Below are 57,671 nucleotides of genomic sequence, written 5' to 3' on the forward strand. Positions count from 1 at the left end.
AATGGCTAAGGCTAAGTTTGAACGTAATAAGCCACACGTAAACGTGGGTACAATTGGTCACGTTGACCATGGTAAAACAACTTTAACTGCTGCAATTGCAACTATCTGTGCAAAAACTTACGGCGGTGAAGCTAAAGACTACGCAGCAATCGACTCTGCACCAGAAGAAAAAGCACGTGGTATTACAATTAATACTTCACACGTAGAATACGATTCTCCAATCCGTCACTACGCTCACGTAGACTGCCCAGGACACGCCGATTATGTTAAAAACATGATCACTGGTGCTGCTCAGATGGACGGTGCGATCCTTGTATGTGCTGCGACTGATGGTCCAATGCCACAAACTCGTGAACACATCCTTCTTTCTCGCCAAGTAGGTGTACCTTATATTCTTGTATTCCTTAACAAGTGTGACCTTGTTGATGATGAAGAATTGCTTGAATTAGTAGAAATGGAAGTTCGTGAACTTCTTTCTACTTATGACTTCCCAGGTGATGACACTCCAATCATCCGTGGTTCAGCACTTGCTGCACTTAATGGTGATGCTGGTCAGTATGGCGAATCTGCAGTTCTTGCACTTGTTGAAGCGCTTGACTCTTATATCCCAGAACCAGAGCGTGCAATCGACAAAGCATTCTTGATGCCAATCGAAGACGTATTCTCAATCTCTGGTCGTGGTACAGTGGTAACAGGTCGTGTAGAATCTGGTATCGTTAAAGTAGGCGAAGAAGTTGAAATCGTTGGTATTAAAGATACAGTTAAAACAACTGTAACTGGCGTAGAAATGTTCCGTAAACTTCTAGACGAAGGTCGTGCTGGCGAGAACTGTGGTGTACTTTTACGTGGTACTAAGCGTGAAGATGTACAACGTGGTCAAGTACTTGCTAAACCAGGTACAATCAAGCCGCACACTAAATTCGACGCAGAAGTATATGTACTTTCTAAAGAAGAAGGTGGTCGTCATACTCCGTTCCTTAACGGTTACCGTCCACAGTTCTACTTCCGTACAACTGACGTAACTGGTGCAATCCAATTACAAGACGGCGTTGAAATGGTAATGCCAGGCGACAACGTTGAAATGTCAGTAGAATTGATCCACCCAATCGCAATGGACCCAGGTCTACGTTTTGCGATCCGTGAAGGTGGTCGTACAGTTGGTGCTGGTGTAGTTGCTAAAGTAACTGCATAATCGCTAAAATGTTTATTCTTATCGAGAGTTTCGGCTCTCGGTTTGCTTATTAGGTCAGTAGTTCAATTGGTAGAGCGTCGGTCTCCAAAACCGAATGTTGGGGGTTCGAGTCCCTCCTGACCTGCCAGTTTTTAAATAAAAAACTTGATGTCGGCTAAACTGGTCATATAATAAGTCGCGAAACCTACGACGAGTACAAAAATGTCGAACGATAAATCACGTGACGCAACAGGCGGCGCGGCAATTCCTCAAAGCAACAATTCAGCTGAAATGGTGAAGACAAGTTCTCCATTTGATTTTATTTTGTGGATCATTGCATTGGCTTTATTTGGCTGTGCTTTGATGACAAATCAATATCTTCCAGCGTATTGGGCACCAGCAAATAGTATCTGGGTGCGTATTGGGGTAATTATAGCTTGTATCATCGTAGCTTTAGGTTTATTATACGCCACCCATCAAGGCAAAGGCTTTGTTCGTTTGCTTAAAGATTCGCGTATCGAATTGCGTCGAGTCACTTGGCCTACGAAACATGAAACAGTAACCACTTCATGGCAGGTTCTCCTCGTTGTTGTAGTTGCCGCAATTATTTTGTGGTGTTTTGACTATATCATCGGTTGGTTTATGAAGTTTATTATCGGGTAAGAGAGCTATGAAACGTTGGTACATTATTCATGCCTATTCAGGCTATGAAAAACAAGTGATGCGTTCACTTAATGATCGAATCCAGCGTAGCGCTGTTGCTGATAGTTTTGGTGAAGTCCTTGTTCCTACCGAAGAAGTGGTGGAAATGAAGGATGGTAAGAAACGTAAATCAGAGCGTAAATTCTTTCCAGGCTATGTATTAGTTGAAATGGAAATGAATGATGAAACTTGGCACATTGTTAAAGAATGTCCAAAAGTATTGGGTTTCATTGGTGGTACAGCTGAAAAACCAGCACCAATTACGCAAAAAGAAGCTGATGCGATTCTTGCACGTGTGCACAACAAAGGTGAGGCACCTCGTCCTAAGACGATGTTCGAGCCGGGTGAAGAATTACTTGTTACTGACGGTCCATTCACAGACTTTAAAGGTGTGGTGGAAGAAGTTCAGTACGAAAAATCACGTTTAACGTTGACGATTAACGTATTTAATCGACCAACTCAAGTTGAATTGGAATTTCGCCAAGTCGAAAAAACAATTTAATTTGAATTGTTCAAAAGCGCCCGATTTGTTATGGATCGGGCATTGTTGTTGTAACGGTATCGTTACTTGAAAACTTGGGGAGCTCTAAAAGGCGTTTGTACCCAGAGGTAATTTGAAATGGCTAAGAAGATTGACGGCTATATCAAGCTGCAAGTTCCAGCTGGTAAAGCGAATCCATCTCCACCAATCGGTCCTGCACTAGGTCAACGTGGTGTGAACATCATGGCATTCTGTAAAGAATTCAATGCTGCTACACAAAAAGTTGAACCAGGTCTTCCAATTCCTGTAGTGATCACTGTGTACAACGATAAGTCGTTCACATTCATCATGAAAACTCCACCTGCATCTATTCTTCTTAAGAAAGCTGCTGGTATTCAAAAGGGTTCATCTGTACCAAACAAAACTAAAGTTGGTAAGTTGACTCGTGCTCAATTAGAAGAAATTGCGACTACTAAAGAACCAGATTTAACTGGTGCTGATCTAGACGCACGTGTACGTACCATTGCTGGTTCTGCGCGTTCTATGGGCTTGGAAGTGGAGCTATAAGACATGGCAAAGTTAACTAAACGTCAAAAAGCCATTGCTGCTGCTGTAGAAGCAAACAAAGTTTATACTTTGGAAGAAGCGGTACAAGTTCTTAGCAGCCTTCCTGCTGCAAAATTCAAAGAATCTTTGGATGTTGCGGTAAACCTAGGTGTTGATCCTCGTAAATCTGACCAAGTTGTTCGTGGCGCGACTACACTTCCTGCAGGTACTGGTAAAACTGTACGTGTAGCTGTGTTTGCTCAAGGCGCTGCTGCTGAAGCTGCTAAAGCTGAAGGCGCGGACGTTGTTGGTTTTGATGATCTTGCTGAAAGCATTCAAGCAGGTAACTTAGACTTTGATGTTGTGATTGCTGCTCCAGATGCAATGCGCGTTGTAGGTAAGTTAGGTACGATCCTTGGTCCACGTGGCTTAATGCCAAACCCTAAAGTGGGTACAGTAACTCCTGACGTTGCAACTGCAGTTAAAAATGCAAAAGCAGGTCAAGCACGTTACCGTGTTGACAAAGCGGGTATCATCCACGCTGCGATCGGTCAAGTAGGTTTTACTGCTGAAGCTGTTCGTTCAAACGTTGAAGCACTTATTGCTGACCTTAAGAAAGCAAAACCTGCGACTTCTAAAGGTATCTACATCCAAAAGATCACTTTGAGCTCAACTATGGGTCCTGGTCTTGTTGTAGACGTACAGAACGTTACTAAATAATTATTTTATAGATAATTATTTGCAATAAAAGAATTTTAAAGTCCTGAGTGAAGTTTAAAACATGGTTTTTAAACTTTGCGCAAAATGAGGAAAGCTTCATTCGAGGTTTTTCTCATCTTGTGAGTTGGCAAGGTTTACTTGCTGATGGGTTCTCAGGCGGACTTTGAATTGATAGATGTAAGTTTATCAGCGTCAAAGACCTCAGGCGAGGCAGGTCTCAGGATTTGCTTCTTAAAATACCAGTCTGAGTAGACGCGGTGGTGTGATTGATTCCTCCTCCGCGTGTAAGTTGAGAAATTGACTTGCGAATTGGGAGTGCAGTCCATTTGTGGATTGCATAAATCACCGTTAGGAGGTTTTACAATGGCTCTTCTTATCGAAGACAAAAAACAGATCGTTGCTGAAGTAAATGAAGTTGCTTCTGTAGCGTTTGCTGCTGTTGTTGCTGACTACCAAGGTTTAACAGTAGAACAATTGACTACACTTCGCGTAGAAGCTCGTAAGTTAGGTGTTAAAACACGTATCGTGCGTAACACTTTGGCTAAGCGTGCACTTGAAGGTACTCAATTCTCTATTTTAGATGAGAACCTTGTTGGTCCAACTATTCTAGCTTTTTCAACTTCTGAAGACGACATGGGCGCAGCTGCTCGCTTGTTTGAAGATTTTGCTAAAACTAACAAAGCATTTGAACTTAAAGCTGCTGCATTTGATGGCAAAGTTTATCAAGGTGCAGATGTTAGCGTTATCGCAAATCTTCCAAACCAAGAAAAAGCACTTACTATGCTTGCCAATGTTCTTCAAGCTCCTATTTCGAAATTGGGTCGCCTTATTACAGCACTCAAAGAGAAAAACGAGTCAGAAGCAGCTTAAGCTTAAAAATTTTCACACACCATTCAATATCCATTTGGAGTTATTCTCATGGCTTTAACTAACGAAGAAATCTTAAACGCAGTTGCTGAAAAAACTGTTCTTGAACTTGTTGAACTTATTTCTGCTTTCGAAGAAAAATTCAACGTATCTGCAGCTGCTGTAGCTGTAGCAGCTGCTCCAGGTGCTGGCGCTGCTGCTGCTGAAGAGCAATCTGAATTCAACGTTGAGTTGACTTCTTTCGGTGCTAACAAAGTTGCTGTAATTAAAGCAGTTCGTGAAGCTACTGGTCTTGGTCTTAAAGAAGCTAAAGATCTTGTTGAAGGCGCTCCTTCAGTTGTTAAAGAAGCGGTTTCTAAAGAAGAAGGCGAAGAACTTAAGAAGAAACTTGAAGAAGCTGGTGCTACAGTTACACTTAAGTAATCTTAAGGGGAGTCGATTTTTTTATAATCGGCTCCACAAATTGGCTGATGGCTCTTGGGTCATCAGCCTTTTTGCGTTACAATAATCGGCTCGATTTTAGATTGATTGATATAAAAATCATCAATTTTTAAAATAAATAAACATAATCAAACGCTTACCAATATTTTTCAATTTTAAAAATATTGTTAAGCGTTTTGTACCACTGAAATTTGCAGCATTTGTATAAAAGTGGTGGTCATATCGACCTGCGTAATTCCTTCTAAGTTCGTTCTGCAGGCGGGCTTAGTTTACTTTCCGAGGACTCCAGATGGCATACTCATATACCGAAAAGAAACGGATCCGTAAGAATTTTGGTAAATTGCCCCAAGTCATGCATGCTCCGTACTTGCTCGCGATTCAAGTCGACTCGTACAGAACATTCTTGCAAGATGGCAAAACTCCAAAAAATCGCGAAGATATCGGTCTCCAAGCTGCATTTCGTTCAGTTTTTCCTATTGAAAGTTATTCGGGCAATGCTGCTTTAGAATTCGTTGAGTATAGTCTTGGTAAACCAGAGTTTGATGTTCGCGAGTGTATTCTTCGCGGTTCAACCTTTGCGGCACCAATGCGCGTTAAAATTCGTTTGATCATCAAAGATCGTGAAACGAAATCTATCAAAGACGTACGTGAACAAGAAGTGTACATGGGTGAAATGCCACTCATGACTGAGAATGGTACTTTTGTAATCAATGGTACTGAGCGTGTAATCGTATCTCAATTACACCGTTCTCCAGGCGTCTTCTTTGATCACGATAAGGGTAAAACTCATTCAAGTGGTAAAGTGCTTTATTCAGCACGTATCATTCCTTACCGTGGGTCATGGTTGGATTTTGAATTTGATGCTAAAGACTTAGTATTTGTTCGTATTGACCGTCGTCGTAAATTGTTGGCGACTGTTATTCTACGTGCATTGAACTATAGCAATGAACAAATTCTCAATATGTTCTATGAGAAAGTACCTGTATATCTTGATATGGGTAGCTATCAGATTGACCTTGTTCCAGAACGCCTTCGCGGTGAAATGGCGCAGTTCGATATTGCAGACAATGACGGTAAAGTGATTGTTGAACAAGGTAAACGTATCAATGCACGTCATGTGCGTCAAATGGAAGCTGCGGGTTTAACTAAACTTTCTGTTCCTGATGAATACTTGTATGAGCGTATTACAGCTGAAGATATTACTTTACGTGATGGTGAAGTGATTGCTGCCAATACCATTTTAAGCCATGAAGTATTGGTTAAAATCGCTGAAGGTGGTGTTAAACAATTTAACATCTTGTTCACCAATGATATCGATCGTGGTTCGTTTGTTGCAGATACATTACGTGCAGATACGACAACAGGTCGTGAAGAAGCACTTGTAGAAATCTACAAAGTCATGCGTCCAGGTGAGCCACCAACAAAAGAAGCGGCTGAAAACTTATTCAATAACTTATTCTTCTCTACAGAGCGTTATGACTTGTCTCCTGTAGGTCGTATGAAGTTTAACCGTCGTTTGGGTCGTCCTTATGAAGTCGGTACAGATCAGAAGTCTCGTGAAGTAGAAGGTATTCTTTCTAACGATGACATCATTGATGTATTGAAAACATTGGTAGAAATCCGTAACGGTAAAGGTGAAGTCGACGATATCGATCACTTAGGTAACCGTCGTGTACGTTCTGTTGGTGAAATGACAGAAAACCAATTCCGTGTTGGTCTAGTTCGTGTTGAACGTGCTGTAAAAGAGCGTTTAAACCAAGCTGAAACAGATAACTTGTCTCCACAAGATTTGATCAATGCGAAACCAGTTGCAGCTGCAATCAAAGAATTCTTTGGTTCAAGCCAATTGTCTCAGTTTATGGATCAAAACAATCCATTGTCTGAAATTACGCACAAACGTCGTGTTTCAGCGCTTGGTCCTGGTGGTTTGACACGTGAACGCGCAGGCTTTGAGGTACGTGACGTACATCAAACTCACTATGGTCGTGTATGTCCAATTGAGACACCTGAAGGTCCAAACATTGGTTTGATCAACTCACTTTCTGTATATGCAAAAGCCAACAACTTCGGTTTCTTGGAAACTCCATACCGTAAAGTGGTTGATGGTCGTGTAACGGATGATGTTGAGTATTTATCTGCGATTGAAGAAGTAGGCACTGTAATTGCACAAGCCGATTCTGGTGTAGATAAAGACGGTCACTTGACTGAAGAATTCGTTTCTGTACGTCATCAAGGTGAATTCGTTCGTATGCCTCCTGAAAAAGTGACGCATATGGATGTATCTGCTCAGCAGGTTGTTTCTGTTGCTGCATCACTTATTCCATTCCTTGAACACGATGATGCGAACCGTGCATTAATGGGTTCAAACATGCAACGTCAGGCTGTTCCTACATTGCTTGCTGACAAGCCACTTGTTGGTACAGGTATGGAAGCAAACGTAGCGCATGACTCTGGTGTGTGTGTGATCGCAAAACGTGGCGGACGTATTGAGTTCGTTGATGCTTCTCGTGTTGTTATTCGTGTGAACGAAGATGAAATGATCGCGGGTGAAGCAGGTGTAGACATCTACAACTTGATCAAATACACACGTTCAAACCAAAACACTTGTATCAACCAAAAAGTTCTTGTGAGCTTGGGCGATAAAGTAGGTCGTGGTGACGTTCTTGCTGATGGTCCATCGACTGACGGTGGTGAATTAGCGCTTGGTCAAAACATGCGTGTCGCGTTCATGACGTGGAACGGTTATAACTACGAAGACTCGATCTTATTATCTGAGCGTGTACTTCAAGAAGATCGTTTGACTTCGATTCACATCCAAGAGTTGTCATGTGTAGCGCGTGATACCAAGTTAGGTGCAGAAGAAATTACTGCAGATATTCCTAACGTGGGTGAAGCAGCTTTATCTAAACTTGATGAATCAGGTATTGTTTATATCGGTGCTGAAGTTTCAGCAGGTGACATCCTTGTTGGTAAGGTAACGCCTAAAGGTGAAACACAATTAACACCTGAAGAAAAATTACTTCGTGCAATTTTCGGTGAAAAAGCTGCGGATGTAAAAGACTCTTCTTTACGTGTTTCTTCAAGCGTAAAAGGTACAGTGATTGACGTTCAAGTGTTTACACGTGACGGTATCGAGAAAGATGAGCGTGCTCAAGCAATTGAAAAAGCGCAACTTGATGCTTACCGTAAAGACTTGAAAGAAGAATTCAAAATCTTCGAAGAAGCTGCTCGTGAACGTATTGTGCGTTTATTGAAAGGTCAAGAGTCAAATGGTGGTGGTACAACGAAACGTGGTGACAAGCTAACTGAAGACGTATTGTCTAACTTAGAGCTTGTTGATCTGTTAGAAGTTCAACCAGCAGACGAAGGTATTGCTGAGCGTTTAACGCAGATTCAAGTGTTCTTGAAAGAGAAGAGCCACGAGATCGATGAGAAGTTTGCTGAGAAAAAACGTAAACTTTCAACGGGCGATGAACTGACAACTGGTGTGTTGAAAGTTGTTAAAGTTTATCTTGCTGTTAAACGTCGTATCCAGCCTGGTGATAAGATGGCGGGTCGTCACGGTAACAAGGGTGTTGTATCAAACATCTTACCAGTTGAAGATATGCCACATGACATCCATGGTGTTCCAGTTGATGTGGTACTTAACCCACTCGGTGTACCATCACGTATGAACGTGGGTCAGATTCTTGAAACTCACTTGGGTATGGCAGCGAAAGGTCTTGGCGATAAGATCGACAAGATGATGAAAGAGCAACGTACTGTTCTTGAACTTCGTGAATTCTTAGACAAGATTTATAACAAAGTTGGTGGCGAGCAAGAAGATCTTGATAGCTTGACCGATGAAGAAATCTTGGTGTTATCAGGTAACTTGCGTAAAGGTGTTCCTTTAGCTACACCAGTATTTGATGGTGCAGAAGAAGGACAAATCAAAGAGTTACTTGAACTTGGTGGTATCTCACGTACAGGTCAAACAGTATTGTATGATGGACGTACAGGTGAGCGTTTTGACCGCCCAGTAACAGTAGGTTATATGTACATGCTCAAGTTGAACCACTTGGTTGACGACAAAATGCATGCACGTTCTACTGGTTCTTACTCACTCGTGACTCAACAACCGCTTGGTGGTAAAGCACAATTCGGTGGTCAGCGTTTCGGTGAGATGGAAGTTTGGGCACTTGAGGCTTATGGTGCTGCTTATACACTTCAAGAAATGTTAACTGTGAAATCGGATGACGTTGAAGGTCGTACTCGCATCTATAAGAACATTGTAGATGGTAACCATTATATGGATCCGGGTATGCCTGAATCGTTCAACGTATTGACCAAAGAGATCCGTTCTTTAGGTATCAACATTGAACTGAAAAATGGTGACTAAATCCCCCTTGATCCCCCTTTGTTAAAGGGGGGATTTCCCTTCTTTTTAAAGAGGGGTAGGGGAGATTCCAAATCTCAGTGAAAAAACAATATTTGTGACCCAGCCGTAGAGAAAATGCCTCTTCGGCACACGGAGAAAAAAATTGAAAGACTTGCTCGATATCATGCGCAAAAAGACGGACTCAGACGGTCATGCTCCAGTAGAGTTTGATCGCATCCGTATTGGTCTTGCGTCACCAGAAATGATTAAGTCATGGTCTCACGGTGAAGTTAAAAAGCCAGAAACCATTAACTATCGTACGTTTAAGCCAGAACGTGATGGTTTATTCTGTGCCAAAATCTTTGGTCCAGTAAAAGATTACGAATGCTTGTGCGGTAAATACAAGCGTATGAAATACAAAGGCGTCATTTGTGAAAAATGTGGCGTTGAAGTAACAACTGCGAAAGTTCGTCGTGAGCGTATGGGTCACATCGAATTGGCTTCTCCTGTTGCTCATATTTGGTTCTTGAAATCATTACCAAGCCGTATCGGTTTACTTCTTGATATGACTTTGCGTGATATCGAACGTGTATTGTATTTCGAATCTTATGTGGTGACTGATCCAGGCATGACGCCAATGGAGAAGTACCAACTTCTTAATGATGAAGAATACTTTACTGCGTTAGAAGAACACGGTGATGAATTCAGCGCTAAAATGGGCGCTGAAGCAGTTCAAGACTTGTTGAAAGATATCGATCTTGAAGCTGAAATTTCTCGTTTACGTGAAGAAATTCCAAACACAACTTCAGAAACTAAGCTTAAAAAAGCGTCTAAACGTTTGAAGTTGATGGAAGCGTTCAAAGAGTCAAACAACAAGCCAGAATGGATGGTGATGAATGTACTTCCAGTACTTCCACCTGATCTTCGTCCGTTAGTACCGCTTGAAGGTGGTCGTTTTGCGACTTCTGACTTGAACGATCTTTACCGTCGTGTGATTAACCGTAACAACCGTTTAAAACGTCTTCTTGACCTTGCTGCGCCAGACATTATCGTACGTAACGAAAAACGTATGTTACAAGAGTCTGTCGATGCATTGTTAGACAACGGTCGTCGTGGTCGTGCGATTACAGGTTCGAACAAACGTCCGCTTAAATCTTTGGCTGATATGATCAAAGGTAAACAAGGTCGTTTCCGTCAAAACTTACTTGGTAAGCGTGTTGACTATTCAGGTCGTTCGGTGATTACCGTAGGTCCATCATTACGTTTGCACCAATGTGGTCTTCCAAAGAAAATGGCACTTGAATTATTCAAGCCATTCATTTTTGCGAAATTACAAGCTTCAGGTCAAGCAACAACCATTAAAGCTGCGAAGAAAATGGTTGAGCGTGAAACACCAGAAGTATGGGACGTTCTTGCATCTGTAATTCGTCAGCATCCTGTTATGTTGAACCGTGCGCCAACACTTCACCGTTTAGGTCTTCAAGCGTTTGAACCTATCTTGATTGAAGGTAAAGCGATTCGTTTACACCCACTCGTATGTGCTGCGTTTAACGCCGACTTCGATGGTGACCAAATGGCGGTTCACGTACCATTAACACTTGAAGCTCAGTTAGAAGCTCGTGCGTTAATGATGTCGACAAATAACATCTTGTCACCTGCAAATGGTGAGCCAATCATCGTACCTTCTCAGGACGTTGTATTGGGTCTTTACTACATCACACGTGATGCAGTAAACGCCAAAGGTGAAGGCATGGTGTTTGCGGACACACATGAAGTAAACCGTGCACTTGCGACAGGTCAAGTCGATTTGCATGCTCGTGTAAAAGCGCGTGTACACCAAACAGTGATTGATGACAACGGTAACCGTGAACATCAAACTATTGTTGTAGATACAACACCGGGTCGTTGCTTACTTTGGGAAGTTGTTCCTGAAGGTATGGATTTCCAACAAATCAACGTAGAGATGACCAAGAAAAACATCTCTAAATTGATTAACTCTTGCTACCGTAAATTAGGTTTGAAAGATACTGTTATCTTTGCTGACCAATTGATGTACTTGGGCTTCCGTCAAGCAACACGTTCAGGTGTTTCTGTGGGTATGGAAGACATGTTGATTCCACCACAAAAACAAGCAATTATTGAAAAAGCTGAAGTTGAAGTTCGTGAAATTGAACAACAATTCGAGCAAGGTTTCGTAACTGCTGGTGAGCGTTATAACAAAGTTGTCGACATTTGGGCGCGTACCAACGACCAAGTTGCAAAAGCGATGATGGATAACTTGTCATTCACAACTGTTAAAAACAAACAGGGTGAAGATGAGAAGCAAAAATCATTCAACAGTATCTACATGATGTCTGACTCTGGTGCCCGTGGTTCGGCAGCTCAGATTCGTCAGCTTGCAGGTATGCGTGGTTTGATGGCTAAACCAGATGGTTCGATCATTGAAACACCGATTAAAGCAAACTTCCGTGAAGGTTTGACAGTACTTCAGTACTTCATTTCAACACACGGTGCGCGTAAAGGTTTGGCAGATACAGCACTTAAAACTGCGAACTCAGGTTACTTAACACGTCGTCTTGTTGACGTAGCACAAGATTTGGTCATTACTGAGCCAGATTGTGGTACTTATGACGGTCTTGTAATGACTCCATTCATTCAAGGTGGCGATGTCATCGAGAACTTAGGTGCTCGAGTATTGGGTCGTGTACTTGCTGAAGATGTCAAGAAACCAGGTACAGATGATGTCCTTCTTCCACGTAACACATTGATCGACGAGAAACTTGCAACGTTCCTTGAAGATAACGGTGTTGACGAAGTTAAAGTACGTTCAGTTGTAAACTGTGCTTCAACATTCGGTGTATGTGCGAAATGTTATGGTCGTGACTTGGCTCGCGGTCACTTGGTGAATCCAGGTGAATCTGTTGGGGTTATGGCTGCACAATCAATTGGTGAACCTGGTACACAGTTAACCATGCGTACATTCCACGTGGGTGGTGCTGCAAGCCGAACTTCTGCTGCAAACAGTGTTCAAGTACGTAACAAAGGTACAGTTCGTTTCCATAACGTTAAAACTGTTCAACATGCCAAAGGTCATTTGGTATCTGTTTCACGTTCAGGTGAAATCGGTATTGCGGATGACTTAGGTCGTGAGCGTGAACGTTATAAACTTCCATACGGTGCGTCTATCTTAATCAAAGATGGTCAACCTGTAGAAGGCGGCGGTATTGTTGCAACTTGGGATCCGCATACACATCCATTGGTAACAGAAGTTGCTGGTAAAGCACGTTTCAGCCAAATTGCTGATGGTGTAACTGCAACATCGAAAACTGATGATGCAACAGGTATGACGACTGTTGAAATCTTACCTGTAACAGCTCGTCCTGCTTCTGGTAAAGATTTACGTCCTGCAATCGTGTTGGATACAACCGATGGCGGCGAACAGTTCTACTTCTTGCCACAAAATACAATCGTGACTGTTCGTGATGGCGAAACGATTGGTGTGGGTGATGTCATTGGTCGTGTACCACAAGAAACTTCACGTACTCGTGATATTACCGGTGGTCTGCCACGTGTAGCTGACTTGTTTGAAGCACGTAAGCCGAAAGAGCATGCGATCCTTGCTGAAATTTCAGGTGTTGTAAGCTTTGGTAAAGAAACCAAAGGTAAGAACCGCTTAGTGATTACACCAGATGATGGCTCTGAAATTTATGAAGAGTTGATTCCTAAATGGCGTACCATTAACGTGTTTGAAGGTGAGCATGTGAACCGTGGTGAAACCATTTCTGATGGTCCACAGAACCCACATGACATCTTACGTTTGAAAGGTGAAGTTGCATTAACCAACTACATCGTGAACGAAGTTCAAGACGTTTACCGCTTACAAGGTGTAAAAATCAACGATAAGCATATCGAAGTGATCGTGCGCCAAATGTTGCGTAAAGTTGACATTACTGATGGCGGCGATACAAGCTTCATCAAAGGCGAACAAGTGGATTACATCCGCGTTGTGGGCGAAAACCAAGCGGTATTGGCTCAGAACAAGTTCCCTGCGAAGTATGAACGTCAATTGATGGGTATTACCAAAGCATCGCTTTCTACTGACTCGTTCATCTCTGCTGCATCGTTCCAGGAAACCACACGTGTGTTAACTGAAGCGGCTGTAACAGGTAAAGAAGATGATTTACGTGGCTTGAAAGAAAACGTTGTTGTAGGTCGCTTGATTCCAGCAGGTACTGGTCTTGCATACCACTTAGAACGTCGTCGTCAAGAAGCAGAAGCTGCTGAGCATGAGCTTGTAAATGACTTCTCCGAAGTTGATCAAGCATTCTCTCAGGCTTTAAACGAAGATTCTTTCTAAGTTAAACAGCTTTTGAAATGAAGAAGACGCCTTAGGGCGTCTTTTTTTGTATACTTCTTTTTAAATGAAATAGTTATTTTAAGAAGGGAAAGATGAATTTAGAAGAAGCAAATAATTTTTTTAAACAAGCATTGGAAGCAAAGCAAAATAATCGGATCGACAAGGCAATAGAATTGCTTTCTCAAATAAAAAAATCTTCTGATGATTTAAAAAAAGTTTACGCTAGAGCACAATTTAATTTGGGTTTTTTACTTAAAAAACAAAATAGGCTTGTAGAAGCAGAAGAAGCATATAAAAATGTTTTAAGAGAAGATCAAGCAGAGTTATATGCAAGTGCTCAGTTGAATTTGGGTATTTTAATAAAAAAGCAAGAAAGATTTTCAGAAGCAGAGCAAGCATATAAAAATGTTTTAAGAGAAGATCGAGCTGATGCATATGCAAATGCTCAATTAAATTTAGGTTTATTATTTAATAGTCAAAAACGTATAGAAGAAGCAGAGCGAGCATATAAAAATGTTTTAAGAGAAGATCAAGTTGAAGCATATTCAGCTGCCCAATTAAATTTAGGTATATTGTTGTATAATTTAAAAAGTTTTAAAGAAGCCGAAGAGGCTTACAAAAATGTAAAACATATTGATTCAGCAGAGAATTATGCCTACTCTCAATTAAGGTTAGGTTTTTTATATTATGAACAAAATAAGATTGAATTATCTAAGAAATATTTTAGTAAAGCAAAAAGAATAGATTCTGGCTTAGCGTATGCATATGCACAATACGGTTTATGGATAATTACAAAAAATGTAATTTATTTAAAGCATATTAATTTAATTGATAATAAAAAACGATACTATACAGCCCAATTTAAATTAGGAGAGATAGAATATTCTTCTGATAAACCACGATTAGATAATATTTTGGATTATTGGAATAATATTTCTGAAAATTCTGAATGGTATTCTAAAATATACTATAAAAAATATTTAATAAACAAAATTATAAACATTCAAAAAGATTTGTCTACAAAGCTGGTTGAGATATTTAAAAAAGTTGACTCTTTATTAAACTATTTAATTATAAAAAATGAAAATGAAGATTTAATTGCTCATTATACTTCGCCTTCTGTTGCAAAGTTATTAATAGCTAATAATATTTGCGGTCATTATAATAGTTCAAGAATGAGATTAAATACGATTGATTTGATGAATGATCCTACTGAAGGGGAAATATTAAATAGTTTTCTAAGTATTTCTTCTGATTTGATAACAACAAATGATCAAGCTTTTATGGGTTGTTTTACATTACATCACGATTCATTAAATCAGTTCCGACTATATGGTAAAGAAGACCAAAAGGAAGGAAGTGGTTTGAGTCTAATTTTAACAGAACAGTTTTTTGAGCAAGAAAATAGCTTTTCAAATATCCGACTCCAAAACACTAATAACTCCATTTCTGAAATCATTGCGTTTGGTGAAGTTGAAAAGAATAATAGAAATATTGAAACTAGTTCTGTAGATGAAAGTTCGAATAGTAAAGTTATAGAAAAGCTACCATTATATCGCTGTATTTATATTGATCCAGATTCTAAATTAATCGAAATTTCACATCGAGAAGAATGGACCTTTTGTAGAGAAGCGAAAAGCTCAAAGAGCGATAAATGGGAAAAATATTTAAAAGATATTAAAAAATTACGTGATCAAGTACGAGAAGAGTTTCAAAATTTGGAAAATTTGATAAAACCTTTGTATCAAAAAATTTCTGAGAATATAAAGAAATACACTAATGAAGCTGAACTTTTAGCAGAAATTTTATTACCACTTAGATTTTTAGTTAAACATATGGCTTTTAAAGAAGAACAAGAGTGTCGAGTTGTGTATGTAACCCAATGGGATGATCATTTTGTTCAGTATGATGAGAATCTTAAACGCTTTTATATAGATTATGGTCAAGATGTTGTTACCCATTTGAAGAAAATTTATTTAGGACCCCATGCTCTTCGTGAAAAAAATATGTTCGAGTATTTATGTTCACATGCAAAACAAAATAATAGAACAGAGCATGAAGTGAAGATAAAAACTTCGCATAATCCGCTAAGATAAGTCGTTAAAAATATCGAAATGAAGAAGACGCCTCAGGGCGTCTTTTTTTATATAATCAAAAAATGGAAATTAAAATCAATCTAGAATGAAAATAAATACTGTAGTGAAGACCTTAACTTTGATGACGATTTGTCCATTATTGTTCATGATGTTGCTGCCTGTACATGCATTAGAACATGGCTGGCAAATTGATATGATGCAATGGATCAATCAATTTTTAAAAATTCAAAGTACCACCACAGGAGAGCTGGAACAATTTAGCCTGTTTGTTAAGACCTACCTGAGCTTGCTGTGTCCACTGTGGGCGTTACTGATTATTTATGCGATAGATAAAGACGATAAAGTTGAGCAACCTAAACTCAATCAGTTTAAACCTTTAGATGCGGTGATCATTTTTGCTTGTTTCTCATTTTGCATTGGCTTTGCAACGATACTGAGCCTATGGCATTTAAATCCTTCATTGGTGTCTATCCGTGTTAAAAACAGTTATTTATTTAGAATTTTGTATGAGTACAAATTGGGAATTATTTTGGCTGAACTGTTTTACTTTGGCATTTTACTTTTAGCACTAACCGCTATTTTAGGCGTTATCTTTGCCATCATCATCAATATCAAACAACGATTAATGTACAAGTCGGAATGATAAATTTTAATAAATCGCAGAACTAAGGAAACAAAAAAAACCGCTGGAATTCAGCGGTTTTAAGTTCAGTGAAACCCAAATTTTTATTTATGAAGATCGTGGTTTCACCCAGAGTTGATAAGCAACAGCCAATAAGGCAAGCCAAATCGCCCCAACATAAAGTGCAGGACGTGAGGCTGGAAAATAACCAATCATGGCAATGACAAAGACCATAAATGCTGTGGCTAAAATCGGTGCAACAGGCCATCCAACTACAGGGAAATCGAGCTTTTTAATTTCTTCAGCACTGAGTTTTTTCCGCATACCAAACTGAGCTAATAGAATCATTAACCACACATAAACAGTTGCAAATGTTGCAATCGAGGCAATGATTTCAAACACATTTTCAGGAATCAGGTAATTTAAGAGTACCCCAACCAAAAGCACGCTTGCCATGACGATTACAGTCATAAACGGTACGCCATTTTTTGATGTTTTGGCAAAACTTGCTGGCGCTTTGCCTTTGATTGCCATGCCATACATCATTCGCCCGGCACCAAAAACATCACTGTTAATTGCAGAAACAGCAGCAGTAATCACCACAATGTTTAGAACGGCAGCTGCTGATTTGATCCCTAGGCTTTCAAATATTTGCACAAATGGACTGCCATGAGAACCGATTTGATTCCAAGGAAAAATCGACATCAGTACAAAAATAGTCAATACATAGAATAGGATGATGCGAAAAGGAACAGCATTGATGGCTTGAGGTATTGCCACTTTAGGATCTTTGGTTTCTCCAGCAGTCACACCAATGATTTCTATACCACCAAATGCAAATACAACCACAGAAAAGCAGGCAATAAAACCAGCAATACCATTGGGAAAGAAACCACCATGTGTCCAAAGGTTCGATATACCTGAACTAAATTCAGTATGTGGAATATGCAAACCGTAGAGCATGATGCCAAAACCACCCAAAATCATGGCAATAATGGCAGTGACCTTAACGATGGATAACCAAAATTCCAACTCACCATAGACTTTGACATGGATCAGGTTAATCGCACCCAAAAAGAAAATTAAAGACAGAATCCAAACCCAACGTGCAACATCGGGAAACCAAAAACCCATGTAAATTCCAAAGGCAGTGACATCGGCGATCGCAACAATGACCATCTCAAAGACATAGGTCCAACCTGTGGTAAAACCTGCAAATGGACTGATATATTCAGAAGCGTAATGACTAAAAGAATCTGAAACAGGATTATGGACAGCCATTTCACCTAGTGCACGCATCACAATATAAATTGCAATGCCTGCAATCATATAAGCCAGTAGTACAGATGGACCTGCTTGCTGTATAGCCGAGGCTGAACCGTAGAATAAACCTGTGCCAATAGCAGAACCTAAAGCAAGGAAACGGATGTGGCGGGTATTGAGTCCCCGTTTTAAAGTGGAAGTTTGTGACATGATAAGCTCCAGTCTTAGCTATAGTTTATAGGAGCTTGATAACGAGTTCATGCTTTTATCCGTAAAATAAGCAATTTACCTTCCATGAATGCACCATGTGTAGCGATTGGATCAAAGCTTAAGTCATTGCCGAGTGTTAAACAAAGTTACAAATGGATGCAATAAAGCAATCATTTCCTCACGAATTTATCTTTACTTTCCATGAGATAATTTCAAGTGGAAAAGCTGTTTGATTGACTTTTTGTAATAACAGAAGGAATAAGAGCATGAAAAAGCAAATAATGACCATAATGTGTGTGGCTTTACCTATCGTGATGCTGACAGGTTGTGAAAACATGTCTGCAAATGATAAGCGTATCGGTTCCGCAGCGCTTGGTGGTGCTGTTGGTGGTGGCTTAGGTAATCATGCAGGTAATGGTATTGGTGCGGCTGTCGGTGCTGGTGGTGGCGCGGCTGTAGGAAGCAAGGCAAGTAATGGTTCAAATCGCAACGCAACTTATAGTGGTGTTGGTGCAGGTATTGGTTCAGTGATTGGTAAAGGTATTCTAGGTGGTGACGCTGGTGCTGCGATTGGCGGTGCAATCGGTGGTGGCGCAGGTGCAGCCATTGAGCAAAACAAATAAGTCACTCAATGAACGATAAAAACGCTATGGTGTATTGATTCAGCATAGCGTTTTTTTATTTCTATCGTTTATATTTAACTTATTTAGTAGACCATTAAACAGGTTTAAACGATATTGAAGATCATGCACTAAAGTCATTAACGTTTTAACGGATGTGGATTCTTACGACGGATATAAACGGTTTTTTGTACTTCAGCAATTCGTAACCCTGAATCATCAAAAATATTTAATGTGTAGTTACGATACACAGGCTTATAGTTCTGTGCCAAATCTTTAACATGTTCGATTTCAGCAGCATCCAATCGAATATCGGCATAAACCGTACTGCGTCCGGGTGATAGAAAATTAATGCTCGCAGCTTTGTCCCACACCATGTATTTAGGACCAAGGTGATGCATCAAAAGAAGCATATAAAATGGGTCGACCATCGAATATAAACTGCCACCAAAGTGAACCCCAACAATGTTTTGATTGTTGCGTGTCAGTGGCATTTTGACCCGAATATGATAGTTTTTCAGATCAATTTTTTCGATTTCAATTCCTGCACCTTTGTATGGAGAAAAATGATTCAACATAAATCTAGATACAAATGGAATTGTCTGTAGTTTCTTGATTAGCGCATTCATGGTCAATTCTAGTTATCTATTTTTCAACCATAATAAAGAACTCAAGGCAAAGTGGCATTGATCGAAATGCCCTCTAGAGCGAAATCATAGCCAATGGTGAAAACAATAAAAGGTGACTCAATGCAAGCGCAAACTTATTGGATATCGACACAGGATAAGCAAAAACTTTATGCAAAAACATGGGGGAATGCTGAAAACCCCGCGTTGGTCTTGGTGCATGGTTATCCTGATAATCAGGAAGTTTGGGAACCGATTATAGCGCAATTGATTTCACAATTTTATATTGTGACCTATGATGTTCGTGGTGCAGGGCAATCCTCTATTCCAAAACGTATTCGTGATTATGCTTTACCGCGGTTATCGCTAGATTTGGAATGTGTGGTCAATGAATTACTGCCCGAACGTCAGTTTCATTTAGCTGCCCATGACTGGGGGTCAATTCAATCTTGGGAGTCGGTTACTGAAACAAAGTTTAAAAATCGTATTTTGTCTTATACCACCATGTCGGGACCATGTTTAGATCATGCCGCATTTTGGATGCGTGAGCAGTTTTTACATGAAAAACCTAAATTTTTTAAACAATTATTGAAATCTTGGTACATTGTTGCTTTTCAACTTCCGATTCTTGCACCTACCGTCTGGCATTTTTTCAGTCCACAGCGTTGGGGTGCAATTTTAGCGCAATTGGAGAAGACGAAAGATCTACCTTTAAACTCAAATATTGCGAAAGATGGTGAACATGGTATTGGGTTATATCGCGCTAATTTTTTACCACGTTTAGCACGTCCACGTCAGCGTTTTGCGATCTGCCCTGTGCAAGCAGTGGTTCTTTTAAAAGATAAATTTGTCAGTCCTGCGTTGATTGATGAAGTGCCAAAGTGGGCAACTGAATTTGAACGTGTTGAGGTTAATGCAAATCACTGGGCGGTACTGAGTCGACCTCAAGAAATTGCACAATATATTCAAGAATTTGCACTGAAAAATAATTAAAAGCTGATACCCTGAATCGAGGTGATCAATACTGGTTACCTCGTTATTTCACCATCAATTGGATGAATTTACAGCTTCGCTGATATGAATCTGATAAAATATCGCCTTTCAAATTTTCGTAAATTTTTCTATGAATGCTGTCGTTATTGCGATTGCCGTGATGTTTATTTTATCACTGGCACGAGTTTCTGTTGTTTTAACATTGGTCATTTCAGCAATTATAGGTGGTTTGGTCGCTGGTTTAAGCTTAGCTGACACTGTTCAAGCATTTAATGCGGGCTTGGGTGATGGTGCTGAAGTGGCATTGGCATACGCTGTATTAGGTGCTTTTGCTTTGGCATTGTCCAAGTCAGGATTACCTGATTTATTGGCATACAAGTTAATTGGTCTGTTGGGGATGGAAGCGACTCAAAAACAAGCAACAAAAGTAAAATTTTTACTGTTGGGAATTTTGTTGATTGCCGCTATTTGTTCGCAAAACTTGATTCCTGTCCATATTGCTTTTATTCCAGTACTGGTTCCACCATTATTAAAAGTAATGAACCATTTAAAACTTGATCGCCGTGCGGCAGCATGTGTCCTGACATTAGGGTTAGTTGGAACTTACATTTTCCTTCCTGTTGGTTTTGGTGCGATTTTCTTAGAGCAAATTTTGATGGGTAACATCAATAAAATCGGAGCAGCATATCAACTTCATGTAGAACGAAGCATGATGCCTATCGGGATGGCAATTCCTGTGCTTGGTATGGTGATCGGCACTTTGGTTGCAGTATTTATCAGTTACCGTAAACCTCGTCTATATGTTGATCGTGATGTTGCACCCATCACTACCATTGATTTAGACAAACCGCTTCGTGCAGTCAATGTGGAAGAACTCAAAGCAGATGGTATTGCTTTAGAACAGCAAGCCAAACAAGCCCCTGTAATTGCAACGAAAACCATTTTAATGGCTTTGTTGGCAATCGTTTTAACGCTAATCTCGCAACTGTATTCTGGTTCAATGATTCTTGGGGGATTGGTTGGTTTTGCTGTATTGTCTGCGGCAGGAATTTTTAAATGGCAAGAAGCGGATGATGTTTTTGTGCAAGGTATGCGCATGATGGCATTGGTCGGTTTTATCATGATTTCTGCTGCTGGATTTGCCTCAGTTATGACGCATACAGGAGATATCAATCATTTGGTCAATGGTGTGGTACATCTGATCGGTGATAATAAAGCTTTGGCGGCATTTTTGATGCTGTTCATTGGTTTATTTGTGACAATTGGAATCGGTTCATCTTTCTCAAGCGTTCCTGTGCTTGCAGTGATTTATGTGCCATTGTGTGTGCAATTTGGTTTTTCGCCACTGGCAACGGTCGCACTCATCGGTACTGCGGCAGCGCTTGGTGATGCGGGTTCTCCTGCCTCAGACTCTACACTCGGACCTACAGCAGGTTTAGGAGTGGATGGGCAGCATGATCATATTTGGGATACTGTTGTACCTACATTTATCCATTTTAATATTCCTTTATTGGTCTTTGGCTGGATTGCAGCTATGGTTTTATAGAGTGTTATAGCGAATATTTGAGGCTGTTTATGATGCAATCTAAACAGCTTTTTTTATGCTTTTTTGATTCAAAAGAACTATTTTTGTCATGTTAAGTGAGATATCTATCTATGAATAACAGCCGAGTCAACGGTTTCAAAATAAGATGTAGCTCTTGATTAAGTCTAATCAATCATTTCTATGGTATTGTTCGATTCGATAATTTTAAAGATCTGAGCTCATATCGAAGTGGCTTAAAATATACTTTTGTCAGACATCTAATATAAGATTTTCAGATGCCATAAGACATCAATTGTTATCATTGGAAAATCATAAATATGAATATAGAAGAATTAGTTAATTATATTGAAGTAGGTATGACTCAGCCTGTTGTCGTAGATCGAACCTTATTAACAGAGTATGGGCGGTACATAAGGGTTATTGGTTTTTTAAAAGACAATAAAATATTAATATCTTACTATTTTTATGATGGAAGTGATGATGACACTGGTGTGGACATTAAACTTCAATATGAGTCACTCGATACAGCTATACAATCAATTGAGCAATTTCTAGGGCTTTCAATAGATCAGTGGGAAAATTATAATCGAACGGGAAATTATCCAGAGCCTTTAGTGGATTTTGTTGAAGATAAATGGGCTGATTTAATTGCAGGTATTCAACAAGGTACGATGATTCCACAGGGTTATAGTGAAATTTATATGAATTTATAGCTTAGTCTGATTTTTTCTTTAATTTTCAAATCACTTTTAAATTAGATTTTTTGCTGAGTTTTCTATCTTTAAATTTTCTAAAAACTGATATCAATATCAATGTGATCTGCAAGGTTAGACACAATATCCTTACTGGTATTGACTACAATTTTACTCGTTTCAACCACTAGATCGACAAGGTCGATAGGATCCGCAGAATTAATTATATCACTTACAGTGCTAGATTCTTTTTGTTCCGATTGTTCTTGTGACTCTAAATTTTCACTTTCTAAACTATTCATATTTTGTAAAACCATAAAGTAGGTAATTGTGAGACTTTTCAGTAGTTTTCAACACTATTAATGCTTTCAATATGCCTTAGTTATGGAACTGAGGCAATGGGCTTAGATTTTAACTCTTTTAATCGGCGCCAGTGGAATGAGATTGCTCTCAATTTTTGACAGATCAGAATATCATTTTGAGGCAGCATTATCGTTAAGATAGAAAATAAAACGCTACTTATGATAATGATAAGTTCTTTCACTTTTAGCTTTGTATGGAGTGAAAATGAGTCAAATTAAGTTGGTGGATAATTGGTCAGATTGGTTGAGAATGGTTTTTTAATCCGATCAAATACATTTTATATTTTAAATATAACATGTATTTTGTATGTATTATTAATTTATAATAATAAAATAATTATTTTATGAAAAATTGCTCAATAATCTTGATTAATTTGGTTGGTTTTTAAAACCAACTATTTTAATATGATTAAAATAAATTTATTTATATAACAATTACTTAAAAATAAAGATTATTTTTGTATTTAAATAGATGTTGCAAAATAATTAATACCTATGTTTAATGTTAATTAATAACAACGCGGGGTATTTATAATGTTAAAGCAACTTGCTCTTATTACATTAATGGGAATTTCTTCTGCTTCATTTGCAGACTGGCAAGTCAAAGTTGGTGGTTCGGTGATTTCACCTACTCAAGACACCAATGTTGCAGGTGTTGGTACTGTGAAAGCTGATCATGAATATGCTTTTACACCATCTGTAGAATATTTCTTTGGTGAAACACCATTTTCAGCTGAGCTTTTGTTAGCTGCACCGATCAGCCATGATGTAAATTTGGATGGTGAAAAAGCAGTTAAACTTAAACATTTACCACCAACTGTTACTTTTAAATATAACTTTAAAAACTCAACACGTTTTACACCATACATTGGTGTAGGTGGTACAGCATTTGTTGCGTGGGATGAAGAATCAACTGGCGCACTAACTGGCACGAAAGTAAAAGTGAAAGATGACTTTGGTTTTGCTGGTCAAATTGGTTTTAATTTCCAACCAGCCGATGCGAAAAACTGGGGTGTTTTCTTTGATGCACGTTATGCGCAACTTAGCCCAGAAGTGAAAGTGACTGCGGGTGGCGCAACTGCTGCAAAATTTGACTTAGATATTGATCCAGTAATCTATACTTTAGGTTATAGCTATAGATTCTAAGTAGATACATTAAAAAGCTCGGTACATACCGAGCTTTTTATTTTTAAACCGATCATTTTTTGTTTGAAACAAGAAACCATAAAAAATAGTCATTTTTGACTATATAACAATGTACAAAATCAATTTAATCTAAAACTCATCACTTTATTTTTTGAATGAATATGAAATTACGAATTCCAATAATATTTTTACTTAGCAGCGGCATTTCAATTACTCATGCAGCTAGTTTTAACTGTGATCATGCCCAAACCAAAACAGAGCATCGTATCTGCGAACAACGCAGTCTAAATGATGCAGATGTTAAAATGGCGACAACCTACAACATTATCCGAAAATTAGTTCCTATGGGAACACGTGGAGTCATTCAAGACCAACAAGTGAAATGGTTACAACTGCGTAATCAATGTCAGGATAATGTGCGTTGTTTGACCGATGCATATCAAATGCGACAACAAAAGCTTGAGACTTATATGAATCGAGTCTATGAACAGGGTCCATTTTAAAAAAAATTTGGTTTTACTATTGAAATATGCTTAAACCACTCCATTTCATACAGCATTCGATAAAAAAGCGTTATGAATTTACGGAGTGATTTTATGAGCGAACAGAACGCACAACAAAATTCAAAAAAGCACAGCTTCCAAGCAGAAGTGGCTCAGCTTTTACATTTAGTGACGCATTCACTGTATTCAAATCCTGAAATTTTCCTGCGTGAATTGATTTCTAATGCCTCAGATGCATGTGATAAATTGCGTTTTGAAGGAATTAATCATCCAGAATTTTATGAAAATGATCCGAACCTACACGTACGTGTCAGTCTAGACAAAGATGCGAAAACCATTACGATTTCAGACAATGGGATTGGTTTAAGCCAACAAGAAGCCATCGATAACTTGGGTACGATTGCCAAGTCTGGAACCAAAGACTTTATGTCTAAGCTGTCTGGTGATCAAAAAGCCGATGCACAGTTGATTGGTCAATTCGGTGTTGGTTTTTATTCAGGCTTTATTGTTGCAGACAAAATCACAGTTGAATCTCGCCGTGCGGGTCTGGATGCATCTGAAGGTGTCCGTTGGATCAGTGGTGGAACGGGTGATTTTGAAGTCGCTCAAATTGATAAGGCTTCACGTGGAACAGATATCATCTTGCATTTACGTGATGATGCTCTGGACTATTTAGAAGCCTATAAAGTAAAACAAATTATCAATAAATATTCTGATCATATCAGTTTGCCAATCGAAATGCAGAAAGAGGTATGGCAGGAAGAAGAAGCGGTTGAAGGCGAAGAGAAAAAGCCTGGTCAATACGTTAAAACGGATGAATGGGAAGCCATTAACTCTGCAAGCGCATTGTGGACACGCAGTAAAGGCGACATCACAGAAGAGCAGTATGTTGAGTTTTATAAGAACCTGACACATGATTTCGAAGCACCACTTGCATGGGCACACAATCGTGTTGAAGGAAGTACGGAGTATACCCAACTACTTTATATTCCAAGCAAAGCACCAAGCAATATTTTCACACGTGAAGCGAAAGCTGGCATTAAATTGTATGTAAAACGCGTGTTTATTATGGATGATGCAGATAATTTGATTCCAAACTATCTCCGTTTTGTGCAAGGTGTTGTAGATAGTGCAGATCTTCCATTAAATGTCAGTCGTGAACTTCTACAAGAAAGTCGTGATGTGAAAACCATTCGTGAAGGTAATACACGCCGTGTTTTAACCACATTAGATGCTTTGGCGAAATCTGAAGATGAAGCAGATCAAGAAAAGTTCAAAACTTTCTATGCTGAATTTGGCTCAGTGATCAAAGAAGGTCTGGGTGAAGACTTTGGTAATCGTGAAAGAATTCTTAAACTTTTACGCTTCTCTACATCGACCAATGATGATGTTTCAACTTCATTGGAAGCGTATAAAGCACGTATGAAAGAAGGGCAAAAGGCGATTTATTATGTAACTGCGGATAGCCTTGCTGCTGCTAAAAACTCACCACAATTAGAATTGTTCCGTAAAAAAGACATTGAAGTGCTATTGATGGCAGATCGTGTTGATGAATGGGCAATGGAATTTGTACATGAGTTTGATGGCACACCGATGCAGAATGTCGCAAAAGGAGCTGTTGATCTCGGTGACTTACAAGATGCTGAAGAGAAAAAGGCACTTGAAGCCGCGGCTGAGCAATTCAAGCCAGTGGTTGAGAAACTATCAGATTCTTTAAAAGCCAAAACTAAAGAAGTGCGTGTAACGACTCGTTTAGTCGATTCACCTGCATGTTTAGTCACTAGCGAAGGTGAGCTTTCTCCACAATTGATTCGTATGTTGAAGCAAGCAGGGCAAGCTGTCCCAGAATCTAAACCAATTTTGGAAATTAACCCAGAACATCCTTTGGTGAAAAAATTGGATGGTTCTGCACAGTTTGATGATCTAGCCAATGTGATTTTCGATCAAGCGGTAATCGCAGAAGGCGGTTTACCAGATGATCCTGCTGAGTATGTAAAACGTATCAATAATTTATTATTGAAATAAATCGTTGTTGTTTTTCAGAAAGCCTATCTTTAAGATAGGCTTTTTGTTGAAAAATATAAAATGATCAAACTTAAAAGAATTCAATTGATCAGCGGTTTAGTCTTGAGCTCTACCCTGATAACTCCAGTATCCGCATATGAACTTCCTGCTGTTGAAAAACGCCGTGCCAATACTACAGATTTATCTGTACACAATGCGATGTTTCTAAGACAAGGCACTGAAACTTCTGTATTGGGAATATTAAAAAAAAGTGGGAAAAACTATGAATTGGCGAGCTCGGATGGTCAGCGTGGTGGTTCATTTCCAATAGCTGTGCATCCAAGTCTTAAAATAGATGATGATTTAGTGGGAAAAGAAGTCCGAGCGATTGGACGCATGACTTATGAAACGATGTCGATGCCGAATTCAATTGGAACTTTATATAGTTTTAAATTAGAACTTTATACTATAGAAGCCATACGCTAGTGCGGATCAACAGACTTGTCTCAAGCGAAGTGGATAAGTAAGAACTTATCCACAGTTGCGTTTAAATATTCATCTAATGCTTAAAATAACGCTTCTAAACGAACCAAGGCACTTGGAAAGTGGCTACGGTCTTCGCGACGGTCATTAAAATAATTTAAATCACCTTGGACATAGAACCATTCACGCCAAACAGGTTGTCGCCAAGAGATAAACGGTCCCCAACTGTTCAGTTTAAGGTCATTATTATTATAATAACCTCCAGTATAAATACCGTAGTTAAAACGATTGTTTTTAAAGAATTGATGTTGACGATAGGTGCGGTTATCCCAAGTTAGATCATCGTCTTGTTCATCGGCATAGGTCAGATAAAATTGGTTGGAAATAAACGGCTGATTTGGTCGTGCGTGAGTCAATTCTAAGTTGGTTCTTAGGTAGTTCTCACTGTCGATCCCATAACGATAAATCTGTTCAGCGTGGAAGGTAAAATCATTTCCCAAAGACCAGTCTCTTTGTGCTTTTAAGCGCGCATAAACATCATCACCTGAACGGATACCTAAGTCTGCATCTAAATCAAAGGGCAAACGTTTTGACAGTTGTGACCAACGGAGTGCAATCGAACTATTATCATCTCTGATTTGTTTACCATCGATTCTTTTGTTTGGATCACCATCTGAATGATTATTTGAAATCGCAATATTGTTGGCAATTTCATCATCTAATGAATCATCACCAAAAACCACACTTAAACGATTTTCTAAGGTAGGGAGTTTAATCTTACCTCGGATACGTGGATTTACATCATAGCCATCATGCTTATTCCACTGATTATCAACCAGAATACGTAATGTTGCAGTTGCAGGGCGAGTTGGGTCAGTTTCTCCAAACCATCCATCCATTTTATTGGCTGTACGATCTACCCAATCGCTGAGTTTTTTCTGCTTTTTATCCGCCCATGTCTGGTCTTCTGTGGCTTGTGTTGGAGGCACAATTACTTGATCAGATTGTTCAGGAAAAATCGTTGGTGTTGAGTCAACGATTTTTGGAATATAGTTGAGTAAGCCTTTTTCCTCAGCCTCAATCGAAGATAATGATTTGCTTGAGTCAGCTTTCTTTGCATCGACATTGGCATCGAGACTATGATTTAGCTCTGCAAAAGCAGAATTCCCCAAAAGACCACCTAATAATAAGGCATAAGGTAATTTTGAGAAAATTAACGATGGAATTTTCTTCATATGCATACTTTCTTAAACGTTGAGTCATTCAGTTTTTAATTTTCAACATCACTATGCCTGAAAAAAACAGTAAATTTCAATTCAATACTGAGAATAGGTACAAAAAACATAAAGTATTGATAAATGAAGTGTATAAATCAAAAGGCAGAACCATGCAAAAAGTACATTTCATCAGTAAAACTGATTATTAATTAAAAATGAAGGATTTATTTTGAATATATTTTAAAGTAGGAAAAATCACTTCAATGCCTAAAAATTATTCAGGATTGTGGATAACTTTGTTTTTATCCTCAAGTGATATTTTATCTGGTGATATACAAAAAAGCCTCCCAAAGGGAGGCTCTTCTGTCTTATAAAATAAGAAAAAATAAGAAACTACAGCGCAAGAATTTCGTGGAAACGAAAAATATGTGCTGATCATAATCTAAGAAAAAAAGTCTGAATAGTTGCTTTTTTGCAACGCTGTATTGCAAAAATGACACGTAAATATATCTAAAAAGTCAATTCAAAATAAGTAATCGAAATGTTTGATAATATTGTGCGCTTAGATGCTAATTTATTTTACTTTTCAAATAATGAATATTCAACTTTCATCTAAATATATTGAAGAACTCCATTTGAAGAGTTCTTCAATATTGCTATTTATTTATTCGGTACATCACAAGCGTCATCATTGCAGACTGGAGCATCTTGTTGTTCAACATCTTCATCACTTGCAGTTTCCAGCGCTTTTTGTAAGACCTGAACAAATACTTCACGAGGTTGAGCACCTGCAAGAGCAACACGTTGATCAAATACAAAGAATGGTACACCTGTGACTTTCAATTGCTCATGGGCAACTTGCTCGTCAAATTTTACAAAGTCGGCATATTCTTCAGAGTCCAATACATCATCGACTTCTACAGGGTTCAAACCTATACGTGATGCTACATCTTCAATGGTTTCACGTTCACCGATTGGTAAGCCTTGTGTCATATAACTATAGAAAAATGCTTCTTCCGCTTCTGAACCAAGTCCTTTGCTTTGTGCAAGATGGATGATGCGATGGGCGTTAAATGTATTGCCTGAGTTGGCATTTTCCCAATTAAATTGAATGCCTTCCTCGAGTGCCATGGTTGCAATATTACGTTGCATGTCTTCAACTTCTGCAATAGTACGACCATATTTTTGCGCAAGACGTTCTGAGTTTGAAACTTCTTGGCGTGGTGGCGCATCTGGATCAAGTTCAAAACTATGCCAATGGACTTCAAGTTCGATACCTGCTTGTTCTGCCGCTGCTTCTAAACGTTTTTTACCGATATAACAGAATGGGCAAACTACATCTGACCAAATATCTACGCGCATAGGAAATCTCTACAATCTAATTACTGCTTATGATGGGGTCCAGTAAGGAAAATTTAAAGTCAAATTTTGATCATCAAAAGTAGACTACGTTATTTATCATAATTTTGTAGAAATAATATACAGAAATGAGTTGCTTAGGATATTCTAAGATATCTATAACATGGTTTGGAGACTGGTATGCGTCGAATTTTGATCGTGTTCGGTATCATTTTTCTGGCAATTATTGGATTTTTCTACTACGACCATACTTCAATAAAAAATGAAGAAGCAAATCGACAAGCATTTGATATGGTCATGACCGACAAGATGCGCCAACTTTCAGAGCAAGCACAAGATCGCGCTAAGCCTGTCAATATTGATATTCACGATGCTCGATTAAAAGGTGACTATAAAATTTTGTCAGAGTTCTTGCTTAAATATTGGATCAAGAATATTGATACACGAAATGCTTATTTAAATCAGCTTGCAGCGGCTAAGTGGGACCATTTTTTAGATGTAAATCGTTTGGATGCAGACCGTAAGCAAAATTATGTTGAAACCACTCAGATGCTAGGAACTGTGCGTCAAGCCATGCAACAATATCAACAGAACAATATGAAAAATAAAAACGAGGCGCTTGCTGAATTAAAAAAATCTACTTTACGTAAAGATTTGAAAAAACCTTTACAAGATAAACTTGAACAAAGTGCACAACTTGATCCTGAAAATGCGTTGATTTTAAATGAATTACAAATTTTAGGAAAAGCTGAGACCATGTTTGACATGCTGAAAAAATATCAATGGCAGAAACAAGGCAATCAAATTTTGTTTAAAGAAGATGCCCAGGTCAAACAGTTTAACCAGTTGTATCAAGACGTCCTTAAACTAAATAGTCAGATCAATCAGAAAAAGGAACAGAATGCTGAGGTGTTACAAGAAGCTTTGTGAACTCAATATATAGAATTGGATCAATAAGAAATATAAAACGATGGATGCCTATTGCAATATTTATACTGCTATTGGTTGGTGGCATAAGTTATGTCTATCAGACGCCATTTTTGGTTAAACAAGACTGCAAAAGTGTTGCATTATATCGTTATCATTTTGGTATCTATCAAATTGATCGTGATCCAATTCTTGGTTTTGATCGTTATAAAAAGGTTTATGGCTGGAAACAGTTTTTAGGTATAGCAGCCATTCTCTGTGCTGAACAAATTGAGTACGACAAATGTGCTAGCGAAGAGAAGCAAGCAGCCTTGAATGCCGAGCAGGAAAATAAACAATGGGTCCACGTACGGGATAATTTATATATCAATGCTCATCATCAATTGGCATTAAAGTTTCCCTACGCAAATCGTTGCAGGCATTTATTCTCTGAACATGTTCAGCCCAGCAAGAGTCTGTCTATGTTTAGCGATCGTTTTTATACACATTTCGGTTTCGGTGAGGATAACGAGCTTTCATTGACAGGAACAATTGATAGCTCGACATTTAAGAGATTAAACCCTTCCAACTTTTATCAAGATAAACGTCATGTTTATCGTTATTTCAACATGCTTGATGGTGGTAATTTTTCTATTTTGGAAGATGCAGATCCAAAAACCTTTAAGTTATTAGGCGATTGCTATGCTAAAGATCGCCATCATATTTACGAAGAACGTTTTAGTCTGCTTAGGGATGCTGATTATGCCACTTTTAAAAGTGGCGCTGATGTTGGATGTATCGCAAAGGATAAAAAAGGTTATTGGTTTTGGGATGAGCGAAAATCTTGGGATGATTTGGATTCTGAAGAAAGAGAACGGCTCAGCGTGCTTGAACATTGAAAGTGTAAGCAATCCGATCAATACAGTCATTGATGTATTGATCAGTTTATTTCAATCAAATAACGTATGATCTGAGCGCAATAAAATGAGTGAAAGTGAGTTTTATAAAATTATATTCTTACTCAACTTTTCCCTTGATTAGAAAAGATTTTAATAAGTCTTCTGATTGTTTTAGCTTGGAAATTTTCTCTGAAATATTCTTTAACTCCATGTTTAATGCGTGTTTGGCAATTGGGCATAAAGTAAATTTTTCCTCACCCAAGTCAAAACAGGGCAGTAAAAGTTTAATGTCTTTTAGGTGCATTCCAGCATCGTTGAGCACTTTAATTTTATGAATATCTTCAATATCTTTTTGACTATAAAAGCGATAATGATTTGCTGTTCGTAGAGGATGAATTAATCCTAATTCTTCATAATAACGGAGCATACGAGGACTGATTTGAGTCAGTGCAGCAACTTTAGCAAGGTTCATCATATACCTTTTGACTGTAACAGTACTGTTTGAGTTTATCGTCAATACACTGACCAAACAAGCTGAAGCAATGATGGACTTTGAACAGAAGCAACAACTGATCTGAAAATCTTTTCAATATATTGAATATCGGTGATCTAGATTAAAGAGTACTTGAGCCATATACAGAAGATATTGAATTATTTTTCCTAAATTTGGACGACATCATGGAAAAGAATCAATTCAAATATTTGCTGAATGATTATCCATATCGCCTCAGATAGGCAGACCATCTATATTCCAATAATATTTATCGGCTTAGAATGCTGTTTTTTGACTAAGCCAAGACGTTTATAAAAGTCGATGAATGAAAATTATAAGCCTAAGATTATTGAATATTTTAGTTGATTGATCACTTGAAAATGAAAATTTATAAATCTTAAAGATGCCAAAAAATACAACATCTCTCAGTAAAATATAAATGATGGCTTTTTTATTTAGAATGTTCAGTAAGAAAATATATATGTTTTTTAATAAGAAAATTAAACGTCGTTACCGTTTGTCTGAGCTTTAGTGAATCCAACTTTAAATTGTTATAGCCTATTTAATAGACAATATTCAACATATAAAAATCATTTTATTGCATTGATAATCTGATTTATTTTTTTAGGTGAAATGTATGAACTTTATCAAAGTTTCTATACTTGCAACGGCATTGTCTGTTTGGTTACCCACTGTACAGGCGGAAGAAGTTGCGTCATTGCCGACAATTAAAGTGATGGCAGATTCTGAGCTTCGTCAGGAAGCGGTAGGTGTTACGCCTTATCAAGAAAATAAAGCTGTGCGTAGAGCATTGCAACATCAAGTTATTAAAAAAGAGAACGAAATTCAAAACTATAGTATTGGCGATAATATCGGTGTATTGGATATTCAGCTTAAAGCGCCTGAACCTAATTTTAATCAAATTCCTTCAGCATTACTGAGAGAATATGTGTTAGCTGTTGCAAATGGTTTACAGTCTTCTGACCCGACTACAGGTTTATTTACCATGATTGAACCACTTTCAATGGGTATAAATCGAGATAAAGCTTTGGAAGCTGTTCGTAATGGAACATTTCAGTTGAATTTTGATAAAGCACGTTTAGACTTGATGTTAGGTGATAAGTGGCAAAGTGGTCTGCCTAAATAATCAATATAACAGTGTTCTAAATATATGTTGAAGCCAATCTGTTGATTGGCTTTTACTATTTTAGGCTTTTAATTTATTGATTGAATTAGCGTATTAAAACGGGTTCTGTACAGTTTGAATAAAAGACTTCACAGGTTTTACCATTATTGTTCTCAGCGCAATAGGGTAGAACAAGCCGCGAGGCTTCTTTTAAAGTAGCTGCACTTTGATATGTAACTCTTACTAAGCCATCTTCATTGATAGGTTTTGCCATTACGGCACATTGATTTTTATATGTAAAAGTAATTTTACATTCATTCCCGCCTCTGCTTTTGCATTTATCCATAGCTTCCTTGGATGCAGAGCGACGACTAAAATGACCAGTTGATGTACCGATAGCAAATGGAGATTCCGCCATCGCTCCCCAAGTTTTTTTCCAGTAAGCCGTATTGACTGGTGGTGCAGTGGAGTAACCAAGTTGATCAGGAGGAACACAACTCGGTGTACCTTGAGGAATGCCTTGTGGGCAGTTTTGGGCAAAGGTAGATAGCGATGTAAATAATGTTAGTGCTGTTAAAACAAATATCTTCTTATCCATTATTGTTGTCCTTATAAACTTCATTTTACTACCCATACTCTCTATTTGAGTCTAAAACTTTTGAGATGTTCAATACATTTGAAATGAATTACGTCAGCGTATCAAAACGGGTTTAGTACAGTTTGAATAAAAGACTTCACAAGTCTTTCCATTATTCAATTTTGAACAAAAGGGTAAGGCAAGTTTAGTTGCTTCTTGAATAGTTGCTGCACTTTGATAGGCGACTTGCACAGAGTCATGATCATTCGGTGGTTGTGCCATAACTGAACATTGATTGTGATAAGTGAAAACTATTTTGCAAGCAGAACCACCACTATTTTTACATTTAGTCATTGCTTCATTTGATGCTGCTCGGCGAGTGAAATGTCCTGTTGCTGTTCCAATAATTGGAGAATCTTGTGATTCCGCCATCGCGCCCCAAGTTTTTTTCCAGTAAGCCGTATTGACTGGTGGAGCAGTGGAGTAACCAAGCTGATCAGGAGGAACACAACTTGGCGTACCTTGAGGAATGCCTTGTGGGCAGTTTTGGGCAAAGGTAGATAAAGATACAAATGCTGTTAAAAAGGCTAAAACAAATCTCTTTTTATTCATGATTATTGTCCTTTTAAATCTGATTGACTCGTTGATAAGTGAGTCCTTGTTTTAAACGCTCTAAATCATTGGGCATTAATTGAATTAGCGTATTAAAACGGGTTCTGTGCAATTTGAATAGGCAATTTCACAAGCTTTTCCTGTGTTGAGATTGGAACAGTAGGGTAGAGCTGTTTGAGTAGCAATGTTGACAGTTTCAGCACTGTGAAATGTGGATACTATGGGCGGCTTATTGTCAATTGGCTGGGCAATAACAGAACATTGGTTTCTATAAGTGAGCACAATTTTGCATTCGTTCCCACCTCTCGCCTTACACTTATTCATTGCCTCTTTGGATGCTGCATTACGGCTGAAATGACCTGTTGACGTGCCTATAGCAAACGGAGATTCTGCTATTGCTCCCCACGTTTTTTTCCAGTAAGCCGTATTGACTGGTGGTGCAGTGGAGTAACCAAGTTGATCAGGAGGAACACAACTCGGCGTACCTTGAGGAATGCCTTGTGGGCAGCTTTGGGCAAAGGTAGATAACGATGTAAATAATGTCAGTGTTGCTAAAACAAATCTCTTTTTATTCATGATTATTGTCCTTTTAAATCTGATTGACTCGTTGATAAGTGAGTCCTTGTTTTAAACGCTCTAAATCATTGGGCATTAATTGAATTAGCGTATTAAAACGGGTGCTGTGCAATTTGAATAAAAGATTTCACATTTTTTACCATTATTTGTTTTAGAACATGAGGCTAAAGCTAGTCGTGAAGCATCTCCAATATTTGGACCACCTTGATAAGTAATATTCATTGAATCAGATTCATTGGTTGGTTGAGCTATAACGGCACATTGATTTCTGTAAGTAAATTTAACCTCACAAGACTTTGCCCCTTCAGATTTGCATTTTTCAATAGCTTCTTTTGATGCAGAACGACGACTAAAATGACCAGTTGATGTGCCAATTACAGGTGAATCTGGAGAAGATGCCATCGCCCCCCAAGTTTTTTTCCAGTAAGCCGTATTGACTGGTGGTGCATTTGGATAGCCAAGTTGATCAGGTGGAACACAACTCGGTGTACCTTGAGGAATGCCTTGTGGGCAGTTTTGGGCAAAGGTAGATAACGATGTAAATAATGTCAATGCTGCTAAAACAAATAGTTTCTTATCCATTATTGTTGTCCTTATAAACTTCATTTTAATGCCTATACTCTCTGTTTTGGGTTTAAAACTTTTGAGATGTTCAATACAGTTGAAATGAATTACATCAGCGTATCAGAACTTGGGCTGTACAATTTGAATAGAATATTTCACATTTTTTTCCTTCATTGAGCTTTGAGCAATTAGGTAGTGCGAGTTGGGAGGCAGATTCAATTGTTGGGGCACTTTGAGAAATTGAATTAACAGATGAAGATTGCCCTGACTCTCTAATTGGCTGTGCCATAACAACACATTGATTATGATAGGCGAGTGATAGTTCACATGCCTTGCCACCCTTCGATTTGCAATTACGAATCGCTTCTTTTACTGCAGAGCGACGGCTAAATTGACCAGTCGATGTACCGATTTCACGCATCTCTGGAGAAGATGCCATCGCGCCCCAAGTTTTTTTCCAGTAAGCCGTATTGACTGGTGGAGCAGTGGAGTAACCAAGTTGATCAGGTGGAACACAACTCGGGGTACCTTGAGGAATGCCTTGTGGGCAGTTTTGGGCAAAGACTGACATGCTGGCGGCGAATAAGCATAGAAATAATAATATCTTCCTGAAAATCATAATGTTCACCTTGTATGGATTTATCTTTTGAATGGATTAAGGGTTATTTACCCAATAAAAATGATGAACACCCACTTTATCCATTTTTATAATCAAGACGTTTTTTCTTAGATATTTTAGAAAGTTAGCCAAAAAATATTTTGCTAATTAACATTATTTATATTAATTTAAGATTTTATTAATTCAAAGTTTAAATTTGATTAATGACTGAATTGTAATAAAACAATCTGCTTTCAAAGTCAGTTTTTTGTAGATCGTGGCGTTTATCTTAGCGTTATGGAATTAAATCTATTGGCTCTGCGGGGCTTGGGATTGAAAGAATTAGAGTTTAGATTATATACAAAGGTACACAATATCTTGAAAATAGCAGCCTGAATAGGCTGCTTCTTTAATCTACTTAAATTTAAAATAAAAGATAATTTCGACTATTTAATTGAAAATATTAAATTATTGCTTTTAAACATTTTCAAATTGCTATTTACTCTTGTTTATTTTCAAACAAAGGGTCTAATACTGTATGTGCTTCCATTGTATGGTTTTTAGTGGAGAAAATATTTCCATCGAGTGTCGAATATTTATTCCATACAAATTCCTGTTTGCCAAGATCAAAGAGCCTAACTGAATAAAATTGTCCTTGTTTTGGTATATAGGTTGTTACTAGCCCTGCACCTGCCCCCATTGTTGCAAGCGTTACTCCAACACTTAATGCACCCATTGCTAATTTAGAACCTGCTGAAGCTTTTAAGCCATCCAGTGATACCACAAAAATATAATTTGATTTTGACCAATCTTTTAAAGTATTAATCGTCTCAGGTTCCAGAATGGGAAGTGGTAAAGCCAATTTTTTATTTCTTGAATTTGCCAAGATTACTTCATTTGATTTTGCAATATACTGATTAAAAGCCAAGACAGCCTTTTGTTGATCAACATTCATATTTGAGTTATTGGTATTTAAGAATGGATAATTTGTGATTTCCGCACGTTTTGAATCTTTATTTATAAGAATATCATATTTTTTTAGCTGTTCTTCTGGCATCGATCCACAAATGAAAGGAGAGGCAATTTCACTAATTTGTACACCATTCTGGTTCAGTTGTTTTGAGAAGGTTTGAATAAATTTTTCACTGGTTAATTGTGTAGGTTGATTTAGAATCAGATCTTTACCTAGCTCATTAGTAAGTAAACAACTATTGACTAAAATAGCCACGGGCTGGGCCTGAAGCTTCATTTGTGTTTGGTTAAGTTGATTACGTATTTCAGGTGATATTTTTGTTGTGTTACAACCTGCAAAAATTACACTTATAACAAGGGGATAAATCAATTTTTTCATAGCTATTTTAATTCATGATTTAGCAAAGTTTAATTTCAGTTCAAAACATACAAAGATTAAGTTAAATTTTAATTAAAAGAAAGTTTAATTATAGTTATATGAATAAAAAAATCCCCGCAATAAGCGAGGATTTTTTTCGAGGTGTTTTAATTAAAATTTAAACACGTTCGATAATTGTCGCGATACCTTGACCAAGACCGATACACATGGTTGCAAGACCGATTTGTGTATCTTGTTGCTCCATCACGTTCAACAATGTTGTGGTGATACGCGCACCAGAACAGCCCAATGGGTGACCCAATGCAATCGCACCGCCGTTCAAGTTGATCTTGTCTTGCTTGTCATAGATGTTCAAGCCTTTCATTACAGAAAGACCCTGAGCAGCAAATGCTTCGTTTAACTCGATGGTTTGGATATCATCCATCGTTAAGCCAGCACGTTTAAGCGCTTTTTGAGTTGCAGGAACAGGACCATAACCCATGATTGCAGCATCACAGCCTGCAATTGCCATAGAGCGAATCACCGCACGTGGCTTAAGACCTAAAGCTTGAGCACGTTCAGCAGACATCAATAACATTGCAGACGCGCCGTCAGACAATGCAGAAGAAGTCGCAGCAGTTACAGTACCGCCTTTAGGGTCAAATACAGGACGCAATGCTTTAAATGCTTCAATGTTTGCATCTGGACGAATCACTTCATCGATGTCACATAGAACTTTAAAGCCATTGGCATCATGACCTTCAACACCAATGATTTCGTTTTTAAAACGACCTTCTTGGGTTGCAGCCCAAGCACGACGGTGAGATTCAACACCAAATGCATCTTGTTCATCACGGCTAATGCCGTTCATACGACCTAACATTTCAGCAGTTAAGCCCATCATGTTAGATGCTTTTGCATAGTGTTTTGATGCTTCAGGGTTAAGGTCGATGCCATGCATCATACCTACGTGCCCCATATGCTCTACACCACCCACGATGAAGATATCACCTTGGTTTGTTGCAATTTGAGCAGCAGCAGTATGGATGGATTGCATAGAAGAACCGCAAAGACGGTTAACCGTTTGACCACCAACAGTTTTTGGTAAATCAGCCAACAATACGATGTTACGACCAATGTTCATACCTTGTTCTAAAGTTTGGTTCACACATCCCCAAATTAGATCTTCAACTTCATTGACATCAAACTGGTTACGAGCAACTAAAGCACGTACTAATTCAGCAGATAAGCTGTCCGCACGTACATTACGGAACATACCATTTTTGGTTTTACCCATTGCAGAACGTACGCCATCAACGATGACAACGTCACGTGGATTTAAAGTAGCCATTCACGTTGCTCCTTAACCGTAGAATTTTTTGTTGTTAGCAGCCATGTCACGCAACATTTGTGGCGCTTCATAAGCTTTACCTAAGTGTGCGTATTTGTCGCAAAGTGCTACATATTCAGCTACACCAGTTTGGTCGATGTAACGCGCAGGACCACCACGGAATGGAGGGAAACCAACACCCATGATCATTGCCATATCTGCTTCAGACGCAGTTGCAACAATGTTGTCTTCTAAGCAACGAACAGTTTCGTTACAGAACGCAAGCATCATACGGTCAATAATTTCTTGTGGATCAAACTCATGTTTTTCAGTTGTTGCCATAGTTGCAACAAGATCATATGCAGTAGGATCAACAGTTTTAGCTTTTTTGCTTTTACGATCGAGTTCATATTTATAGAAACCAACGTCGTTCTTTTGACCAAGACGTTTGTTTTCATACATGATTTCGATTGCACCTTTGTAGTCAGGCTTCATACGGTCTGGGAAACCTTCAGCCATAACTTCTGCACCATGAACACCTGTGTCGATCCCTACAACGTCGATGAGGTATGCAGGACCCATAGGCCAGCCGAATTTTTCCATGACTTTATCCACTTGCTGGAAGTCAGCACCATCTTTAAGAAGAAGGTCAAACGCACCAAAGTAAGGGAACAATACACGGTTAACAAGGAAGCCAGGGCAGTCGTTTACAACGATTGGTGTTTTACCCATTTTCTGAGCAAGTACTACAGTTGTGGCAATTGCTTCTTCAGAAGTTTTTTCACCACGGATCACTTCAACCAACGGCATCATGTGCACAGGGTTAAAGAAGTGCATACCGACAAAGTTTTCAGGACGAGCCAAGGCTTTAGCAAGACGTGTAATAGAAATCGTTGAAGTATTCGATGCAATGATCGTATTGTCACGCACTTTAGCTTCAGTATCTTTCAATACAGCTTCTTTGATTTTTGGATTTTCAGTCACCGCTTCAATCACGATATCGACTTCTTTAAACTCGTCATAGCTTAAAGTTGGGCGGATACGTGCAAGTGTTTCACCCATTTTTGCAGGTGTCATCTTTTTACGTTCAACTTGTTTAGTCAACAATTTGTTCGCTTCAGACATACCCAATGCAAGTTGTGGGTTACCAATATCTTTCATGATGATCGGTGTGCCTTTGCTCGCCGCTTGGTAAGCAATACCACCACCCATAATACCTGCACCTAAAACAGCTGCTTGGTTAACAGGGTGAGCACCTTTTTCATGTTTTTTAGATGCTTTTTTCACAACTTGGTCGTTGATGAATAAGCCAATCAAAGCACCTGCTTGTGGTGTAATCGCCGCTTTAGCAAATGCTTCAGCTTCAATTTTTAACGCAGCATCACGTTTTTGGCTAACGCCTGCTTGAAGTGAATCAAGAAGAAGTTTTGGCGCAGGGTATTGGGCTGGATTTGCTTTAGCCAGTACCACACCTTTAGATGAGTTAAACGCCATCATTTGTTCAAGCATGTCTAATTTCACAGGCTCTAATTTTTCTTGACGTTTTGCTTTCCAGTCTAAACGACCAGAGATTGCTTGTTTAACAAGATCAATCGCAGCTTCTTGTAATTTGTCAGCAGCGACAACAGCATCTACAGCACCGTCTTTAAGTGCAGCTTCAGGGCGTTTGTTTGCTGACGTTGCAATCCACTCTACAGCGTTATCAATACCGATCAAACGGCTTAAACGAACTGTACCACCGAAACCAGGGATGATTCCCAATTTAACTTCAGGTAAGCCTACAGTTGCAGTCGTTGACATGACACGGTAGTCACACACCAGACACATTTCAAAACCGCCACCCAAAGCAATGCCATTGATCGCAGCAACTTTAGGAATTTCTAAGTCTTCAAACGCATTGAAGATTTCATGAACAGGCATTGCCCATTCTACAATCGCACTTTCGCCTTGCTTAAAGTTATCACCGAACTCAGTGATGTCGGCACCAACGATGAATGTAGATTTACCAGAAGTAACGATTAAACCTTTCACTTCACTGTTATTTTTTACAGCTTCAATAGCAGCTTTAAAGTCTTCAATCGTTGCACGGTTGAATTTGTTAACCGACTCACCTTGTAAGTCAAAGCGGAATTCTGCAATTCCGTCCGAAAGCAATTGGACGGTAATGGCATTGCCAGCGTGGATCATGCCCTGATCTCCTTTTTTGGAGGACTTCTAAGTTGATGTTCTGAAGTGTGTATGCTTTTCCCGCACACATTTCGACTTCACTAATCTTACGATAACTATATCTAAAAATAACCTAACAAGTTGTATCAAGCCGTGACGCAAGGGTCATCATTTTTTTTTGGATATCATATTGATTTAACCTTTTGAATTTTAAGAAATGTAAGTGATTTTTGTGTAAGTGTTTATATTTTATCAATTTAATTTATATTTTATTGAGCATTCTTTCACAAAAGGATTGAGCTGAAATATTAAATTAGGTTTGTTATTTCTGTCATTTAGGTCAACTGAGTTTTAAATATGAATTAATTTTTTAGAAATTCTTAAAAAACAATTGAATAATATTTGTCATATATATAATATTTTATGCGACGTTTATCACAAAAAAGAACTAATCATGCCTATACAAAACAAAAAACTCACGCTGATGGCTATTTCTGTATGTCTTCTTGTCGTCGGCTGTGGTGGTGGTGGAGATTCTTCTTCATCAAATTCCTCAAACTCTACAACAACCGAAGACAATTTAGAAAATGGAACTCGATATTATTTTGTCGACTATGAGCTTAATGATGACTCAGATAATTTAACGATGGAGTATTACGAAGTTTTTAATAAGCAGTTTAAGAACCTTCAATCAAATACAAGTTTGGATGAATATATTCTTACAGCAAATAAGCTATACACACCACGAGATATTGCAACTAACAAAGTCATATTGAATTCGACCACATCATGGACATCAACATTAATTGGTGATGTAAAAACAGATATTAAGCTCGAAAAAGTAGATATTTCTGGCAGAAATATTTTTGATACGGTTTTACCTGGTTACCGTAGCTTAGGCTTTGACAATGAAAACAATTATGGAGAAGCACGAAAATTGTTAGTTTCATATGGTAAAGAAAACTTTCCAAAAGGCAGCAATTGTTATCGAATTATCTCAACTAAGAATAACCAAGATTATTTTAGCTTTGAGACTAACCAAGAATTTAATCAGGATTTTGAAGACTTCAATCAAGATAATATTGGCTATGTAGATTATTTAAATGAACATTACAAACCTTTAGGTTTGAGTTATCGCTACGAAAGTGGTAATTGGCAAGGGATTCCTTGGACAACGATTTATGAAATTGAACTGGGCATTGGAGACGAAGATGCTGTTGCAGTAAAATATCAAAATAAAACATATTTAGCTGAGTACAACAGTCGTATCGAATGGACCAACGGTAAAGAAATTAGACAGTGGGAAAATCTATTAGGTAGAACTACGACAGATAAAGAAAGAATACCAAAATTGAATATTGAAAGATTAAAAAATGGTTGTACGGTTTATAATTCAACAGCTGCTTCTACTTTAAGTTCATTGAAATTGATTGATTGGAATTAAATTAATAGGTAAGCGTAATTAAGTAAATAAATCCAAACTTCAATGTATAAAAATTATTGTACATTGGAGTTTTTTAAAATAAATATAATAAAAACAGTTGATTACTTGGTTTTAGTTTTTTTGATTTGTAGATTTGATATAATAAAAGTTAGGCTATCTAATTCTAATGTTCACAATGCTGTAGAACATCCCGATTTTTTAAAAAAGAGTGCTATATGATTAAATGGATCATATTGGCGATTTTTGTGATTTCTGCTTTGTATATCCAAAATCGCGGTAAAGTACGACATTCGTTTTATCGTCAATTTTTTGATCATTCAACGATACTCGCACCGATTAACTTTCTCATGTATATGTTTTCAAAAGTGCCGAATCAGCCGTATATCGACACGCAATATTTTAAAGATTTAAAAGTATTGGATGAAAACTGGGAAATGATTCGCGATGAAGCGCAAGCTTTATATGCTAAAGGTGGAATTAAAGCTTCAAGTACATATGATGACTTAGGTTTTAACTCGTTCTTTAAAACAGGTTGGAAGCGTTTTTATCTGAAATGGTATGATTCTGCTCATCCATCTGCTGCGGAACTTTGCCCAAAAACAACGGCTTTATTGAAAACTTTGCCGACCATCAAGGCAGCAATGTTTACTGAACTTGCACCTGATAGTCGTCTTGTTCGTCATCGAGATCCTTATGCAGGTTCTTTGCGTTATCATTTGGGATTGATTACGCCGAATGATGACCGCTGCTTTATTGACGTAGATGGTCAACGTTATTCTTGGCGTGATGGTGAAAGTGTGGTTTTTGATGAAACTTATATTCACTATGCCGAAAATACCACGGATCAAAATCGTATTATTTTCTTTGCTGATGTTGAACGTCCTTTAAAAACCAAGTTAATGGAGCGCTTTAACCATTGGTTTGGTAAAAAAGTTATGACGGCTGCCAGCTCTCCAAACGAAGCAGGCGACCAAACTGGTGGTTTAAATAAAGTTTTTGGTTATGTTTATCAAATTCGTATCAAGGCGAAAGCGCTGAAAAAATCCAATCGCTCATTGTACTATTTTTTAAAATGGTTCTTGATGTTGGGTATTTTCTTCCTGATTTTTATTCGTCCTTATATGTCGCAGATTATTGCTTTTATTCAAAAGCTAATCTGATTTAAAGCGCCCATTTTGGGCGTTTTTTTTATTGTATAAATAAATGATTCAATGATCATATTTCAGCTAGAATATTATTTTGTAAAACAAATGATAAAGAACGTGATGCAAAAATTTCATACTAAAATTGATTGGTGGGTGTTAGGTTTCTTAATTGCAATGACAGGTTTACTGGTTCAATTGCTGTTTACGATGTATGCCAAAGGAACAATGGTTGAATATCCTGAGCATACCATAGTTTATATTCTCACGATTGCTGTGATTTGGTGGCCTGCATTCAATACTCGCTATAGGATTCAAGACCGAATATTGAGTATTTCTTGCTTATTTTTAAAATGGTATATTCCATTGGCAACCATTCAAAAGATCACCCCTACTCATGATTCGATTGCATCACCTGCTTTATCTTTAGATCGGTTGAAAATTGAATATAGTAAAGATGGTGAAATTAAGCAGGTTCTGATTTCTCCAAGAAATCACCAAGCTTTTATTGAGGCTGTAGAGAAACAACAACTTATCAAATAGCGATTGAATCAACGCTCGTGTAGTCATCAGAAAACTTGGCTCAAGTGTTATACATGAACCATCGAGAACAATAATGATCCCCATTGGTACTTTTAGCTTTCTACAATTCTTTTTATTATTTATCTGCCCAATATTAGGGGGGATTTCATGCATCATCTTGGTTGTCTTGGGACTGAACTATTTCATTCAAAAATTTATCAATAAGGTTCCAGATCAGCATTTTTTGTCACTGAAAGTAAAATGTTTTTTAGTATTCTTTGCGGTTTTCAATATCTGGAATATCTATCTGTTTTTTCTGTCAGAACGAGTAAGTGATGAGGTCAATGTATCGATGGAAAATAAAGAAAAACGTAAACGTTTTATATTGCCAGTGGATTATGTTTATGATGGTTTTGTATTTCCTCAAGGAACATTAATCAATGCATATAATGTGCATGACGATGGTGGTCGTTATCGTTATTTAACGCTTTCAGGGCTTGAGCAAGCACGTTTTCAACAGCCAGTATATATTGCAGGTGTCTGGGCTAAGGCGATTAAGGTCGACTCAGATCATGAGTTTTTAATTGAACTTTCACAAGATCAAGATATTTCACCTGTTTATATTCTAGATGGTCAGGGTGAATATAAAGTAGATTCTGCACGTGCTTCAATACATTGTAAAAAGGATCAAATCGCGCAATATACAGTGAATTCTGGTTACTATCCTGATAAAGATTATACCAGTGAAGACTGGTATACACTTGAAAAGGAACGTTTTGATCCAAAACAATGGCTGTTTAGAGGCTGTTTTTCCGCTCCGCCAATCTATGTCGATCGCCCTTATCCACAAACAAAATTATATGATGAAGAACGAATGAGCGAGGTAACGAATGCTGCAATAATTTAAAAATTGGCTGTTTTAAGGCATTAAAGACTTATTTTTAAAAAACAGTTTCAGAATTAAATACAATTAAAATGCTTGAAAATAGGCTTAAAAGCATCACATTATGAGGTGTAGAGCGGAACAACAGGTTTAATGTGAACGAAAACGCACGTGCAAATATTGAAAAGATTTTAGCCCATATGACCACCTTACCTGGTGTGTATAAAATGCTGGGAAAAGATGGCGAATTGTTATATGTGGGAAAAGCCAAAAATCTAAAAAATCGTGTATCAAGTTATTTTGTCAAAACCATCGAACATCCCAAAACTCAAGCATTGGTTGCACGAATCTATAATATTGAAACCTTGGTGGTTCGTTCTGAAACAGAAGCATTGTTGCTTGAGCAAAATCTAATTAAGCTGCATCGTCCACCATATAACATTATGCTGCGTGATGATAAGTCATATGTTTATATCTTTGTATCCGCAGATAAACCTTACCCGCGTATTGCCTCAGGACGAGGTAAAGGGAAACACCAAGTGGGTAAGTTTTTTGGACCTTATCCCAGTGCATATAATGCGCGAGATACCCTGCTCGTTTTACAGAAATTATTTAATGTACGTCAGTGTGAAAATAGCTATTTTTCACAGCGCAAACGCCCGTGTCTACAATATCAAATCAAACGTTGTACTGCACCTTGTGTTGGACTGATTAGCCCAGAAGCCTACCATGAAGACGTTCAGAACTCGATTCGCTTTCTCAATGGTGATACCAAAGAGTTGAATCAGGAGTTGATTCAAAAAATGGAACAGGCTGCCGAGAATCTGGAATTTGAAAAAGCAGTATTTTATCGTGATCGAATGGCTTTACTTAGAGATGTTCAGGCACAACAAGCCATTTATAAAGTGAAAGGCGAGGCTGATATCTTGGCAATTGCCTATCAGGCAGGAGTAACCTGTGTACAGATCATGCATGTGCGTAATGGTAAAATGCTGGGTGGAAAAAGTTATTTTCCAGATATGCTTGGTGATGATCTAGGGCAAATGTTGGCAGATTTTATTGCCAATTTCTATTTCCAAGTGGCAGATGAAGTCCCTGCTGAATTGATTGTGAATGTTGAGGTTTCTGATCGGAAAGAATTAGAAGCAGCATTGCATCAACAATTCGAAAAGAAAATTCAGATTAAACACAATGTTCGAGAAACTCGTGCTGAATGGCTGGAGTTGGCTGAAATGAATGTACAGCATGCCATCAAAGGTAAACTTGCCAACCATTTAGAGCTAAATGAGCGTTTTTATCAGCTTGAGCAAGTGTGTGGTCGCCCAATTGACAGTATTGAATGTTTTGATATTTCCCACACGATGGGTGAGGCAACGATTGCTTCATGTGTGGTGTTCGATGCAGGTGGGGCACGTAAGCGCGATTATCGACAATTCTCCATCGAAGACATTACAGGTGGTGATGATTATGCTGCGATGCGTCAAGCATTGACTCGACGTTATAAAAAAGCCATGTTGCCCGATTTATTGCTGATCGATGGGGGCAAAGGTCAGTTACATATGGCGATGGAAGTAATGCAAGAGTTGGGCTTAGAAGCGTTTATGGTTGGAGTCTCTAAAGGTGAGGGGCGTAAACCGGGGTTAGAAACCTTACATTTTACCGATGGTACAAAAATACAACTCCCAGAAGACCATAAAGCCCTGCATTTGATTCAACAAGTCCGCGATGAAGCGCATCGTTTTGCCATCACCAAACATCGCGCTAAGCGTGATAAACGTCGAGGTGGTTCAGTGCTTGAAGCAATTCCTGGTTTAGGACCAAAACGCCGCCGTGATTTACTTACCCATTTTGGTGGTATTCAAGGTGTACTCAAAGCTTCAGAACATGATTTAAAAAATGTTCCGGGTCTTGGTGATGTCATGGCACGTATGATTTATAAAGTTTTGCATGAGTAAACGGCCCCTGTTATCCGTAATACATTGTTATCAGGGATAAGGTGCATTTGCCAAAACGACCATTGACGCATGAGTCATTGATCATTTTCATCTTGCTTTAAATATGGAACAGTACAGCAAAGGTCATAAAATTGGACAGATCATGTCATTAGAATCGCTGTTTCAGCAGATTGAGCAAAAGCAATGGATTGATATTCCTCAAGGATGGTTACAAGGACGTACAATTTTTGGCGGTCTTGTCGCTGGTATGTTGATTCATAAAGCCATCACCACCATTGCTGATACTGGGAAAAAGCTACTTAGCTGTAGCATTACATTTGTGGGTCCAGTTGAAGAAGCACAGGTTAAATTAACTGCTGAAATTCTTCGTCAAGGCAAGTCTGTGACAACAATTGAGGTTCGACTTTGGCAAAATGAAGCTGTGCAAAGTATTCTTATTGCCAGTTTTGGAAGTCAGCGCGATTCAAAAATTCAGGTCGCAAGAGAGCCACAAGTGCCTGATTTTCCATCACTTGATCAAATGAATATTGTGCCGAAGTATTTACCTTTTCCTGAATGTGTAAAGAATTTTCAATTGGGATGGACCGAGGGTAATTATCCCATGACGGGCAGTAAGCAACCTGATTTTGCTGGGCGTTGTCGTTTTGACCCTGATCTACACAGTAATCGTGAAATGCATGTTGCAGATCTGTTGACGCTGATGGATGTTTGGCCACCGGGAGTCTTGCCGATGTTTAAAATGCCCGCGCCTGCCAGTTCACTCACTTGGCATGTCACCTTGGTTCATCCACTTAACAATCAGTTGAATGATTGGTTTAAATATCAAGTAATCACAGACTTTGCTGAACATGGCTATGCAACAGAGCATGCTTACTTATGGGACGAGCAAAATCGCCTCATTGCGATTGCAAGACAGACAGTTACTGTATTTGCCTAGTCGACAGTTTTACGTGAATCGTATAAAGTATGAATGAAATAGAGCTTTACTCTACATGATTATTTACCATTAAATTGGGTAAATAGGGGACTCACTGGCGGTGTCTATGACTACAGGTCGTATCCTGAATATTCCAAATATCTTGACGCTTGCTCGGATTGCGTTAATTCCAGTTTTTTTAATCATCGCCTATTGGCCACCTGCAATTGGAGTAGGTGGGCATACAGGTGGCATGACACGACATATTATTTTGACTGCAATTTTTGTGATTGCTGCTGTGACGGACTGGTTTGACGGCTATTTGGCTCGAACCTTGAACCAAACCTCAGCATTTGGGCGTTTTTTAGATCCCGTTGCAGATAAATTGATGGTTGCAGCAGCTTTAATTGTATTGGTGCAATGGCAACCTACGATCGCAATGGCGTTTGCCGCAATTGTAATTATTTCTCGTGAGATTACCGTTTCAGCATTGCGTGAGTGGATGGCTGAATTAGGTGCGCGTACCAATGTTGCGGTATCGACTGTAGGTAAATATAAAACAGCATTTCAAATGATTGCGATCACGGTATTTCTGTTAAATTGGCAACCTCTTGAAATGTTAGCTTACGCATTACTGTATACAGCAGTCATTTTGACGTTATGGTCGATGTTTATTTATCTCAAAGCAGCGTGGCCTTATTTGAAGCAACCTTAAGGAACAAAGCTGTTGTTTAACTTATGGTCGTAATGGGAAATTAATGTATTTCACCATTACGACATCATTCAAACATAAAATAATTTACTTTCCCTTTGCATTTCTCGTTACTCGTGATTAGAACTTATACCATTCAAGAAAACTTGCAACATATAGCTAGTCTGTTAAAAAACAATTTTAAGTATTTGATTTTAAATTATTAGCTGTGTACCAAGACTAAAATATAAGATTGACTGTGATCTTATGCTATATTGCTGAAGAACAAGATTAGAAAAAATACTGTTGTGACGTTCTCGTCAACTACATCGTCATCAGTAGAACAAAGGAATATTTATGTCATCATTGTTTTATTTATCAAATCAAAATTTATATTTATTGGATGGAAATAAAAGTATAACCGTACCTTGCCAAGCGATTGACCAATATAAGAAAAATCTAGTTGAGATTCAGCAGCGTAAAGAGTGGAAAACTAAAGGTACTGGTGCTCAGTTTACGGGAAATTTTTCACAAGATGATCAAGTTGATTTAAATCATATTTTTCCAACCGATGTGGTCTTAACATCGGATCATAAAATGATTTATACCGCATGCTTACAAGAAGGAACATCAATTAATGTTAAATCTCTCAATGACTTGCAAGAAACAGAAGGTTTAATACTCAGAAAAAATGATTTTGTGGTTCAGGACATGGCATATGATGAAGCGAAAAAACGATTAGCACTCTCTGTCAATTCAAATGGTTATGAGCGCCATATTTGTATTTTACCTTTAGATGCTAATCGGACACAGTATTTAACAGAAGGCGACTGTCAGGACTCAAATCCATGTTTTGATCCACAAGATACTATGCAACTTTATTATGACTCTTGTGGTCTAGCTTATGGCGAGCATCGAATTGCTTATAGCCCAAAGGAAATCTATCATTTAGATATGGGGACAGGTGAGTTACAAACAGTTGCTTCGGACCCGAAATTTGATTTCTTTAAACCTAAAATGGATAGTTTAGGAAATTTATATTTTATTAAAAGACCTTATTCACGTGATGGTAGTCATCATTCGCCAGTGACCACAATAAAAGATATTATTTTTGCACCATTTAAAATTATTCGGGCAATTGTAGGCTGGTTAGATTTTTTTACACAGCGTTATACAGGGGAATCTTTAAAAACAACATCAGGGAATAATCCTGCCAAGTCTCAACAAAAGTCAGAAGAAGAATTATTTGTTGAAGGTAATCTGATCAAAGCTCAACAAAATTTAGAGCGTAATCAGAAGTCTGGAGAAAAATACCCTGGCATGATTCCAAAGTCTTGGGAGTTGGTTAAAATGTCACCCACGGGTGAAATGACGACATTAAAGCGAGGGGTGATGAGCTTCGCTTTAAAAGATGACACTATTTTTTATTCCAATGGAAAATATTTAATTGAACTTGATGCAGATCAAAATGAGCATCTTAGAATTGAAGCTAAGCTAATTTCAAAGATTATTTGTGGATGATATTGTCATTTTTGAAGTAAAGAAAACGTCATTGAGCGTTTTCTTTATGGAGCGTTTTCTTTATGGAGCGTTTTTTTGAATTCAGCTTAGCAATGTTTTTAAATATTATTCAGCTTGACCAACTTGAAAGTGCTCTCATTACATATGGTCAATCTGCTTAAAAACACCTGCAATAAAATATAATGTCTCTTGATCAATACAATCAATCTATTGTTGAATCATATCAAACTTTTATTGCCAAACTTTGCCGCTAAAGCTTAAATAACTTAGGGCTTCATCTAGGTGATGCTTCATTAAAAAGTCCTAAGGATGAGCAGTTGATTTTGACTCAGGCTTAACATTTTTTTATTAATACCGCACACATTAATTTTTGATAATGGTGAGTGATGTATGACCAAATCGTGATTTGGTTTGATCAGTATTTTTGAGTGAAAAACTGCCTTTCTCTGATTCTCGAAAAAGAAATACCGACAATGATTGAAAATCTGCACGACTAATGAATAAATCTTGTATAGACAGGGTCCATTTTTCTCCTGAACGTAGTTGAGCAATTCGGGTCGAAATTTGCTTGAGCAGATCCATTTTATTCATCCTGATTAAGGTAATAAATACTTTGCTATAGCATGTAAAAATAGTATTTATCACATCATTTATTTTGCCCTAATTGTTGCAAGATCATTTATCAAGGCTATCTAGCATGACTATTTTGTGACAAAGATATTGCATTTTCGTGACAAGTCAAAAAGGCTTTAGATATAAAATAGATAAGCTTTTCTATTTTTCTGCTGAAAAATTGGAATTTGCTAAAATATATTCAATTTCATCTTTTGCTGCTGTTTGAAGTTTACTGCGAAAGGCATCTACCGCTTGTTCAATCAATGTTTCAGCTTCTAATTCAAGACGAAGACGGACACTTTCTAGCTCCGAGGTGATCTGTGCATCTGCAACAGCAAATTGACCATTGGCATAGTCGATCGCTGGTGTATCAGGATTCTTGGTATATTTTTCACTATAAATTGAAATTTCAAGATCAATTTGCTGACGTAAATTTTGTAAGTTTAGTGTCTGTTGTTCATATTGCTGAGTTTCATCTTTTTGTAGTTCTAAATTATAAGCATCTTGTTGTGCACGTTTTTCAGCTAAAGCTTTCTCTAGCGCTAATTGTTTACGAACACGGGCTTCTTCGATCAATTGAGCTTTTAAGTCAGCATAAGCTTGTTCTACTTTGAGTTGAGCAACTTGCATTTCACGTTGGTCGTTGCTTAACCACTGTTGTACATCCGTTTTTGGGCTGAGAAGATCACAGATGCGATTGAGGTCATCTACAAAAGTTTGGCGTACAGCCTCAGGCGTGTCTAACCAACGCTTTTTAAAATCTTGACCGACATTTAATGTCACCGCATATCTCCTTGGGAAAATGTTTAAAATTTATAACTTATAGGTTTGAGGCTGAGTACCCATGTGTCGATAGGCTTTGTATTTCTCTCGACCAACTTGCTTAGCAGACTCATCATTTTCGATGATTTCTATAATGTGACTAAATTGTGTCACTTGTTCAAGTGCTTGACTGTTAAAATTAAACACAATCCATTCAGATGATTCGGGAAGTTTGGGGGAAATACAGATCGGTGCATCGACTTGATCAATACCATGCGCCAAAAAACTAGTGGGATCAAAAGACCACAAATATTCATCCAGTTGTTGTTGCATATTCACATCAGGGCAATGCAGCCAAATTTTAGCTGCATTTCGTAGAATTTTACGACATAAACGACAAGCACTTTCAACTTGTCGTTCAGGGCTTTTTTCAAACAAGTAAAAGCTAATTTTAGCCATTTGTTTTTACACGATTGGCAATGAATTGCATGAGTAATGGTACTGGACGACCAGTAGCGCCTTTATTTGCGCCAGAGTTCCATGCTGTACCTGCAATATCCAAGTGCGCCCAACGGTAGTCACGAGTAAAGCGTTCCAAGAAACACGCTGCGGTGACTGCGCCTGCTTTAGGACCACCGATATTGGCAATATCAGCAAATGGGGAGTCAAGTTGCTCTTGATAGTCCTCATAAACTGGCATGCGCCATACACGGTCAAATGATGCGTGTCCTGCTGCCGTAATTTCTTCTGCGAGTTCATCATCAGGTGTAAATAAGCCTGAGACAACAGAACCTAGTGCAACCACACAAGCACCTGTTAATGTTGCAATATCAATAACCAGCGCAGGATTGAAACGCTTGATATAGGTTAACGTATCGCAAAGCACCAAACGACCTTCTGCATCAGTATTTAAAATTTCAACAGTTTGTCCACTCATGGTGGTGACAATATCGCCAGGGCGGGTTGCATGACCTGATGGCATGTTTTCAGCGGCAGCAATTGCACCGACCACATGAATCGGTAGTTTTGCTTCACATAGGGCACGGATAGTACCCAATACCGATGCTGAACCACACATATCAAATTTCATCTCATCCATGCCTAAGCCTGGTTTCAGTGAAATACCGCCTGTATCAAAAGTAACACCTTTACCAACCAATACGATTGGTGCTTGGTCTATATCTGCCTTATATTCGAGTGTAATCACACGTCCAGGCCAGTCAGAACCTTTGCTGACAGCAAGAAAAGCGTTCATGCCTAAATCAGCCAATTGCTGTTCTTCGAGTACAGTTACTTTTAGCAAATCAGGAAATTCAGCGGCTAAAGCACGCGCTTGTTCTGCTAAATATTCTGGAAAGCAAATATTTGGTGGGCAATTGCCTAAGTCGCGGGTAAAGTTTTGACCCTTTTGCACAGCAGAGATCAAATGCAGTTTTTCGGTATTTAAATCTGATTGTGTCGCAATAAATTCAATACTTTCTAAGCTGAATTCATTCTTTTTAGATTTATACTCATCATAACCATAAGCGGCTTGAGTCAGGCTTAATGCAAATAAATAGTGCAACTCTGAAGGGAGCGCAGAAATATCAATACTGACTTGTTGGAATTTTTTTTGTGACGCTTTGATAATGGTTTGTGCGATTTTTGCTAATTTTGCAACTTTGACATCAGATGCTTTATCTAAACCAATTAAGGTGCACTGCGCAACTTGAGTTAGCTTTCCGATCAGTGGTAAAGTTTCATTTAAGCTTGCTTTATATTGAATGTTATCAATCAATGCATTTAAGTCATTGATTTTGTATGTCTCTTGGACCTGTTTTAAGTTTTCAGAATCCACCAGAATAAATAACGCCTGGCGAGATGTAGACGCTGAAAATGACGTGTTAATCGTAAGTTTCATATGTTGTCTTTGTGCCTGTTGTACATTTCAAATCATTAAACCATTGAACCACTTCAAATGGTAGAATTTCAATCTAGTTTTATAATTTTAACTTCGGGTAAACTAGCGCTACGTCATGATACTACCCTTATTTGGAAGATTAATTTGATTATTCGACGCTACCTTGTCAAACAAGTCGTTTCGACCTCCTTAGTGGTGGTTGCATTATTGACACTCATCATGATGGGTGGGCAACTGATTAAGCAATTTGGTCGTGCTGCAATGGGGCGTGTAGACCCAAGTATTCTCTTGAGTATTATTGGATTTCGTTTACCTGAGTTCTTGACCTTAATCCTTCCTTTGGGTTTCTTTATTGGGCTGATGTTGGTTTTTGGTCGTTTATATGTAGACCATGAAATGGCCGTGCTCAATGGGAGTGGAATCAGTCGTATTCAGGTTGCTCGATTATTAATTCCATTAACCATTGTTTATTTCTTTGTACAAAGTGCATTAATGATCTGGATTTCACCTTGGGGACTTCGTCAGTATGGGCAATTGGTTTCTACCCAAGCTGTACGAACTGGATTTGATTTAGTTCGACCCAGAGAATTTATTTCATCGGGTGCATATACCATCTATGCTGGTTCTCTGTCTGAAGATCGAAAAAATCTTAAAGATATTTTCTTTTATCAGCGTGCAGAGAAAGAAGGTAAGCCTGATGTCATGATTTTGGCGAAAGAAGCGACCCGTGTGGAAATGGCGAATGAAACAGCAAGTGTTGTGGACTTGGTTCTGGGGCGACGCTATGAAATTTATCCAGGTACGCCGAAATATAGTCAAACTGAATTTCAAACCTACCGTTTACGTTTAGAAAATAATAAAGAAGCAAAGTTTGAAAGTGATGAGGTTGAAGCACTCGGTTTTGGCAAATTACTTGAAAATAAAGATGATCCAGTCATACAAAGTGAATTGGGATGGCGGTTATTTGTGCCATTCTCAATGATTGTAGCTTTAATGTTAGCAACGGCTTTGTGTGAAGTCAGTCCACGTCAAGGTCGCTATCTTAAACTCTTCCCAGCCTTATTGATTTTCGCCAGTTTGATTGTGGCGTTGATGGCGATTAGAACAAGGATCAGTAAAGATGAAGTCGGGATTTGGGCATATCCTGCAATACTCTTGTTCTATGCGATTGCCGCTGCTTTATTTTCAAGAAAGCAGAAGTTGGCACCGAAGATTAAGAAGCAAATACAGCGAGTGAAATCATAATGTTAGCACGTAGAGTTGTCGCAAAACATGTGACCAAGACCACAGTACTCGCTATGATAGGCGCAACAGCTGTGCTTTCCATTTTGCAAATTTTATTTACCTATTTAGGTGAGCTCAGTAGCTTAAAAGACAATTATACAGCGTGGAATGCATTGCAGTATGTTTTGTGGGGGGCACCTCGTTATCTCTATGAAATCCTTCCTATTGCAGCTTTGATTGGTGCCGTTTTGGGTTTAGGCTCTATGGCATCAAATAGTGAGTTAATTGTCATGCGTGCTGCAGGCATTAGCTTATGGCGCATTGTTGGATGGGTAATGCGTTCTGCAATGCTTTTGGTGATTCTTTCTTTTGCTTTGAGTGAATTTGTGATTCCTTATACCAATGAGCAAGCCAAAAGCATTAAAAGTCACCGTAGCGTTGCAGCATTGGGTGAAGTAAAAGGCTATTGGACACGCGAAGGACAACGGTTTATTTATATTGATTATGCCAATTCACAAGGTACGTTGAAACAAGTTCAGGTGGTGGATTTCGATGAAAATTATCGAATGAAATCTTTGCTCAATTCTGAAGAAGGTCAATTTTTAAAAGAAGGGCAATGGAATTTAAAACAGACGGCTCAAGTCAATTTACTTGCCAATGGTCAAGCACAAGTGGTTGATCAAAATCAGCAAAATCTAGCTCTTGCGCTACAACCTAAGTATGTCCATATGGTGACGATTGATCCAGAAGATTTAGCACCAAGTCAGTTGTTAAGTTTTATGGATTATATGCATGAATATAGTCAAGTACCGAAAACCTATTTATTGGCATTCTGGAAAAATGTAGGTTCACCTTTTGCCTTGCTGGCACTGGTTTTGATTGCTTGTTCATTTATTTTTGGACCATTGCGTCAGCAATCTATGGGATTCCGTTTGGTGATTGCCTTATTTGTGGGCTTGGCATTCTATTATGTGCAGGACTTTTTAGGTTATGCCAGTCTGATTTATGCTCCATCACCCGCATGGTTTGTTTTTTTACCGATCGTATTTATGTTTGGTATAGGGAGCTACTTATTGTATCGGGCTCGATAAGAAATCGTTATATAAGAAATCGGTATATAGCAATCAACTACAGCGAATGAGATAAGAATTTTAGATCGTGGCAAACAGTTATTGCCATTGTCTAAGGATAGAGTCTGCCGTAAAAAAACGGTAAGATATGATGATTAATTTGTAAACAGTAAAAAGAGTGTAAATCATGACGGATGCAACTGCTGGCAAAATCCCTCACGTTCTGGTGATTATGGATGGTGTGGGTCATCGTGAAGCGGTCGAAGATAATGCGTTTTTAGCAGCCAAGACGCCAAATCTAACCATGATGCAAGAAAAGCATCCGCATAGTTTAATTTCAGGTTCAGGTGAAGACGTTGGTTTGCCTGATGGGCAAATGGGCAACTCAGAAGTGGGGCACATGAACTTGGGCGCAGGTCGTGTGTTATACCAAGACTTCACTCGTATTACCAAAGACATTCGTACTGGTGCTTTTTTTGAACATGAAGTATTGATTGATGCTGTAGAAAAAGCCAAAGCGGCAAATGGCGCTGTCCATATTATGGGCTTGTTGTCAGAAGGTGGTGTACATTCACATCAAGATCATATTATTGCAATGTGTGAGCTGGCTTTAAAACGTGGTGCAAAAGTTTATTTACATGCCTTCCTAGATGGTCGTGATACTCCTCCACGCAGTGCAAAACCTTCTTTGGAAAAATTGGATGCAGTTTTTGCACAGTACCCTCAACAAGGTCGTATTGCGACAATGATTGGTCGTTACTTCGCAATGGATCGTGATAATCGCTGGGACCGTGTAGAGCAAGCCTATCGCTTAATGACTGAAGGTGAAGCTTTGCGTGTTGTTGATTCAGCAACTGAAGGTTTAGAACAGGCCTATGCAGCAAATGAAAATGATGAGTTTGTAAAAGCAACCCGTATTGGCGACATCGCCAAAGTTCAAGATGGTGATAGCATTGTCTTTATGAACTTCCGTGCGGATCGTGCCCGTGAAATCACTAAAGCTTTTGTAGAAAAAGATTTTACTGGCTTTGAGCGTAAAGTGGTTCCTCAACTGTCAAAGTTTGTCATGTTGACTCGCTATCAAGCAACTATTGATGCGCCTGTGGCTTATATGCCAGAAGAATTAAAAAATTCAATTGGTGAGTACCTTTCATCTTTAGGTAAAACGCAATTGCGTATTGCGGAAACAGAAAAATATGCCCATGTGACATTCTTCTTTAGTGGTGGACGTGAAGATGAATACCCTGGGGAAAAGCGCATTTTAATCCCGTCACCTAAAGTCGCGACTTATGATTTACAACCTGAGATGAGCGCACCTGAAGTCACTGACAAACTTGTCGAGGCGATTAACTCAGGTGAGTTTGATCTTCTGGTCGTGAACTATGCAAATGGTGATATGGTCGGGCATACAGGTGTATTTGATGCGGCAGTCAAAGCAGTTGAAGCAGTTGATGTAAGTTTGGGGCGTTTATATGACGCTGTTATGGCAAAACATGGACATATGTTGATTACTGCCGATCATGGTAATGTTGAGCAAATGCAAGACTATGTAAGTGGTCAGGTGCATACTCAACATACCACAGAACTTGTACCGTTTATTTATGTTGGTCCGACTTCAGCAACAATTGCAGAAGATGGCGTGCTTGCAGATGTCGCTCCAACAATCTTAACTTTAATGCAGCTTCCTGTACCGAAAGAAATGCAAGGTCGCAATTTAATTACGTTAAAAGTCTAAATATCATTATTCAAATTTAGGTGCGGGAATGGTTCAAGCTTGGAAGTATGTTGCTGTATTAACAGGGTTATTAACTTGTGGAAGCCATTCCGTTTGGGCAGCCGAAAATGCTGCCGCACTTGATTTTGATGGTGATGTTGAAGAAAGCATTGCAGAAGTTCCAATTGAATCAATTGAACAATTTGTTCAGATTTATGGCATTGTCAAAGACAACTATGTTCAAGAAAAGCCGGATGATGTATTGTTCTTGCAAGCTATTAAAGGCTTGGTCGGTGGCTTAGACCGTTATTCGCGTTATTTAAGCCCTGAAGAATATAAACAACTGATGCAATATACCGAGAGTGATCTTGCAACAGCAGACTTTGAATTGGGCTTTGATAGCCATATTCATCAGTGGAAAATTCAGAATCTACGAGACAATGCTGATTCATTTAAATTAGGTTTAAAAAATGGATTCACCATTTTTAAAATTGAAAATCAAGAGTTGAAAAATTTAAATGCAGAACAAGTCGAAGATTTGTTGCATGGTTCGATCGGCTCTACCTTTCAATTACAACTGAATGAGAAAAGCCCTGCAATCACAGTAGTCAGAAATCGTAAGCTTGATGTTGCTGATATTGAACCTGTGATGTTGCATAATCAGGTTTTGGTGCTTAAAGTTAAAGTTTTTCAACAAGATACTGCGAACGAAATTAAACGATTAATCGAAGAATATAGCACTCAAAAAACC

52 protein-coding genes and 1 tRNA gene (1 of these 53 running past the window's edge) are annotated in these 57,671 nt (G+C 38.4%); 35 read left to right on the top strand and 18 right to left on the bottom strand.

Annotated features, from left to right (window positions below):
- Position 1 precedes the first annotated feature (1 nt).
- The 12 genes from tuf (at position 2) to ACINWC743_RS03830 (ending at position 16,381) form a co-directional block, all read left to right on the top strand.
- The gene (tuf, locus tag ACINWC743_RS03775) at positions 2 to 1,192 is read left to right on the top strand and encodes an elongation factor Tu (protein ID WP_004718491.1); all 1,191 of its coding nucleotides are present in this window, start codon (positions 2 to 4) and stop codon (positions 1,190 to 1,192) included.
- A 51-nt stretch (positions 1,193 to 1,243) separates the two neighbouring features.
- A tRNA-Trp gene (locus ACINWC743_RS03780) sits at positions 1,244 to 1,319 on the top strand.
- Between the two features lie 74 nt (positions 1,320 to 1,393).
- Complete coding sequence (secE, locus tag ACINWC743_RS03785) at positions 1,394 to 1,834, top strand: preprotein translocase subunit SecE (protein WP_004826233.1); 441 nt, start codon at positions 1,394 to 1,396, stop codon at positions 1,832 to 1,834.
- A gap of 7 nt (positions 1,835 to 1,841) precedes the next feature.
- On the top strand, positions 1,842 to 2,375 hold the full coding sequence (gene nusG, locus ACINWC743_RS03790; protein WP_004718486.1) for a transcription termination/antitermination protein NusG: 534 nt from the start codon (positions 1,842 to 1,844) through the stop codon (positions 2,373 to 2,375).
- Between the two features lie 117 nt (positions 2,376 to 2,492).
- On the top strand, positions 2,493 to 2,921 hold the full coding sequence (gene rplK / locus ACINWC743_RS03795; RefSeq protein WP_001074682.1) for a 50S ribosomal protein L11: 429 nt from the start codon (positions 2,493 to 2,495) through the stop codon (positions 2,919 to 2,921).
- A 3-nt stretch (positions 2,922 to 2,924) separates the two neighbouring features.
- Positions 2,925 to 3,620, top strand: coding sequence for a 50S ribosomal protein L1 (rplA, locus tag ACINWC743_RS03800; protein WP_004826236.1), 696 nt, complete (start codon positions 2,925 to 2,927; stop codon positions 3,618 to 3,620).
- Positions 3,621 to 3,983: 363 nt separating this feature from the next.
- Positions 3,984 to 4,490, top strand: coding sequence for a 50S ribosomal protein L10 (gene rplJ, locus ACINWC743_RS03805; RefSeq protein WP_004826238.1), 507 nt, complete (start codon positions 3,984 to 3,986; stop codon positions 4,488 to 4,490).
- A 48-nt stretch (positions 4,491 to 4,538) separates the two neighbouring features.
- Entirely contained in the window at positions 4,539 to 4,910 is a 372-nt protein-coding gene (gene rplL / locus ACINWC743_RS03810; RefSeq protein WP_004826239.1) for a 50S ribosomal protein L7/L12, read from the top strand.
- A 307-nt stretch (positions 4,911 to 5,217) separates the two neighbouring features.
- On the top strand, positions 5,218 to 9,306 hold the full coding sequence (gene rpoB, locus ACINWC743_RS03815) for a DNA-directed RNA polymerase subunit beta (protein ID WP_004826241.1): 4,089 nt from the start codon (positions 5,218 to 5,220) through the stop codon (positions 9,304 to 9,306).
- 142 nt (positions 9,307 to 9,448) lie between these two features.
- Complete coding sequence (gene rpoC / locus ACINWC743_RS03820; protein WP_004826243.1) at positions 9,449 to 13,642, top strand: DNA-directed RNA polymerase subunit beta'; 4,194 nt, start codon at positions 9,449 to 9,451, stop codon at positions 13,640 to 13,642.
- 92 nt (positions 13,643 to 13,734) lie between these two features.
- Positions 13,735 to 15,738 carry a tetratricopeptide repeat protein gene (locus tag ACINWC743_RS03825; RefSeq protein ID WP_009584448.1) on the top strand — a complete coding sequence of 668 codons (2,004 nt, stop codon included), beginning with the start codon at positions 13,735 to 13,737 and terminating at the stop codon, positions 15,736 to 15,738.
- 85 nt (positions 15,739 to 15,823) lie between these two features.
- Entirely contained in the window at positions 15,824 to 16,381 is a 558-nt protein-coding gene (locus tag ACINWC743_RS03830; RefSeq protein WP_009584435.1) for a hypothetical protein, read from the top strand.
- Between the two features lie 87 nt (positions 16,382 to 16,468).
- On the opposite strand, the gene ACINWC743_RS03835 is transcribed toward ACINWC743_RS03830, so the two are convergent.
- Positions 16,469 to 17,833, bottom strand: coding sequence for an amino acid permease (locus tag ACINWC743_RS03835; protein WP_009584433.1), 1,365 nt, complete (start codon positions 17,831 to 17,833; stop codon positions 16,469 to 16,471).
- 266 nt (positions 17,834 to 18,099) lie between these two features.
- Here ACINWC743_RS03835 and ACINWC743_RS03840 point away from each other — a divergent pair, with 266 nt between their 5' ends.
- Positions 18,100 to 18,456 (top strand): hypothetical protein, encoded by a 357-nt coding sequence (locus tag ACINWC743_RS03840; RefSeq protein ID WP_009584442.1) that lies wholly within the window; start codon positions 18,100 to 18,102, stop codon positions 18,454 to 18,456.
- A 137-nt stretch (positions 18,457 to 18,593) separates the two neighbouring features.
- Here ACINWC743_RS03840 and ACINWC743_RS03845 read toward each other — a convergent pair whose 3' ends face one another.
- On the bottom strand, positions 18,594 to 19,082 hold the full coding sequence (locus tag ACINWC743_RS03845) for a PaaI family thioesterase (RefSeq protein WP_005035285.1): 489 nt from the start codon (positions 19,080 to 19,082) through the stop codon (positions 18,594 to 18,596).
- A 120-nt stretch (positions 19,083 to 19,202) separates the two neighbouring features.
- On the opposite strand from ACINWC743_RS03845, the gene ACINWC743_RS03850 reads away from it, so the two are divergent.
- The 3 genes from ACINWC743_RS03850 to ACINWC743_RS03860 all read left to right on the top strand — a co-directional run bounded on the left by ACINWC743_RS03850 (position 19,203) and on the right by ACINWC743_RS03860 (position 22,331).
- Positions 19,203 to 20,072: an alpha/beta fold hydrolase gene (locus tag ACINWC743_RS03850; RefSeq protein ID WP_009584456.1), complete on the top strand. Its 870-nt coding sequence runs from the start codon at positions 19,203 to 19,205 to the stop codon at positions 20,070 to 20,072.
- Between the two features lie 130 nt (positions 20,073 to 20,202).
- Positions 20,203 to 21,618 (top strand): Na+/H+ antiporter family protein, encoded by a 1,416-nt coding sequence (locus ACINWC743_RS03855; RefSeq protein ID WP_009584463.1) that lies wholly within the window; start codon positions 20,203 to 20,205, stop codon positions 21,616 to 21,618.
- Positions 21,619 to 21,935: 317 nt separating this feature from the next.
- On the top strand, positions 21,936 to 22,331 hold the full coding sequence (locus tag ACINWC743_RS03860; protein WP_009584457.1) for a hypothetical protein: 396 nt from the start codon (positions 21,936 to 21,938) through the stop codon (positions 22,329 to 22,331).
- Between the two features lie 77 nt (positions 22,332 to 22,408).
- Here the strand turns inward: ACINWC743_RS03860 and ACINWC743_RS03865 are convergent, their stop codons facing one another.
- Positions 22,409 to 22,612 (bottom strand): hypothetical protein, encoded by a 204-nt coding sequence (locus ACINWC743_RS03865; RefSeq protein WP_227510919.1) that lies wholly within the window; start codon positions 22,610 to 22,612, stop codon positions 22,409 to 22,411.
- Between the two features lie 594 nt (positions 22,613 to 23,206).
- Between ACINWC743_RS03865 and ACINWC743_RS03870 the strand changes: the two genes are divergently transcribed.
- The 4 genes from ACINWC743_RS03870 to ACINWC743_RS03885 all read left to right on the top strand — a co-directional run bounded on the left by ACINWC743_RS03870 (position 23,207) and on the right by ACINWC743_RS03885 (position 26,811).
- On the top strand, positions 23,207 to 23,818 hold the full coding sequence (locus tag ACINWC743_RS03870) for an OmpW/AlkL family protein (RefSeq protein ID WP_009584462.1): 612 nt from the start codon (positions 23,207 to 23,209) through the stop codon (positions 23,816 to 23,818).
- A gap of 161 nt (positions 23,819 to 23,979) precedes the next feature.
- Positions 23,980 to 24,321: a lysozyme inhibitor LprI family protein gene (locus ACINWC743_RS03875; RefSeq protein WP_009584443.1), complete on the top strand. Its 342-nt coding sequence runs from the start codon at positions 23,980 to 23,982 to the stop codon at positions 24,319 to 24,321.
- A 93-nt stretch (positions 24,322 to 24,414) separates the two neighbouring features.
- Positions 24,415 to 26,346: a molecular chaperone HtpG gene (htpG, locus tag ACINWC743_RS03880; protein ID WP_004826259.1), complete on the top strand. Its 1,932-nt coding sequence runs from the start codon at positions 24,415 to 24,417 to the stop codon at positions 26,344 to 26,346.
- 60 nt (positions 26,347 to 26,406) lie between these two features.
- Positions 26,407 to 26,811, top strand: a complete 405-nt coding sequence (locus ACINWC743_RS03885) for a hypothetical protein (protein ID WP_009584432.1) — start codon at positions 26,407 to 26,409, stop codon at positions 26,809 to 26,811.
- 80 nt (positions 26,812 to 26,891) lie between these two features.
- On the opposite strand, the gene ACINWC743_RS03890 is transcribed toward ACINWC743_RS03885, so the two are convergent.
- Together ACINWC743_RS03890 and ACINWC743_RS03895 are read right to left on the bottom strand one after the other, a co-directional pair.
- Positions 26,892 to 28,043, bottom strand: coding sequence for a hypothetical protein (locus tag ACINWC743_RS03890; RefSeq protein WP_005035298.1), 1,152 nt, complete (start codon positions 28,041 to 28,043; stop codon positions 26,892 to 26,894).
- A 642-nt stretch (positions 28,044 to 28,685) separates the two neighbouring features.
- Positions 28,686 to 29,387 carry a DsbA family oxidoreductase gene (locus ACINWC743_RS03895; protein ID WP_004826262.1) on the bottom strand — a complete coding sequence of 234 codons (702 nt, stop codon included), beginning with the start codon at positions 29,385 to 29,387 and terminating at the stop codon, positions 28,686 to 28,688.
- A gap of 177 nt (positions 29,388 to 29,564) precedes the next feature.
- On the opposite strand from ACINWC743_RS03895, the gene ACINWC743_RS03900 reads away from it, so the two are divergent.
- On the top strand, positions 29,565 to 30,314 hold the full coding sequence (locus ACINWC743_RS03900; protein WP_005035299.1) for a hypothetical protein: 750 nt from the start codon (positions 29,565 to 29,567) through the stop codon (positions 30,312 to 30,314).
- A 44-nt stretch (positions 30,315 to 30,358) separates the two neighbouring features.
- Complete coding sequence (locus ACINWC743_RS03905) at positions 30,359 to 31,189, top strand: DKNYY domain-containing protein (RefSeq protein WP_009584438.1); 831 nt, start codon at positions 30,359 to 30,361, stop codon at positions 31,187 to 31,189.
- A gap of 118 nt (positions 31,190 to 31,307) precedes the next feature.
- On the opposite strand, the gene ACINWC743_RS03910 is transcribed toward ACINWC743_RS03905, so the two are convergent.
- Positions 31,308 to 31,661 (bottom strand): MerR family transcriptional regulator, encoded by a 354-nt coding sequence (locus ACINWC743_RS03910; RefSeq protein ID WP_009584431.1) that lies wholly within the window; start codon positions 31,659 to 31,661, stop codon positions 31,308 to 31,310.
- Between the two features lie 658 nt (positions 31,662 to 32,319).
- Between ACINWC743_RS03910 and ACINWC743_RS03915 the strand changes: the two genes are divergently transcribed.
- Positions 32,320 to 32,829 carry a hypothetical protein gene (locus ACINWC743_RS03915; protein ID WP_009584440.1) on the top strand — a complete coding sequence of 170 codons (510 nt, stop codon included), beginning with the start codon at positions 32,320 to 32,322 and terminating at the stop codon, positions 32,827 to 32,829.
- 85 nt (positions 32,830 to 32,914) lie between these two features.
- Here the strand turns inward: ACINWC743_RS03915 and ACINWC743_RS03920 are convergent, their stop codons facing one another.
- The 8 genes from ACINWC743_RS03920 to fadB all read right to left on the bottom strand — a co-directional run bounded on the left by ACINWC743_RS03920 (position 32,915) and on the right by fadB (position 40,582).
- Complete coding sequence (locus ACINWC743_RS03920; RefSeq protein ID WP_009584470.1) at positions 32,915 to 33,406, bottom strand: DUF4189 domain-containing protein; 492 nt, start codon at positions 33,404 to 33,406, stop codon at positions 32,915 to 32,917.
- A gap of 93 nt (positions 33,407 to 33,499) precedes the next feature.
- Positions 33,500 to 33,997, bottom strand: coding sequence for a DUF4189 domain-containing protein (locus ACINWC743_RS03925; RefSeq protein ID WP_009584466.1), 498 nt, complete (start codon positions 33,995 to 33,997; stop codon positions 33,500 to 33,502).
- Positions 33,998 to 34,081: 84 nt separating this feature from the next.
- The gene (locus ACINWC743_RS03930; RefSeq protein ID WP_009584459.1) at positions 34,082 to 34,573 is read right to left on the bottom strand and encodes a DUF4189 domain-containing protein; all 492 of its coding nucleotides are present in this window, start codon (positions 34,571 to 34,573) and stop codon (positions 34,082 to 34,084) included.
- Positions 34,574 to 34,657: 84 nt separating this feature from the next.
- Positions 34,658 to 35,155: a DUF4189 domain-containing protein gene (locus tag ACINWC743_RS03935; RefSeq protein WP_009584464.1), complete on the bottom strand. Its 498-nt coding sequence runs from the start codon at positions 35,153 to 35,155 to the stop codon at positions 34,658 to 34,660.
- A 94-nt stretch (positions 35,156 to 35,249) separates the two neighbouring features.
- Complete coding sequence (locus ACINWC743_RS03940) at positions 35,250 to 35,708, bottom strand: DUF4189 domain-containing protein (RefSeq protein ID WP_009584453.1); 459 nt, start codon at positions 35,706 to 35,708, stop codon at positions 35,250 to 35,252.
- Between the two features lie 526 nt (positions 35,709 to 36,234).
- The gene (locus tag ACINWC743_RS03945) at positions 36,235 to 37,086 is read right to left on the bottom strand and encodes a hypothetical protein (RefSeq protein WP_009584437.1); all 852 of its coding nucleotides are present in this window, start codon (positions 37,084 to 37,086) and stop codon (positions 36,235 to 36,237) included.
- Between the two features lie 157 nt (positions 37,087 to 37,243).
- Positions 37,244 to 38,416 (bottom strand): acetyl-CoA C-acyltransferase FadA, encoded by a 1,173-nt coding sequence (fadA, locus tag ACINWC743_RS03950; protein ID WP_009584468.1) that lies wholly within the window; start codon positions 38,414 to 38,416, stop codon positions 37,244 to 37,246.
- Between the two features lie 12 nt (positions 38,417 to 38,428).
- Positions 38,429 to 40,582, bottom strand: coding sequence for a fatty acid oxidation complex subunit alpha FadB (gene fadB, locus ACINWC743_RS03955; protein WP_009584471.1), 2,154 nt, complete (start codon positions 40,580 to 40,582; stop codon positions 38,429 to 38,431).
- Positions 40,583 to 41,015: 433 nt separating this feature from the next.
- On the opposite strand from fadB, the gene ACINWC743_RS03960 reads away from it, so the two are divergent.
- From ACINWC743_RS03960 to ACINWC743_RS03995, 8 genes are all read left to right on the top strand, one after another.
- Complete coding sequence (locus tag ACINWC743_RS03960; RefSeq protein WP_009584458.1) at positions 41,016 to 42,005, top strand: hypothetical protein; 990 nt, start codon at positions 41,016 to 41,018, stop codon at positions 42,003 to 42,005.
- Between the two features lie 215 nt (positions 42,006 to 42,220).
- The gene (gene lpxO, locus ACINWC743_RS03965; RefSeq protein ID WP_009584430.1) at positions 42,221 to 43,165 is read left to right on the top strand and encodes a lipid A hydroxylase LpxO; all 945 of its coding nucleotides are present in this window, start codon (positions 42,221 to 42,223) and stop codon (positions 43,163 to 43,165) included.
- 105 nt (positions 43,166 to 43,270) lie between these two features.
- Complete coding sequence (locus tag ACINWC743_RS03970; protein WP_009584467.1) at positions 43,271 to 43,690, top strand: PH domain-containing protein; 420 nt, start codon at positions 43,271 to 43,273, stop codon at positions 43,688 to 43,690.
- Between the two features lie 331 nt (positions 43,691 to 44,021).
- The gene (locus ACINWC743_RS03975) at positions 44,022 to 44,576 is read left to right on the top strand and encodes a hypothetical protein (RefSeq protein ID WP_009584450.1); all 555 of its coding nucleotides are present in this window, start codon (positions 44,022 to 44,024) and stop codon (positions 44,574 to 44,576) included.
- A gap of 131 nt (positions 44,577 to 44,707) precedes the next feature.
- Positions 44,708 to 46,507 carry an excinuclease ABC subunit UvrC gene (gene uvrC, locus ACINWC743_RS03980; protein WP_009584445.1) on the top strand — a complete coding sequence of 600 codons (1,800 nt, stop codon included), beginning with the start codon at positions 44,708 to 44,710 and terminating at the stop codon, positions 46,505 to 46,507.
- Between the two features lie 142 nt (positions 46,508 to 46,649).
- On the top strand, positions 46,650 to 47,444 hold the full coding sequence (locus ACINWC743_RS03985) for a thioesterase family protein (RefSeq protein WP_035300236.1): 795 nt from the start codon (positions 46,650 to 46,652) through the stop codon (positions 47,442 to 47,444).
- A gap of 106 nt (positions 47,445 to 47,550) precedes the next feature.
- Positions 47,551 to 48,138: a CDP-diacylglycerol--glycerol-3-phosphate 3-phosphatidyltransferase gene (pgsA, locus tag ACINWC743_RS03990; RefSeq protein ID WP_004826293.1), complete on the top strand. Its 588-nt coding sequence runs from the start codon at positions 47,551 to 47,553 to the stop codon at positions 48,136 to 48,138.
- A 333-nt stretch (positions 48,139 to 48,471) separates the two neighbouring features.
- Positions 48,472 to 49,635 (top strand): hypothetical protein, encoded by a 1,164-nt coding sequence (locus tag ACINWC743_RS03995; RefSeq protein WP_009584455.1) that lies wholly within the window; start codon positions 48,472 to 48,474, stop codon positions 49,633 to 49,635.
- Between the two features lie 363 nt (positions 49,636 to 49,998).
- On the opposite strand, the gene ACINWC743_RS04000 is transcribed toward ACINWC743_RS03995, so the two are convergent.
- The 4 genes from ACINWC743_RS04000 to ACINWC743_RS04015 form a co-directional block, all read right to left on the bottom strand.
- A complete protein-coding gene (locus ACINWC743_RS04000) occupies positions 49,999 to 50,217 on the bottom strand; it encodes a hypothetical protein (RefSeq protein WP_009584473.1) in 219 nt (72 codons plus the stop codon).
- Positions 50,218 to 50,409: 192 nt separating this feature from the next.
- Positions 50,410 to 51,033 (bottom strand): hypothetical protein, encoded by a 624-nt coding sequence (locus tag ACINWC743_RS04005; protein WP_005035326.1) that lies wholly within the window; start codon positions 51,031 to 51,033, stop codon positions 50,410 to 50,412.
- 30 nt (positions 51,034 to 51,063) lie between these two features.
- Positions 51,064 to 51,471: a DNA polymerase III subunit chi gene (locus ACINWC743_RS04010; protein WP_005035328.1), complete on the bottom strand. Its 408-nt coding sequence runs from the start codon at positions 51,469 to 51,471 to the stop codon at positions 51,064 to 51,066.
- Positions 51,464 to 52,912 (bottom strand): leucyl aminopeptidase, encoded by a 1,449-nt coding sequence (locus tag ACINWC743_RS04015; RefSeq protein WP_009584449.1) that lies wholly within the window; start codon positions 52,910 to 52,912, stop codon positions 51,464 to 51,466. Before ACINWC743_RS04015 ends, ACINWC743_RS04010 begins: the two co-directional genes overlap by 8 nt.
- 144 nt (positions 52,913 to 53,056) lie before the next feature.
- Here ACINWC743_RS04015 and lptF point away from each other — a divergent pair, with 144 nt between their 5' ends.
- The 4 genes from lptF to ACINWC743_RS04035 all read left to right on the top strand — a co-directional run.
- Entirely contained in the window at positions 53,057 to 54,157 is a 1,101-nt protein-coding gene (gene lptF / locus ACINWC743_RS04020; RefSeq protein ID WP_009584436.1) for an LPS export ABC transporter permease LptF, read from the top strand.
- Complete coding sequence (lptG, locus tag ACINWC743_RS04025) at positions 54,157 to 55,227, top strand: LPS export ABC transporter permease LptG (protein ID WP_009584465.1); 1,071 nt, start codon at positions 54,157 to 54,159, stop codon at positions 55,225 to 55,227. Before lptF ends, lptG begins: the two co-directional genes overlap by 1 nt.
- 166 nt (positions 55,228 to 55,393) lie before the next feature.
- Positions 55,394 to 56,941 (top strand): 2,3-bisphosphoglycerate-independent phosphoglycerate mutase, encoded by a 1,548-nt coding sequence (gene gpmI / locus ACINWC743_RS04030; RefSeq protein WP_009584472.1) that lies wholly within the window; start codon positions 55,394 to 55,396, stop codon positions 56,939 to 56,941.
- A gap of 28 nt (positions 56,942 to 56,969) precedes the next feature.
- Positions 56,970 to 57,671 carry the 5' portion of a S41 family peptidase gene (locus ACINWC743_RS04035; RefSeq protein ID WP_009584474.1) on the top strand. The gene runs 471 nt beyond the window's last position, so the window shows 702 of its 1,173 coding nt (coding positions 1-702); its start codon is at positions 56,970 to 56,972; its stop codon lies beyond the right edge, outside the window.

The organism is Acinetobacter sp. WC-743 (genome assembly GCF_000335555.1).
GTDB lineage: Bacteria > Pseudomonadota > Gammaproteobacteria > Pseudomonadales > Moraxellaceae > Acinetobacter > Acinetobacter bereziniae.

Bases quoted from the DNA above. Each gene is read 5' to 3' on its own strand.
- fadA (WP_009584468.1), bottom strand. From the start codon at position 38,416: ATGGCTACTTTAAATCCACGTGACGTTGTCATCGTTGATGGCGTACGT.
- ACINWC743_RS03985 (WP_035300236.1), top strand. From the start codon at position 46,650: ATGTCATTAGAATCGCTGTTTCAGCAGATTGAGCAAAAGCAATGGATT.
- rpoB (WP_004826241.1), top strand. From the start codon at position 5,218: ATGGCATACTCATATACCGAAAAGAAACGGATCCGTAAGAATTTTGGT.
- ACINWC743_RS03940 (WP_009584453.1), bottom strand. From the start codon at position 35,708: ATGTCAGTCTTTGCCCAAAACTGCCCACAAGGCATTCCTCAAGGTACC.
- nusG (WP_004718486.1), top strand. From the start codon at position 1,842: ATGAAACGTTGGTACATTATTCATGCCTATTCAGGCTATGAAAAACAA.
- pgsA (WP_004826293.1), top strand. From the start codon at position 47,551: ATGACTACAGGTCGTATCCTGAATATTCCAAATATCTTGACGCTTGCT.
- ACINWC743_RS03830 (WP_009584435.1), top strand. From the start codon at position 15,824: ATGAAAATAAATACTGTAGTGAAGACCTTAACTTTGATGACGATTTGT.
- lptG (WP_009584465.1), top strand. From the start codon at position 54,157: ATGTTAGCACGTAGAGTTGTCGCAAAACATGTGACCAAGACCACAGTA.
- ACINWC743_RS03855 (WP_009584463.1), top strand. From the start codon at position 20,203: ATGAATGCTGTCGTTATTGCGATTGCCGTGATGTTTATTTTATCACTG.
- ACINWC743_RS03890 (WP_005035298.1), bottom strand. From the start codon at position 28,043: ATGAAGAAAATTCCATCGTTAATTTTCTCAAAATTACCTTATGCCTTA.
- gpmI (WP_009584472.1), top strand. From the start codon at position 55,394: ATGACGGATGCAACTGCTGGCAAAATCCCTCACGTTCTGGTGATTATG.
- ACINWC743_RS03850 (WP_009584456.1), top strand. From the start codon at position 19,203: ATGCAAGCGCAAACTTATTGGATATCGACACAGGATAAGCAAAAACTT.
- ACINWC743_RS03925 (WP_009584466.1), bottom strand. From the start codon at position 33,997: ATGAATAAAAAGAGATTTGTTTTAGCCTTTTTAACAGCATTTGTATCT.
- ACINWC743_RS03845 (WP_005035285.1), bottom strand. From the start codon at position 19,082: ATGAATGCGCTAATCAAGAAACTACAGACAATTCCATTTGTATCTAGA.
- fadB (WP_009584471.1), bottom strand. From the start codon at position 40,582: ATGATCCACGCTGGCAATGCCATTACCGTCCAATTGCTTTCGGACGGA.
- ACINWC743_RS03885 (WP_009584432.1), top strand. From the start codon at position 26,407: ATGATCAAACTTAAAAGAATTCAATTGATCAGCGGTTTAGTCTTGAGC.
- ACINWC743_RS03915 (WP_009584440.1), top strand. From the start codon at position 32,320: ATGAACTTTATCAAAGTTTCTATACTTGCAACGGCATTGTCTGTTTGG.
- ACINWC743_RS03865 (WP_227510919.1), bottom strand. From the start codon at position 22,612: ATGAATAGTTTAGAAAGTGAAAATTTAGAGTCACAAGAACAATCGGAA.
- ACINWC743_RS03860 (WP_009584457.1), top strand. From the start codon at position 21,936: ATGAATATAGAAGAATTAGTTAATTATATTGAAGTAGGTATGACTCAG.
- ACINWC743_RS03895 (WP_004826262.1), bottom strand. From the start codon at position 29,387: ATGCGCGTAGATATTTGGTCAGATGTAGTTTGCCCATTCTGTTATATC.
- ACINWC743_RS04000 (WP_009584473.1), bottom strand. From the start codon at position 50,217: ATGGATCTGCTCAAGCAAATTTCGACCCGAATTGCTCAACTACGTTCA.
- ACINWC743_RS03995 (WP_009584455.1), top strand. From the start codon at position 48,472: ATGTCATCATTGTTTTATTTATCAAATCAAAATTTATATTTATTGGAT.
- ACINWC743_RS03840 (WP_009584442.1), top strand. From the start codon at position 18,100: ATGAAAAAGCAAATAATGACCATAATGTGTGTGGCTTTACCTATCGTG.
- ACINWC743_RS03935 (WP_009584464.1), bottom strand. From the start codon at position 35,155: ATGGATAAGAAACTATTTGTTTTAGCAGCATTGACATTATTTACATCG.
- ACINWC743_RS03825 (WP_009584448.1), top strand. From the start codon at position 13,735: ATGAATTTAGAAGAAGCAAATAATTTTTTTAAACAAGCATTGGAAGCA.
- ACINWC743_RS03910 (WP_009584431.1), bottom strand. From the start codon at position 31,661: ATGAACCTTGCTAAAGTTGCTGCACTGACTCAAATCAGTCCTCGTATG.
- ACINWC743_RS04015 (WP_009584449.1), bottom strand. From the start codon at position 52,912: ATGAAACTTACGATTAACACGTCATTTTCAGCGTCTACATCTCGCCAG.
- ACINWC743_RS03975 (WP_009584450.1), top strand. From the start codon at position 44,022: ATGGAAAATAAAGAAAAACGTAAACGTTTTATATTGCCAGTGGATTAT.
- ACINWC743_RS03920 (WP_009584470.1), bottom strand. From the start codon at position 33,406: ATGGATAAGAAGATATTTGTTTTAACAGCACTAACATTATTTACATCG.
- ACINWC743_RS03930 (WP_009584459.1), bottom strand. From the start codon at position 34,573: ATGAATAAAAAGAGATTTGTTTTAGCAACACTGACATTATTTACATCG.
- ACINWC743_RS03945 (WP_009584437.1), bottom strand. From the start codon at position 37,086: ATGAAAAAATTGATTTATCCCCTTGTTATAAGTGTAATTTTTGCAGGT.
- ACINWC743_RS03900 (WP_005035299.1), top strand. From the start codon at position 29,565: ATGCGTCGAATTTTGATCGTGTTCGGTATCATTTTTCTGGCAATTATT.
- ACINWC743_RS03875 (WP_009584443.1), top strand. From the start codon at position 23,980: ATGAAATTACGAATTCCAATAATATTTTTACTTAGCAGCGGCATTTCA.
- ACINWC743_RS03970 (WP_009584467.1), top strand. From the start codon at position 43,271: ATGCAAAAATTTCATACTAAAATTGATTGGTGGGTGTTAGGTTTCTTA.
- tuf (WP_004718491.1), top strand. From the start codon at position 2: ATGGCTAAGGCTAAGTTTGAACGTAATAAGCCACACGTAAACGTGGGT.
- rplJ (WP_004826238.1), top strand. From the start codon at position 3,984: ATGGCTCTTCTTATCGAAGACAAAAAACAGATCGTTGCTGAAGTAAAT.
- lpxO (WP_009584430.1), top strand. From the start codon at position 42,221: ATGATTAAATGGATCATATTGGCGATTTTTGTGATTTCTGCTTTGTAT.
- htpG (WP_004826259.1), top strand. From the start codon at position 24,415: ATGAGCGAACAGAACGCACAACAAAATTCAAAAAAGCACAGCTTCCAA.
- ACINWC743_RS04010 (WP_005035328.1), bottom strand. From the start codon at position 51,471: ATGGCTAAAATTAGCTTTTACTTGTTTGAAAAAAGCCCTGAACGACAA.
- rplA (WP_004826236.1), top strand. From the start codon at position 2,925: ATGGCAAAGTTAACTAAACGTCAAAAAGCCATTGCTGCTGCTGTAGAA.
- ACINWC743_RS03835 (WP_009584433.1), bottom strand. From the start codon at position 17,833: ATGTCACAAACTTCCACTTTAAAACGGGGACTCAATACCCGCCACATC.
- rplK (WP_001074682.1), top strand. From the start codon at position 2,493: ATGGCTAAGAAGATTGACGGCTATATCAAGCTGCAAGTTCCAGCTGGT.
- ACINWC743_RS03960 (WP_009584458.1), top strand. From the start codon at position 41,016: ATGCCTATACAAAACAAAAAACTCACGCTGATGGCTATTTCTGTATGT.
- rplL (WP_004826239.1), top strand. From the start codon at position 4,539: ATGGCTTTAACTAACGAAGAAATCTTAAACGCAGTTGCTGAAAAAACT.
- secE (WP_004826233.1), top strand. From the start codon at position 1,394: ATGTCGAACGATAAATCACGTGACGCAACAGGCGGCGCGGCAATTCCT.
- ACINWC743_RS03870 (WP_009584462.1), top strand. From the start codon at position 23,207: ATGTTAAAGCAACTTGCTCTTATTACATTAATGGGAATTTCTTCTGCT.
- ACINWC743_RS03905 (WP_009584438.1), top strand. From the start codon at position 30,359: ATGCCTATTGCAATATTTATACTGCTATTGGTTGGTGGCATAAGTTAT.